Annotated in this window: 56 protein-coding genes and 3 pseudogenes (2 of these 59 cut by a window edge); 32 read left to right on the top strand and 27 right to left on the bottom strand. The window is 59.4% G+C overall.

The genetic code is table 11. The features are described 5' to 3' along the window. Window positions 1-61, bottom strand: the start of a protein-coding gene (locus HDC32_RS14740; RefSeq protein ID WP_131697391.1) for a MipA/OmpV family protein. 710 nt of this gene lie to the left of the window's left edge; only the first 61 of its 771 coding nucleotides appear in the window; the start codon lies at window positions 59-61; its stop codon lies beyond the left edge, outside the window. 215 nt (window positions 62-276) lie between these two features. Between HDC32_RS14740 and HDC32_RS14735 the strand changes: the two genes are divergently transcribed. The 6 genes from HDC32_RS14735 to HDC32_RS14710 are packed head-to-tail and all read left to right on the top strand — an operon-like array spanning window position 277 to window position 7,633. Then, window positions 277-978, top strand: coding sequence for an MtnX-like HAD-IB family phosphatase (locus tag HDC32_RS14735; RefSeq protein ID WP_131697390.1), 702 nt, complete (start codon window positions 277-279; stop codon window positions 976-978). Further along, the gene (locus tag HDC32_RS14730; RefSeq protein ID WP_053133503.1) at window positions 971-2,365 is read left to right on the top strand and encodes an aspartate aminotransferase family protein; all 1,395 of its coding nucleotides are present in this window, start codon (window positions 971-973) and stop codon (window positions 2,363-2,365) included. Before HDC32_RS14735 ends, HDC32_RS14730 begins: the two co-directional genes overlap by 8 nt. Continuing rightward, window positions 2,362-3,321, top strand: a complete 960-nt coding sequence (locus HDC32_RS14725) for a carboxylesterase (protein WP_184744517.1) — start codon at window positions 2,362-2,364, stop codon at window positions 3,319-3,321. Before HDC32_RS14730 ends, HDC32_RS14725 begins: the two co-directional genes overlap by 4 nt. Window positions 3,322-3,352: 31 nt before the next feature. Continuing rightward, on the top strand, window positions 3,353-4,477 hold the full coding sequence (locus HDC32_RS14720) for a GNAT family N-acetyltransferase (protein ID WP_131697387.1): 1,125 nt from the start codon (window positions 3,353-3,355) through the stop codon (window positions 4,475-4,477). Further along, window positions 4,477-6,246 carry a HAMP domain-containing sensor histidine kinase gene (locus HDC32_RS14715; protein ID WP_131697386.1) on the top strand — a complete coding sequence of 590 codons (1,770 nt, stop codon included), beginning with the start codon at window positions 4,477-4,479 and terminating at the stop codon, window positions 6,244-6,246. Before HDC32_RS14720 ends, HDC32_RS14715 begins: the two co-directional genes overlap by 1 nt. Next, window positions 6,236-7,633: a sigma-54 dependent transcriptional regulator gene (locus HDC32_RS14710; protein WP_131697385.1), complete on the top strand. Its 1,398-nt coding sequence runs from the start codon at window positions 6,236-6,238 to the stop codon at window positions 7,631-7,633. The genes HDC32_RS14715 and HDC32_RS14710 overlap by 11 nt, the downstream gene beginning before the upstream one ends. Window positions 7,634-7,757: 124 nt before the next feature. On the opposite strand, the gene HDC32_RS14705 is transcribed toward HDC32_RS14710, so the two are convergent. The 11 genes from HDC32_RS14705 to HDC32_RS14655 all read right to left on the bottom strand — a co-directional run bounded on the left by HDC32_RS14705 (window position 7,758) and on the right by HDC32_RS14655 (window position 20,083). Then, the gene (locus tag HDC32_RS14705) at window positions 7,758-8,096 is read right to left on the bottom strand and encodes a GlpM family protein (RefSeq protein WP_131697384.1); all 339 of its coding nucleotides are present in this window, start codon (window positions 8,094-8,096) and stop codon (window positions 7,758-7,760) included. Beyond that, the gene (locus HDC32_RS14700) at window positions 8,096-9,433 is read right to left on the bottom strand and encodes a sigma-54 dependent transcriptional regulator (RefSeq protein ID WP_131697383.1); all 1,338 of its coding nucleotides are present in this window, start codon (window positions 9,431-9,433) and stop codon (window positions 8,096-8,098) included. The genes HDC32_RS14705 and HDC32_RS14700 overlap by 1 nt, the downstream gene beginning before the upstream one ends. Next, window positions 9,430-11,331 (bottom strand): sensor histidine kinase, encoded by a 1,902-nt coding sequence (locus tag HDC32_RS14695; protein WP_131697382.1) that lies wholly within the window; start codon window positions 11,329-11,331, stop codon window positions 9,430-9,432. The genes HDC32_RS14700 and HDC32_RS14695 overlap by 4 nt, the downstream gene beginning before the upstream one ends. Window positions 11,332-11,437: 106 nt before the next feature. Continuing rightward, window positions 11,438-12,172 (bottom strand): amino acid ABC transporter ATP-binding protein, encoded by a 735-nt coding sequence (locus HDC32_RS14690; protein WP_131697381.1) that lies wholly within the window; start codon window positions 12,170-12,172, stop codon window positions 11,438-11,440. After that, on the bottom strand, window positions 12,169-12,840 hold the full coding sequence (locus HDC32_RS14685; protein ID WP_131697380.1) for an amino acid ABC transporter permease: 672 nt from the start codon (window positions 12,838-12,840) through the stop codon (window positions 12,169-12,171). The genes HDC32_RS14690 and HDC32_RS14685 overlap by 4 nt, the downstream gene beginning before the upstream one ends. Next, the gene (locus HDC32_RS14680) at window positions 12,840-13,586 is read right to left on the bottom strand and encodes an amino acid ABC transporter permease (RefSeq protein WP_024073702.1); all 747 of its coding nucleotides are present in this window, start codon (window positions 13,584-13,586) and stop codon (window positions 12,840-12,842) included. The genes HDC32_RS14685 and HDC32_RS14680 overlap by 1 nt, the downstream gene beginning before the upstream one ends. 194 nt (window positions 13,587-13,780) lie before the next feature. After that, the gene (locus HDC32_RS14675; RefSeq protein WP_184744515.1) at window positions 13,781-14,707 is read right to left on the bottom strand and encodes a glutamate/aspartate ABC transporter substrate-binding protein; all 927 of its coding nucleotides are present in this window, start codon (window positions 14,705-14,707) and stop codon (window positions 13,781-13,783) included. Window positions 14,708-15,020: 313 nt separating this feature from the next. Continuing rightward, complete coding sequence (gene glpD, locus HDC32_RS14670; protein ID WP_145335140.1) at window positions 15,021-16,559, bottom strand: glycerol-3-phosphate dehydrogenase; 1,539 nt, start codon at window positions 16,557-16,559, stop codon at window positions 15,021-15,023. Window positions 16,560-16,794: 235 nt separating this feature from the next. After that, entirely contained in the window at window positions 16,795-17,550 is a 756-nt protein-coding gene (locus tag HDC32_RS14665; protein ID WP_027604598.1) for a DeoR/GlpR family transcriptional regulator, read from the bottom strand. A 95-nt stretch (window positions 17,551-17,645) separates the two neighbouring features. Next, the gene (gene glpK, locus HDC32_RS14660; RefSeq protein WP_145335138.1) at window positions 17,646-19,151 is read right to left on the bottom strand and encodes a glycerol kinase GlpK; all 1,506 of its coding nucleotides are present in this window, start codon (window positions 19,149-19,151) and stop codon (window positions 17,646-17,648) included. Between the two features lie 77 nt (window positions 19,152-19,228). Further along, complete coding sequence (locus HDC32_RS14655; protein ID WP_167654813.1) at window positions 19,229-20,083, bottom strand: MIP/aquaporin family protein; 855 nt, start codon at window positions 20,081-20,083, stop codon at window positions 19,229-19,231. Window positions 20,084-20,409: 326 nt separating this feature from the next. Here HDC32_RS14655 and ybaK point away from each other — a divergent pair, with 326 nt between their 5' ends. Then, window positions 20,410-20,880, top strand: a complete 471-nt coding sequence (ybaK, locus tag HDC32_RS14650; protein WP_145335134.1) for a Cys-tRNA(Pro) deacylase — start codon at window positions 20,410-20,412, stop codon at window positions 20,878-20,880. A 63-nt stretch (window positions 20,881-20,943) separates the two neighbouring features. Here the strand turns inward: ybaK and HDC32_RS14645 are convergent, their stop codons facing one another. Together HDC32_RS14645 and argF are read right to left on the bottom strand one after the other, a co-directional pair. Then, window positions 20,944-22,053, bottom strand: coding sequence for an ABC transporter ATP-binding protein (locus HDC32_RS14645; protein ID WP_131697375.1), 1,110 nt, complete (start codon window positions 22,051-22,053; stop codon window positions 20,944-20,946). Next, window positions 22,050-22,970 (bottom strand): ornithine carbamoyltransferase, encoded by a 921-nt coding sequence (gene argF, locus HDC32_RS14640; RefSeq protein WP_131697374.1) that lies wholly within the window; start codon window positions 22,968-22,970, stop codon window positions 22,050-22,052. The genes HDC32_RS14645 and argF overlap by 4 nt, the downstream gene beginning before the upstream one ends. Before the next feature lie 431 nt (window positions 22,971-23,401). Here argF and HDC32_RS14635 point away from each other — a divergent pair, with 431 nt between their 5' ends. After that, on the top strand, window positions 23,402-25,510 hold the full coding sequence (locus HDC32_RS14635; protein WP_184744513.1) for a molybdopterin oxidoreductase family protein: 2,109 nt from the start codon (window positions 23,402-23,404) through the stop codon (window positions 25,508-25,510). Window positions 25,511-25,596: 86 nt separating this feature from the next. After that, window positions 25,597-25,935, top strand: coding sequence for a Grx4 family monothiol glutaredoxin (gene grxD, locus HDC32_RS14630; protein WP_027604591.1), 339 nt, complete (start codon window positions 25,597-25,599; stop codon window positions 25,933-25,935). A gap of 69 nt (window positions 25,936-26,004) precedes the next feature. Here the strand turns inward: grxD and bfr are convergent, their stop codons facing one another. Both bfr and HDC32_RS14620 read right to left on the bottom strand, forming a co-directional pair. Further along, window positions 26,005-26,475, bottom strand: coding sequence for a bacterioferritin (bfr, locus tag HDC32_RS14625; protein ID WP_012722487.1), 471 nt, complete (start codon window positions 26,473-26,475; stop codon window positions 26,005-26,007). A gap of 200 nt (window positions 26,476-26,675) precedes the next feature. Beyond that, window positions 26,676-26,894, bottom strand: coding sequence for a bacterioferritin-associated ferredoxin (locus HDC32_RS14620; protein WP_184744511.1), 219 nt, complete (start codon window positions 26,892-26,894; stop codon window positions 26,676-26,678). A 244-nt stretch (window positions 26,895-27,138) separates the two neighbouring features. Here HDC32_RS14620 and HDC32_RS14615 point away from each other — a divergent pair, with 244 nt between their 5' ends. Beyond that, complete coding sequence (locus tag HDC32_RS14615; RefSeq protein ID WP_003172097.1) at window positions 27,139-27,741, top strand: peroxiredoxin; 603 nt, start codon at window positions 27,139-27,141, stop codon at window positions 27,739-27,741. 68 nt (window positions 27,742-27,809) lie between these two features. Here HDC32_RS14615 and rnt read toward each other — a convergent pair whose 3' ends face one another. Continuing rightward, on the bottom strand, window positions 27,810-28,481 hold the full coding sequence (gene rnt, locus HDC32_RS14610) for a ribonuclease T (protein WP_078740972.1): 672 nt from the start codon (window positions 28,479-28,481) through the stop codon (window positions 27,810-27,812). Beyond that, window positions 28,478-29,524, bottom strand: coding sequence for a dihydroorotase (gene pyrC / locus HDC32_RS14605; RefSeq protein ID WP_145335130.1), 1,047 nt, complete (start codon window positions 29,522-29,524; stop codon window positions 28,478-28,480). The genes rnt and pyrC overlap by 4 nt, the downstream gene beginning before the upstream one ends. Before the next feature lie 156 nt (window positions 29,525-29,680). On the opposite strand from pyrC, the gene HDC32_RS14600 reads away from it, so the two are divergent. From HDC32_RS14600 to HDC32_RS14590, 3 genes are all read left to right on the top strand, one after another. Then, a complete protein-coding gene (locus HDC32_RS14600) occupies window positions 29,681-30,589 on the top strand; it encodes an OmpA family protein (RefSeq protein ID WP_145335128.1) in 909 nt (302 codons plus the stop codon). A gap of 129 nt (window positions 30,590-30,718) precedes the next feature. Further along, the gene (locus HDC32_RS14595) at window positions 30,719-31,936 is read left to right on the top strand and encodes an argininosuccinate synthase (protein WP_012722490.1); all 1,218 of its coding nucleotides are present in this window, start codon (window positions 30,719-30,721) and stop codon (window positions 31,934-31,936) included. Between the two features lie 592 nt (window positions 31,937-32,528). After that, window positions 32,529-33,161, top strand: coding sequence for a response regulator transcription factor (locus HDC32_RS14590; RefSeq protein WP_027604587.1), 633 nt, complete (start codon window positions 32,529-32,531; stop codon window positions 33,159-33,161). An 84-nt stretch (window positions 33,162-33,245) separates the two neighbouring features. Here the strand turns inward: HDC32_RS14590 and HDC32_RS14585 are convergent, their stop codons facing one another. The 4 genes from HDC32_RS14585 to metG all read right to left on the bottom strand — a co-directional run bounded on the left by HDC32_RS14585 (window position 33,246) and on the right by metG (window position 37,441). Next, window positions 33,246-33,428 (bottom strand): PA3496 family putative envelope integrity protein, encoded by a 183-nt coding sequence (locus HDC32_RS14585; protein WP_090408779.1) that lies wholly within the window; start codon window positions 33,426-33,428, stop codon window positions 33,246-33,248. 107 nt (window positions 33,429-33,535) lie between these two features. Continuing rightward, window positions 33,536-34,174, bottom strand: a complete 639-nt coding sequence (gene nth / locus HDC32_RS14580) for an endonuclease III (protein ID WP_131697371.1) — start codon at window positions 34,172-34,174, stop codon at window positions 33,536-33,538. Window positions 34,175-34,312: 138 nt separating this feature from the next. Next, window positions 34,313-35,275 carry an electron transport complex subunit RsxB gene (rsxB, locus tag HDC32_RS14575; protein WP_145335124.1) on the bottom strand — a complete coding sequence of 321 codons (963 nt, stop codon included), beginning with the start codon at window positions 35,273-35,275 and terminating at the stop codon, window positions 34,313-34,315. 114 nt (window positions 35,276-35,389) lie between these two features. After that, window positions 35,390-37,441 carry a methionine--tRNA ligase gene (gene metG / locus HDC32_RS14570; RefSeq protein WP_184744509.1) on the bottom strand — a complete coding sequence of 684 codons (2,052 nt, stop codon included), beginning with the start codon at window positions 37,439-37,441 and terminating at the stop codon, window positions 35,390-35,392. 172 nt (window positions 37,442-37,613) lie between these two features. On the opposite strand from metG, the gene apbC reads away from it, so the two are divergent. After that, window positions 37,614-38,708 (top strand): iron-sulfur cluster carrier protein ApbC, encoded by a 1,095-nt coding sequence (gene apbC, locus HDC32_RS14565; RefSeq protein ID WP_131697368.1) that lies wholly within the window; start codon window positions 37,614-37,616, stop codon window positions 38,706-38,708. Window positions 38,709-39,204: 496 nt separating this feature from the next. Here the strand turns inward: apbC and fdxA are convergent, their stop codons facing one another. From fdxA to HDC32_RS14550, 3 genes are all read right to left on the bottom strand, one after another. Beyond that, on the bottom strand, window positions 39,205-39,528 hold the full coding sequence (fdxA, locus tag HDC32_RS14560; protein ID WP_053137462.1) for a ferredoxin FdxA: 324 nt from the start codon (window positions 39,526-39,528) through the stop codon (window positions 39,205-39,207). A gap of 142 nt (window positions 39,529-39,670) precedes the next feature. Beyond that, window positions 39,671-42,262, bottom strand: a complete 2,592-nt coding sequence (mutS, locus tag HDC32_RS14555; protein ID WP_131697367.1) for a DNA mismatch repair protein MutS — start codon at window positions 42,260-42,262, stop codon at window positions 39,671-39,673. A gap of 233 nt (window positions 42,263-42,495) precedes the next feature. Then, window positions 42,496-42,717, bottom strand: coding sequence for a hypothetical protein (locus HDC32_RS14550; protein ID WP_145335648.1), 222 nt, complete (start codon window positions 42,715-42,717; stop codon window positions 42,496-42,498). Window positions 42,718-42,893: 176 nt separating this feature from the next. Between HDC32_RS14550 and HDC32_RS14545 the strand changes: the two genes are divergently transcribed. The 8 genes and pseudogenes from HDC32_RS14545 to HDC32_RS14510 all read left to right on the top strand — a co-directional run bounded on the left by HDC32_RS14545 (window position 42,894) and on the right by HDC32_RS14510 (window position 47,789). Continuing rightward, window positions 42,894-43,637, top strand: coding sequence for an XRE family transcriptional regulator (locus HDC32_RS14545; RefSeq protein WP_178116720.1), 744 nt, complete (start codon window positions 42,894-42,896; stop codon window positions 43,635-43,637). A 599-nt stretch (window positions 43,638-44,236) separates the two neighbouring features. Further along, window positions 44,237-44,581 (top strand): phage holin family protein, encoded by a 345-nt coding sequence (locus tag HDC32_RS14540; protein ID WP_131697366.1) that lies wholly within the window; start codon window positions 44,237-44,239, stop codon window positions 44,579-44,581. Between the two features lie 20 nt (window positions 44,582-44,601). Further along, window positions 44,602-45,117 (top strand): hypothetical protein, encoded by a 516-nt coding sequence (locus HDC32_RS14535; RefSeq protein ID WP_184744507.1) that lies wholly within the window; start codon window positions 44,602-44,604, stop codon window positions 45,115-45,117. A gap of 3 nt (window positions 45,118-45,120) precedes the next feature. Continuing rightward, the gene (locus tag HDC32_RS14530; RefSeq protein WP_131697364.1) at window positions 45,121-45,732 is read left to right on the top strand and encodes a phage baseplate assembly protein V; all 612 of its coding nucleotides are present in this window, start codon (window positions 45,121-45,123) and stop codon (window positions 45,730-45,732) included. Window positions 45,733-45,741: 9 nt separating this feature from the next. Further along, the gene (locus tag HDC32_RS14525; RefSeq protein WP_099601229.1) at window positions 45,742-46,074 is read left to right on the top strand and encodes a phage baseplate protein; all 333 of its coding nucleotides are present in this window, start codon (window positions 45,742-45,744) and stop codon (window positions 46,072-46,074) included. Next, window positions 46,071-46,256, top strand: a pseudogene (locus HDC32_RS14520) (baseplate J protein); the annotation flags it as partial. The gene HDC32_RS14525 and the pseudogene HDC32_RS14520, both read left to right, overlap by 4 nt. Before the next feature lie 373 nt (window positions 46,257-46,629). Next, the gene (locus tag HDC32_RS14515; protein WP_184744505.1) at window positions 46,630-46,815 is read left to right on the top strand and encodes a zinc finger domain-containing protein; all 186 of its coding nucleotides are present in this window, start codon (window positions 46,630-46,632) and stop codon (window positions 46,813-46,815) included. Window positions 46,816-46,826: 11 nt separating this feature from the next. Beyond that, window positions 46,827-47,789, top strand: a complete 963-nt coding sequence (locus HDC32_RS14510; protein ID WP_184744503.1) for a hypothetical protein — start codon at window positions 46,827-46,829, stop codon at window positions 47,787-47,789. Window positions 47,790-48,036: 247 nt separating this feature from the next. Here the strand turns inward: HDC32_RS14510 and HDC32_RS14505 are convergent, their stop codons facing one another. Next, on the bottom strand, window positions 48,037-48,390 hold the full coding sequence (locus HDC32_RS14505) for a hypothetical protein (RefSeq protein WP_184744501.1): 354 nt from the start codon (window positions 48,388-48,390) through the stop codon (window positions 48,037-48,039). A 209-nt stretch (window positions 48,391-48,599) separates the two neighbouring features. Between HDC32_RS14505 and HDC32_RS14500 the strand changes: the two are divergent. From HDC32_RS14500 to recX, 10 genes and pseudogenes are all read left to right on the top strand, one after another. Next, window positions 48,600-48,716: pseudogene (locus HDC32_RS14500) on the top strand (chemotaxis protein); the annotation flags it as partial. Continuing rightward, a pseudogene (locus HDC32_RS14495) lies at window positions 48,703-49,146 on the top strand (phage tail tape measure protein); the annotation flags it as partial. The pseudogenes HDC32_RS14500 and HDC32_RS14495, both read left to right, overlap by 14 nt. Further along, the gene (locus tag HDC32_RS14490; RefSeq protein WP_131697353.1) at window positions 49,146-49,529 is read left to right on the top strand and encodes a phage tail protein; all 384 of its coding nucleotides are present in this window, start codon (window positions 49,146-49,148) and stop codon (window positions 49,527-49,529) included. The pseudogene HDC32_RS14495 and the gene HDC32_RS14490, both read left to right, overlap by 1 nt. Next, complete coding sequence (locus HDC32_RS14485; RefSeq protein ID WP_145335104.1) at window positions 49,522-49,734, top strand: tail protein X; 213 nt, start codon at window positions 49,522-49,524, stop codon at window positions 49,732-49,734. The genes HDC32_RS14490 and HDC32_RS14485 overlap by 8 nt, the downstream gene beginning before the upstream one ends. Window positions 49,735-49,743: 9 nt before the next feature. After that, on the top strand, window positions 49,744-50,754 hold the full coding sequence (locus HDC32_RS14480; RefSeq protein WP_184744499.1) for a contractile injection system protein, VgrG/Pvc8 family: 1,011 nt from the start codon (window positions 49,744-49,746) through the stop codon (window positions 50,752-50,754). A gap of 22 nt (window positions 50,755-50,776) precedes the next feature. Beyond that, window positions 50,777-51,334, top strand: a complete 558-nt coding sequence (locus HDC32_RS14475; RefSeq protein WP_131697350.1) for a glycoside hydrolase family 19 protein — start codon at window positions 50,777-50,779, stop codon at window positions 51,332-51,334. After that, window positions 51,322-51,822: a lysis system i-spanin subunit Rz gene (locus HDC32_RS14470; RefSeq protein WP_131697349.1), complete on the top strand. Its 501-nt coding sequence runs from the start codon at window positions 51,322-51,324 to the stop codon at window positions 51,820-51,822. Before HDC32_RS14475 ends, HDC32_RS14470 begins: the two co-directional genes overlap by 13 nt. 81 nt (window positions 51,823-51,903) lie before the next feature. Continuing rightward, window positions 51,904-52,404, top strand: a complete 501-nt coding sequence (locus HDC32_RS14465; RefSeq protein WP_131697348.1) for a CinA family protein — start codon at window positions 51,904-51,906, stop codon at window positions 52,402-52,404. An 83-nt stretch (window positions 52,405-52,487) separates the two neighbouring features. Beyond that, window positions 52,488-53,546, top strand: coding sequence for a recombinase RecA (recA, locus tag HDC32_RS14460; protein ID WP_048720087.1), 1,059 nt, complete (start codon window positions 52,488-52,490; stop codon window positions 53,544-53,546). A gap of 8 nt (window positions 53,547-53,554) precedes the next feature. Beyond that, window positions 53,555-54,022, top strand: a complete 468-nt coding sequence (gene recX / locus HDC32_RS14455; protein ID WP_184744497.1) for a recombination regulator RecX — start codon at window positions 53,555-53,557, stop codon at window positions 54,020-54,022. A gap of 191 nt (window positions 54,023-54,213) precedes the next feature. Here recX and HDC32_RS14450 read toward each other — a convergent pair whose 3' ends face one another. Continuing rightward, window positions 54,214-55,206, bottom strand: partial view of a TIGR00730 family Rossman fold protein gene (locus HDC32_RS14450; RefSeq protein ID WP_184744495.1) — the 3' portion only. 120 nt of this gene lie beyond the right edge of the window; 993 of the gene's 1,113 nt are visible here — the last part of the coding sequence; its start codon lies off the right edge, out of view; it ends in the stop codon at window positions 54,214-54,216.

Below are 55,206 nucleotides of genomic sequence, written 5' to 3'. Positions count from 1 at the left end.
TGTTGGAGACACTCCACAGTCCGAGTAAACCGGCGAATGCCGCGCATGTGATCCTCAACATGGTCACAGTTCCTTGATTGAATACGCCCGCATGAACGCGCAAACCGCCGCGCCTGCGCAAGCACTCATCTTGTTTGTAGCAAGCTACAAAAATTGTAGCTCCTGCGACACATATCCCCGCGCGCGCCCAGCCCCGCCGGGCTTCAGCCAGTTGGCACACTCCCTGCTCTACCCCTTGGGCAAGCGCATACAGCGCGCTCCTCAAGGTAAACGCAGATGATCCACTGGCATATCGTGTGTGACTTCGACGGGACCATTACCCCCACCGATGTCATCGACAACGTCCTCCAACGCTTCGCCGGCCCCGAGTGGGAAACCATCGAACAGGAATGGCTGGATGGGCATATCGGTTCCCGCGAATGCCTGAGCCGCCAACTGGCGCTGATCAAGGCGACCCCAAGCGAACTGCTGGCGTACTTCGACAGTGTCGAGATCGACCCGGACTTCCCGGATTTCGTCGATCACGTCATGGGCCTGGGTGCGTCCATCGAAGTGGTCAGCGACGGCATCGAGCAAGGCATCGCGCGGATCCTGTCGCGCAACTACGTGACCTTGCTGCCGATCCTCGCCAACCGCCTGCGCCAGGTCGACCAGAACAGCTGGCGCATCGACTTCCCGTACGCCAGCGACGCCTGCCGCGCGGCGTCCGGCAACTGCAAGTGCAAATCCACCCCGCGCAACAAGCGCGTGCTGGTGATCGGCGACGGCAAGTCGGACATGTGCGTGGCCTCCACCGCCGACTTCGTGTTCGCCAAAGGCAGCCTCGCCCTGTACTGCGAAGCCAACAACATTCCTTACGCGCGCTTCGACACCTTCGCCGAAGTGCCTGCATTGCTGGCCCGACTGCCTCAGGGCATCGCCGCCAACGCCACCCCTTTTTCTGCTGCCGACAACCAGGAACTCTTCCATCATGTCTGATATCCGTATCGCCACCGCCGAAGACCAGATCCTTCTGGATAAAGAAGCCAAGTACTGCTCCTACGGCGACACCGTCCACTACATCGAGCCACCGCGTATTTTCAGCCGTTGCGAAGGCTCCTACGTGTGGGACACCGAAGACCAGGCCTACCTCGACCTGCAAATGTGGTACTCGGCGGTCAACTTCGGCTACGCCAACCCGCGCCTGAACAACGCGCTGAAACAGCAGATCGACACCCTGCCGCAAATCGCCAGCCAGTACCTGCACAAAGGCAAAATCGAGCTGTCGGAAATGATCGCGGTGGACGCCAAGAAGAAATTCGGCCTCGACGGTCGCGTGCACTTCAACGTCGGCGGCTCGCAGTCGATCGAAGACTCCCTGAAGGTGGTGCGTAACGCCACCAACGGCAAAAGCCTGATGTTCGCCTTCGAAGGCGGCTACCACGGGCGTACCCTCGGCGCCTCGTCGATCACGTCCAGCTACCGCTACCGTCGTCGCTACGGTCACTTCGGCGAGCGTGCCCAGTTCATCCCGTTCCCGTACCACTTCCGCGGCCCCAAAGGTATGACCAAGGAAGAGTACGGCAGCCACTGCGTGCAGCAATTTGCCCGCTTGTTCGAGACCGAATACAACGGTGTGTGGGACCCGAAAGTCGGCCAGAGTGAATACGCCGCGTTCTACGTCGAGCCGATCCAGGGCACCGGTGGCTACGTGATCCCGCCGATGAACTTCTACCGCGAGCTCAAGCATGTGCTGGACCAGCACGGCATCCTGATGGTGTCCGACGAAATCCAGATGGGCTTCTACCGCACCGGCAAACTCTGGTCGATCGAGCACTTCGACGTACAACCGGATGTGATCGTGTTCGGCAAGGCGCTGACCAACGGCCTCAACCCACTGGGCGGCATCTGGGCCCGTGAAGAGTTGATCAACCCGAAGATCTTCCCGCCAGGTTCGACCCACTCCACCTTCGCCTCCAACCCATTGGGCACGGCGGTGGGCCTGGAAATGTTCAAGATGACCAACGAAGTCGACTACGGCGCGATGGTCATGGCCAAAGGCAAATTCTTCCTCGAAGGCCTGCAAGACCTGCAGAAGCGTTTCCCGATCATCGGCGACGTCGACGGCCTGGGCCTGGCCCTGCGCTGCGAAATCTGCGGCCCGGACGGCTTTACGCCAGACAAGGCGACCCTGGACTACATGGTCGAAGAAGGCATGAAAGGCGACATGGTGGTGGATGGGCGCAAACTCGGCCTGATCCTCGACGTGGGCGGCTACTACAAGAACGTGATCACCCTGGCGCCGTCCCTGGAAATCAGCTACCCGGAAATCGAGCTGGGCCTGAAGCTGCTCGAACAACTGCTGGTACGGGCGACCAAACGGTGAACGCAACTGGGATCGACCTCGGTGAAGGTAGTGCCGGTTTCGTTCTCGGTGAAGGTCCGGTCGGGATCCTGTTGATCCACGGCCTGACCGGCACCCCGACGGAATTGCGCCAGGTCGCCAAGGGCCTGGTCAAGGCGGGTAACTGCACGGTGTACGTGCCCACCCTGGCCGGGCATTGCGGCGATAACAGCGACCTGCAGGCTACCGGCTGGCGCGACTGGTACGAAGGCGTGCGCAAGACCTTCGTACAGGTCAGGCAACGCCACGAACAGGTGTTTGTCGGTGGCTTGTCCATGGGCGCGGTGATGTCGATGTACGTGGCCGCCGAGCACCCAGGGCAAGTCGCCGGGCTCCTGATGTATTCCACCACCCTCAAGTACGACGGTTGGAGCATCAACAAACTGGCGTTCCTCACGCCGTTGCTGATGAAGATTCCGTTCGGCGTGCACGTCTGTCGCTTCGAAGAGAAGCCGCCCTACGGCATCAAGAACGAACGCTTGCGGGCAATCGTCGAGCGGCAGATGAAGGAAGGGGAGAGCAGCGAAGCCGGTTTGTTGACCATGGAAGGCATCACGGTGCGCGAGTTGCACCGCATGAACGCCGTGGTCAGGAAACGCATGCCCAAGGTCAAGGTGCCGGCCCTGGTGTTGCACTCCCTCGAAGACGACATCACCAGCCGCTGGAACGCCGATTACGTGGAGCGTCACCTGGGCGGCCCGGTGACCAAGATCCTGCTGGACAACTGTTACCACATGATCACCGTCGACCTGCAATACCGGCGGGTGATCGAGTTGAGTGCCGACTTTGTCGAGCAGCACACGGGCGTCAACCCAATACAGATCAATGTGGGAGCTGTCGAGCTTCAGCGAGGCTGCGATGCAGGCGCCTCGGTCTTTCAGGTACACCGAGGTGATGCCATCGCAGCCTCGCCGGGGCTCGACAGCTCCCACATTTGATCGGCGTTCACCACAGAAATAAGGGATACCTGTGATCACCACCCAAGCCTTCCCGACTATCCGGGCCCTCCAGCGTAGCGCCTGGAACGACTGTTTTCCCGGTGCGCTGGAAGACTGGGACTATTACGTCGCCGTGGAAAACGCCGCCATCGATGACTTCCAATGGCGCTACCTGGCGGTTTACGACGATGGAACGCTGGTGGCCGTGGCCACTGCGTTCATCACCCATTACCGGCTCGACACCACGGTGTCGGGCGCCGGCAAGCGTTTGGCCGAACGTGTGGAGCGGCTGTGGCCGGGTGTTTTGCAATTGGGCCTGTATGCCATTGGCTCCCCGGTGGCCGAGCGTTGCGACGCCGGGGTTGCCAGTGGCGTGCCCGAGTCGCGTCGACCGTTGTTGCTTAAACACTTGCTGGACGCCGCGCGACAGGATGCCGATGATTTCGGTATCGGCCTGGTGGCGGTCAAGGATGCACCCAGCCAGGACCCGCATTGGCTCGACAGTTGCCGGGCGGTGGGTTTTCAAAGCATGCCGAGCTTGCCCACCGGGGTGTTGCCGCTGCCGTACGGCTCGGTGGACGCCTACCTCGGCTCGCTGGGCAAATCCACCCGCAAGGACTTGCGCCGCAAGCTGCGTGCACCGGGACCACGGGTGGAATGGCGAGGCAATATCGACGATGTGCTGCCCGAGGTCATGCGCCTGTACGAGGCCACGCTGAAGCGGGCCGAGTTGCAGTTCGAACGCCTGCCTGCCGGTTATTTTACCGGCGTGCTCGAACGCCTTGGCGATCGCGCCGTCTGTGTTCTTTACTGGGTCGACGAGCAGTTGGTGGCGTTCAACCTGATCCTGGTGGACGAGCACCGGCTGGTGGACAAGTTTTTCGGGCATGACGTTGCGTTCTCCCGTGACTACAACCTGTACTTCCGCAGTTGGCTGACCAACGTCGACTACTGTATTCAACACAATATTGCGGTGTATGAGTGCGGTCAGGCCGGGTATGCCAGTAAGCTGCGCCTGGGCTGCGAGTTCCAGGGCAACAGTGTGTTTTTCCGCCACCGCAACCGGCTGGTCAACGGCCTGCTCAAGCTTGTAAAACTGTTTATTCGACCGGATCGTTCCGACCCTGCCATGGCTGCTGCGATAAGCGAAACCTGATGATCACCAAGACCCGCCAGAAAGCCCGCCCCTTTGCCATTTCGCGCTGGAGCGTCCAGCGCAAGCTGGTGCTGGCGTTCTGGCTGGTCAGCGTGATTCCCACCATGATCGCGGCAGAGCTGGCGGCGACCACGCTGTCGCAGATTTTCGACAGCAACGTGCGTATCTGGCTGCAAGAATCGACCAAGATCGTCAAGGATGAGATCGGCGACATCCTTCACGACAACGCGCGCATGGCCAAGTTGTTCCTGCGCTACACCAGCCCGCCCTCAAGCAAGCAGGCTGCCAAGCATGACCGGCTGACCGCGGACATCGCCGATGCCACTGACATCGACGTGGTGGCGCTGATTCGCACCAGCGATCAAAAGGTGGTGTTCAGTACCGCCTCCGATGACATCGTCAAACAGATCAGCCTGACCAGCAACGCGGTGCTGCAGACCGTGCAAGTGGCGGGGGTGAGCACGGGGATTGTGGTCTCGACCTTCGAAACCAGCCAGGACGGCGTCGACTACCGCTTGCTGGTGGCGACCTACCTGGACAGCAGCTTCCTCACCAGCGTGGCCGATGTGCATTCCCTCGACCTGCGCTTGTACCTGGCCAACCCCGAGGGGTTCTCGGAGATATTTTCGACCCAGCGCTTTGTGGATCACCCTTCGCGCATCCCGAAAAGTGTCGAGACCGCGATGCGCAGCACCAAGCAGCCCAGCGAGCAGTTCACCAACAGCTACAGTGGGTTGTACTGGCCGATCTTCAATGACGCCGGTGACCTGCAAGGCGTGATTTTCAGCGGCCTGCTGCGCCATACCAGCCTGGTGGGGCTGGTGAACCAGAGCAACCTGTTCGTGCTGATTTTTCTGCTCAGTTCGGCATTGTCCCTGGCGGCCGGTGTGCTGGTGTCGCGGCGCCTGACCAAGCCGTTGCGGGACTTGTCCGAAGGCGTGAGCGCGGTGATCTCAGGCAACTACGCGCACCGCGTGCTGGTCAGTGGTGGCGACGAACTGGCGCAATTGAGCAGCACCTTCAACCATATGACCGAGCGCCTGGGCGAGCTGCACCACCTCGAAGCCCAACTGCGCCGGCGTGATCGCCTGCATGCCCTGGGTGAAGTTGCCATGGGCCTGGCCCACGAGATTCGTAACCCGTTGGGCATCATCAAGACGGCTACCCAGTTGTTGCACCGCCGCGCAGACCTGCCGGACGCCGACAAGCGTCACCTGGAATATGTGATCAGCGAAGTCAGCCGCATCAACGACTTGATCACCGAGTTCCTCGACTTTGCCAAACCCAACCCACCGTTGCGCGTGCTGCAGCCGGCCCGCCCGTTGGTGGAGGAGATCCTTGGCTTCTGTGCGCCGGAACTGGCCAGCCATAACATCGACGCGCAGATCGATGACCAGGCGCCGGGAGCGACGATCTACGCCGATGCCAAGCAGCTCAAGCAGGCTTGCCTCAACCTGATTATCAACGCTATCGATGCCATGCCCGAAGGCGGGTGCCTGACCCTGGGCATTCGCAGCCTGGGCGACAACACCGTCATCACCATCGCCGACACCGGCCAGGGCATTGCGCCGGAGATGATCGAGCGCATCTTTACGCCCTTCGTCACCACCAAGGCCTCGGGCACGGGCCTGGGCCTGGCCAAAGTCTATTCGATCATGGAAAGTCACGACGGCAGCATCGAATGCGCCAGCGAAAACGATGCCGGTGCCACCTTCAGCCTGTACATTCCAGCGATAGGCGAAGACGACGAGGACAGTCATGACGCATAACATTCTGGTAGTCGACGACGAACCCAAGCTCTGCGACCTGCTGGCCTCGGCCCTGGGCCAGAACAACGTGCAGGTGTTCATCGCGGGCAACGGCCTGCATGCGCTCAAGGTGCTGGAACAGGAAGACATTGACCTGGTGATCAGTGACTGGCGGATGCCGGGCATGGACGGGCCGGCCTTGTTGGCCGAGATCAAGGTGCGTTATCCCCACGTGCCGGTGATCGTGATGACCGCCTACAGCACGGTGAAAAACGCCGTGCAGTCGATGCGCAACGGTGCCTACGACTACATCGCCAAGCCGTTCGATATCGACGAGCTGGACATCACCGTGGCCAAGGCCCTGCAGTTTCGCGACATCATGCGCGACAACGTCCGCCTGCGCGCCGAGCTGGATGAGCAGACGCAGTTCGACAGCCTGGTCGGCGACAGCCCGGCGTTTCGCAAAGTGCTGCAGGCGGTGGATTCGGTGCGCGACAGCAGCACCACCATTCTGCTGACCGGCGAAAGCGGCACCGGCAAGGAAATGGTCGCCCGCGCCATCCATAAGCACGGCAGCCGTGCCGACAAACCGTTCGTGGCGGTCAACTGCGCGGCGATCCCCGAAGGGCTGCTGGAAAGCGAAATGTTCGGCCATCGCAAGGGCGCGTTTACCGGCGCCGTGTCTGACCGGGTAGGGCGTTTCCAGCAGGCCGACAAGGGCACGCTGTTTCTTGATGAAGTGGGCGATATGCCTCTGGCGCTGCAAGCCAAGATCCTGCGGGCCTTGCAGGAGCGGGTGATCGAGCCGGTGGGCGACCCGCGCGAGCGCAAGGTGGATGTACGGGTGATCGCCGCCACCAACAAGAACCTGCTGGAGGCGGTGGCCAATAAAGAGTTTCGCGAAGACCTGTATTACCGCCTCAACGTCTTCCCGATCCCGCTGCCGGCCCTGCGTGAGCGTGTGGAGGACATCGCGCCCCTGGCCCGTCACTTTGCCCAGACCCTCAGCGCCACGGCCGGCAAGCGTATCACCGGTTTCAGCCCTGAGGCGTTGCAGGCCATGGCCGCGTATCACTGGCCGGGCAATATTCGTGAGCTGCAAAACTGTGTGGAGCGCGCGACCATCGTGGCCGCCACGCCTGTGATCGAAGACATTGATTTGCCGGGTTATCTGTTTGCTTCCAAACCCAGCGAAGGCGGCGTGACCGCGATCCTCAGCGACGGGCCGGGCATTCCCCGGGACCTGGATGCGGCGCTGGCGGAGGTGGAGAAGGCTTATATCCTGGCCGCCTTGCAGGAGAGCAACGGCGTGCAGGCTGCGGCGGCGGCGAAGATCGGGATTTCCGAGCGCAGTTTCTGGTATCGCCTGAAGAAGCTTGGGATCCAGGTCGACAAGATAGTTCGCTGACACGCCTCGATTAAAAATGTGGGAGGGGGCTTGCCCCCGATGGCAGTGGATCAGTTAAAGATGAGCTGACTGACACACCGCTATCGGGGGCAAGCCCCCTCCCACATTTTTTGGCCGAGTCGGGTCAGGTATGGATGCGTACCCAGATACTCACCAGGATCGTCGCGGCCATCAGCCACGCCACCGCTGCTACGGCTAAAGAGGCCTCCAGCCGCATTCGATCCACCATCACATACAGCGTCGCCAAATACACAAAATACGGAATGATCGACCACATCCCGAACAGGATGGTGGTCTTCAAGTCGTCCACCGAACGGCCCTTGCCGACGATGTAGTGGGCGATCAACGCAAAGGTCGGAAACAGCGGCACCAGCCCTGCGATGTAATAGTTTTTGGTCTTGGCCAGTGCCGCCAGGATCAACACCACCGCCGCGCCAAGGGCGGCTTTCAAAAAAAGATCCATCAGTGGCTCAACCCGTATTTCTTGACCTTGTCGAACAGGGTGGTCTTGGCCATGCCCAGTTCCTGACTGGCCTGGGTCAGGTTGCCGCCGCTGCGTTGCAGGGCATCGCTGAGCAGGTTGCGTTCAAAGGCTTCGACCGCCTCGGTAAAGGCCAGGCCTTGGCTGCCGCTGCTGCTGCCACTTTTCTTGAAGGCGGGCAGGCCGAGGGCGAAGCGTTCGGCGACGTTGCGCAGTTCCCGTACGTTGCCGGGCCAGTCGTGGCTCATCAGGCTGGACAGGGTCTGGTTGTCCAGTTCCGGCGCGGTGCGGTCAAAACGCAGCGACGACTGCTGCAGGAAGTGTTCGAACAGTTGCAGGATGTCTTCACGGCGCTCGCGCAGGGGCGGCAGTTCCAGGGTCACCACGTTGAGGCGGTAGTACAGGTCGCTGCGGAACTGGCTGGCGCGGCTCAGTTCGTCGAGGTCGGACTTGGTGGCGGCGATTACCCGGCAATCCACGGCCACGCTCTGGTTCGAGCCCAGGCGTTCCAGGGTGCGCTCCTGCAACACCCGCAGCAATTTGATCTGCAGGTTGATCGGCATGCTTTCCACTTCATCGAGGAACAGCGTGCCTTCGTGGGCGTGCTCGATCTTGCCGATACGGCGCTTGCCGGCGCCGGTAAAGGCGTTGGCTTCGTGGCCGAAAATCTCGCTTTCGAACAGGTTCTCGGGCAGGCCGCCGCAGTTGAGGGCGACGAACTGGTGATCGTGGCGGCGGCTGAAGTCATGCAGGCAACGCGCGACCAGTTCCTTACCGGTGCCGGTCTCGCCTTCGATCAGCACGTTGGCCGAGGTGTCGGCGACGTTGGCGATCAGCTCACGCAGGTTCTGCATGGCCGGCGAGCGACCGATGATGCGGCCTTCCAACGAATCCCGTTCAGCCAACTGGCGGCGCAGCGACCAGACTTCCCGCGCCAGCCCGCGTTGTTCCAGGGCGCGACGTGCGACATCGACCAGGCGTTCGGGGGAGAAGGGCTTTTCCATGAAATCGTAAGCGCCATTGCGCATGGCGCCGACGGCCATGGAAATATCGCCATGCCCGGTGATCAGCACCACGGGCAGGCTTTTATCCAGGGTCTTGAGACGGGTGAGCAGCTCCAGGCCGTCGATGCCCGGCAGGCGAATATCGCTGATCACAATGCCGGCGAAGTTCTCGCCGATACGTTTCAATGCCTCCTCGGCACTGCCCACGCCCACGCTTGGGATATCTTCCAGCGCCAGGGCTTGCTGGCAGCCGAGCAGCACATGGGGGTCGTCTTCGACGATCAGCACGGTGAGGTCTTGAGGATCAATATTCATGTCGACTCAGCTTGTTGAGCGCCCACCAGCGGCAGGCTCAGGACAAAGGCAGTTCCACCACCGGCCGGGTGTTCCACGGCGAGGCTGCCGCCGGTGGCCGCCGCGAGGCTGGCGGAGAGGGTCAGGCCCAGGCCCAGGCCTTGCTCGCCGGGCTTGGTGGTGAAGAACGGTTCGAATAAATGCTTGCGGACCTCGGCGTCGATGCCGTGGCCGTTATCGCGTACCAGCAGGCGGTATTTGCCCTCGGCGACGCTGCCTTCCAGCCACAACTCGGGAGCCGGTTGTGCCTGCATGGCGTCGAGGGCGTTGCCGATCAGGTTGACCAGGATCTGTTCCAGGCGTGTCTGGTCGATCTGCAATTGGGCCGGGATAAAGTCGCGGTGCAGGGTCAGCGGCAGGCTGTCCAGGCGTGGGCCGAGGACCTGGAACGCGGCGTCCACGGCCTTGGCCAGGCTGGCTTCGCCCTGGTCATCGCCGCGTCGGGCAAAGGAGCGCAGGCTGGCGGTGATGCGGCCCATGCGGTCGATCAGTTCGTTGATGGTCTTGAGGTTGGCGCTGGCAGTGTCCAGCGCACCGCGTTCGAGGAAGCGCACAGTGTTGCCGGACAAGGTGCGCAGCGCGGCCAGCGGCTGGTTCAGTTCATGGGCAATGCTGGTGGACATCTGGCCGATGGCTGCCAGTTTGCCGGCCTGTACCAGTTCATCCTGGGCGCGGCGCAGGGTTTCTTCGGCCTGGCGCCGTTCGCGGATCTGGCCCTTGAGTCGTTCGTTGCTGGCGCGCAGGTCGGCGGTGCGTTCGGCAATCCGTCGCTCCAGCTGGCTGTTGGCTTCCTGCAAGGCTTCCCGCGCAGCGAGGCGGGTGGCAATGACTTTGCGTCGCTCGTTCCAGGCAATCAGCAAAAACGCGACGAGGCCAAACGCGACAGCCACCAGGATGCCCTGGTTGATCGCCGCGCGGCGCAGGTCGTTGAGCGGGGTGAGCAGGGTGAAATTCCACGGTGTGTCATTGAGTGGACGGGTTTGCGCCAGGTAGCTGACTTCGTGCTCGTCGTTGACCACTTCGGTGTTGGCCGGGAAGGTCAACTTTTCGCTGCGTTCATTCAAGCGCTCGCGGGCCAGGGGTTCCAGCTCGTTCAGCGTGGCCCAGTAATATTGCAGGCTGTGCGCCAGGCGTTCCTTGATCTCATCGCTCAGCGGGCGTACCGCCTTGAGGCGACGGGCGGGATCGCTGGAGAGGATGATGATGCCGTTCTCGTCGCTCACAAAGGCTTCGAGGCGCGCACGTTGCCAGCGTTCCTCCAGGGCTTCCAGGCGCACTTTGACCACCGCCACGCCGATGATCTTGCCGTGCTCTTCCAGGCCGTGGGCCAGGTAGTAACCGGGTTCGCCGTTGGTGCTGCCGATGCCGTAGAAACGCCCGGGCTGGCCGCGCACGGCATTCTGGAAATAGGCGCGAAAGGACAGGTCTTCACCCTGGTAACTGTCGGCATCGCGCCAGTTACTGGTGGCCAGCACGCGGCCGGTGGTGTCCATCACGTAGATGGCCCGACTGCGACTGCGTCGGTTCAGGCCTTCGAGGTAATCGTTGACCGCTTTGCGGGTTTCCTGGTTAGGCTCGGCCAGCAGCTTGGAGACGCTGGTCTCCAGCTCCAGCAGGCTGGGCAGGTAGGTGTATTTGCTGATTTCGCTTTCGACGGTGCGGGCGTGCAGCTCCAGCTGGCGTTCGCCATTGTCGCTGAGCGTACGGATGCCGTAGTACTCACTGATCCAGAAGCCGATATAACCCAGGCCGATCATCAGGGCGATGATCAACGGCGGAAGGAACAGTTGGCGAATCAGGCGAGGTTTCACGGCAAGTGATGGCGGTGCGGCGCGAAATTGGTTGGGGTCGCATTTCATCACAGATGCCTTGGGTCAACCAGAGCTGCCAGCCTGTGCGGTCCAATGTGGGAGGGGCTGCCCCTCCCACATTGGCCCGGTTTCTACAGTAGGCGCTATGGAGTGCTTAGTGCTGCAGGATTTTCTCAAGGAAGTGCTGCGCGCGTTCGGAGCGGGCGCTGACGTCGCCGAAGAATTCCTCTTTCGGGCAGTCTTCGATGATCTGGCCTTTGTCCATGAAGATCACGCGATCGGCCACTTTGCGGGCAAAGCCCATTTCGTGGGTCACGCACATCATGGTCATGCCTTCCTGGGCCAGTTGCACCATCACGTCCAGCACTTCGTTGACCATTTCCGGGTCCAGCGCCGAGGTCGGTTCGTCGAACAGCATGACGATCGGGTCCATGGCCAGTGCACGCGCAATGGCCACGCGTTGTTGCTGACCTCCCGAGAGTTGGCCGGGGTGCTTGTGGGCGTGTTCCGACAGGCCCACGCGCTCAAGCAGTTGCAGGCCTTTCTTGGTGGCTTCTTCCTTGCTGCGGCCGAGCACCTTGATCTGCGCGATGGTCAGGTTTTCGGTGATGGTCAGGTGCGGGAACAGCTCGAAGTGCTGGAACACCATGCCTACGCGCGAGCGCAGTTGCGGCAGGTTGGTCTTCGGATCGGCGATGGACGTGCCGTCGACGATCACGTCGCCTTTCTGGAACGGTTCCAGCGCGTTGACGCACTTGATCAGGGTGGACTTGCCCGAGCCCGATGGCCCGCACACCACGATCACTTCGCCTTTTTTAACCTCGGTGCTGCAATCGGTCAGCACCTGGAAGTCGCCATACCACTTGTTGATGTTCTTGATAGAGATCATACGGCAAACCTTTTTTGCAGACGCTTGACCAGCAGCGAGGCGGAAAAGCTGATGATGAAGTAGACGACACCGGCGAAGATCAGGAACTCATTGGAGCGCCCGATGATATCGCCGTTGGAGCGGGCGGAGTTGAGGAAGTCCACCAGGCCCACGGTGTAGACCAGCGAGGTGTCCTGGAACAGGATGATCGACTGTTGCAGCAGCAACGGGGTCATCTTGCGGAACGCCTGGGGCAGGATGATCAGGCGCATGGTCTGGCCATAGGTCATGCCCATTGCCTGTGCCGCCGCCATTTGGCCCTTGGGGATCGACTGCACGCCGGCCCGCACGATCTCACAGAAGTACGCGGCTTCGAACATCATGAACGCCACGACGCAGGAGGCGAACGCGCCGATCGGTGTGTCTTCGCCGGTGATCCAGCGCAACACGAACGGCACCGCCAGGTAGAACCAGGTGATCACCAGCAGCAGTGGGATCGAGCGGAAGTAGTTCACATAGGCGCCGGCCACCCGGGACAGCAGTTTGTTTGACGACAGGCGCATCAGTGCGAGGATCGTACCCAGCGCGATACCGCCGATCACGCCCATGACCATCAGCTTCAAGGTCATGACCATGCCGTTCCACAGGCCTGGGATGGCGGGGATGATGCCGCTGAAATCGAGTTCCATTATTTACCCCCCACGGAGATCAGGCCGGGCACGGCGACTTTCTTCTCGACCACGCGCATCAGCAGCATCAGGCTCATGTTCAGGGTGAAGTAGATCAGCGTGGCCAGGGTGAAGGCTTCAAACAGGTTGGCCGAGAACTCGGCGGTCTGTTTGGTTTGTGCCAGCAGTTCCATCAGGCCGATCAAGGACGCCACGGAGGAGTTCTTGAAGACGTTGAGGAATTCCGAGGTAAGCGGTGGAATGATGATCCGGTAAGCCTGGGGCAGCAGCACGTTCCAGTAGATCTGCGGCAGCTTGAAGCCCATGGCACGCGCGGCGGCCTCTTGGCCGCGTGGCAGCGCCTGGATACCGGTGCGCACTTGCTCGCACACACGGGCAGCGGTGAACAGGCCCAGGCACACGACAACGCTCAGGTAGGCCGAGGTGGTCGGGTTCAGGTCCTGCTTGTACCAGTCCTGCAGGTTTTGCGGCAGCAGGTCGGGTATCAGGAAGTACCAGATGAACAGCTGCACCAGCAGCGGCACGTTACGAAACAGTTCCACGTAGCAGGTCGCGATGCCTGATACGAGGCGGTTTGGCACAGTGCGCATGACCCCAAGAATGGAGCCCAGCAGCAAGGCGATAATCCATGCCACGACAGCGATGGCGATGGTCCAGCCCAGGCCGGCGATGTACCAGTCGAGATAAGTCTCGCTGCCCACGCCGGTGGACTTGAAGAACACGCCCCAGTCCCAGTTGTAATTCATTAGGGTCTCCCCTCGAGATCGATCGATGTACAAGCACCCGCTTGGGGAAAGTCCATTCCCGCCTGACGATGAACGCCAGGCACACACGATCGGCTCGAAAACCGCCAGGTCGAGTGTTCCAAAGTATAGCCAGCAGGTAGTAACAGACGCCTGAGGGAGGGTTGGCTCCCTCAGGCGATAAGGTTAGTCAGAAATCAGATTTTTACGTCAGGCGCCGGCTTGTCAGTCGGGTTCTTGATCAGTTCCTTAACCTTGTCGCTCATTGGGAAGTTCAGGTTCAGTTTTTTGGGTGGGATCGGGCTTTCGAACCACTTGGCGTAGATCTTGTTGATTTCGCCGGACTTGTACAGGCCCGCGATGGCGTCATCTACCGCTTTCTTGAAGGCAGGGTCTTCTTTGCGAACCATGCACGCGTAGGCTTCGAAGGACTGTGGAGTACCGGTGATGACCCAGTCATCCGGCTTCTTGGCCTTGGCTTCTTCACCGGCCAGCAGGGCGTCGTCCATCATGAAGGCTACGGCACGGCCGCTTTCCAGCATCTGGAAGGACTCGCCGTGGTCTTTGGCGGAGATGACGTTCATGCCCATCTGTTTGTCAGCGTTCATCGCCTTGATGATGCGCTCGGACGTGGTGCCGGCGGTGGTGACGACGTTCTTGCCTTTCAGGTCGGCGAAGTCGGCGTAGCTAGGCTTGCCTTCCTTGTCTTTCTTGACCAGCAGGCGGGTGCCGATTTCGAAGATGTTGGTGGTGAAGGCGACTTGCTGAGCGCGTTCGGCGTTGTTGGTGGTGGAACCGCACTCAATGTCGACGGTGCCGTTCTGAACCAGCGGAATACGGGTCTGCGAGGTGACCAGGTTGTACTTGGCCTGCAGATCGGGTTTGTTCAGGTCTTTTTTCAGGGCTTCAACGATGGCCAGCTGAATGTCGTGAGAGTAGCCCACAGGTTTGCCCGAACCATCCGCAATGTAGGAAAACGGAATGGAGCTGTCGCGGTGCCCGAGGGTGATGGTGCCGGAGTCGTTGATTTTCTTCAGCGTGCCGGTGAGTTCGGCGGCAAAAACTGGAGTGCTGATCAGAGCAGCAGCGATAGCTGCGCCCAGGATATGGGGAACGATGCGCATCAATACTTCCTCGACATTTGTTTTTTTTATGAAGCCAGCTAACGGCTCTCTTGTACAGCGAATGCCCGTGACGGCTCCTAAGGCGTTTCAGGCAATCGTCAAAGAGTGTAGAGCATGAGTCGTGCCAGACCCGGATCAAAAGGTTAACCGTATGATTTATATGAAGATTAAATTTGTGTGGTAGCGTATGTGTAACTGTTTGATCCGGCAAACCGAATAGGCTTACCTATGGCGTTCGGAAAACCGAATGCCAAGGCCGGCATAAAAAAGCCCCTGGGCCTTACGGCGCAGGGGCTTTTGTACGACGGGCCTGTCAGGCCGCTTCGATCTTGCTGCGGTTCTGCTCAACCTTGGACAGGTAGCGCTGCAGGTTGTCCTGTTCCTGCGGGGTGGTGAACAGGCCGAGTTTGGTGCGGCGCCACAGCACGTCCTGGGGCTGGGTTACCCATTCCTCGGCACACAGGTAATCGACCTCGCGGGTGTACAGGCCGCCACCCAGATGCTCGCCCAGGTCAGCCAGCGATTGCACGCCTTCCAGCAGGCGCCAGGTGCGGCTGCCATAGGTGGTGGACCAACGGCGCGCGATCTCGCTCGGCACCCAGTCGAATTTGCTGCGAATGGCCTCGGCCAGGGCTTCTGGCGTGGTCATGTCCTCGCCGCCGGGCAGGCTGGCGGTGGCGGTCCAGCTTGGACGCATCTGGGTGAAATACGGGGCCAGTTGCGCCATCGCCGATTCGGCGAGCTTGCGATAGGTGGTCAGCTTGCCGCCGAACACCGACAGGATCGGTGCCTCCCCCACGCCACCGGACAGCGACAGGGTGTAGTCGCGGGTGATGGCCGACGGGTTGTCCGACTCGTCGTTGCAAAGTGGGCGCACACCCGAGTAGGTGTGGACGATGTCGTCGCGGCTCAGCTGTTTCTTGAAGTGCGCGTTAACCACCTTGAGCATGTAGTCGGTTTCACCTTCGGTGATCGCCACTTTCGCCGGGTCGCCGGTGTATTCGCGGTCGGTGGTGCCGATGATGGTCAGGTGGTTCAGGTACGGAATGGTGAAGACGATACGCTGGTCTTCGTTCTGCAGGATGTGTGCGTGGGCGCCTTCATACAGCTTCGGCACGATCAGGTGGCTGCCCTGGATCAGGCGGATGCCGTAGGGCGAGTCCAGCTTCAGGTCGTCCCTGATGAACTTGGCGACCCACGGGCCGGCAGCGTTCACCAGCGCGCGGGCGCGGATCGAGAACAGGCTGCCATCGGCGCGTTCCATGTTCATGTCCCACATGCCATTGCTGCGATGGGCGCTGATGCAGCGGGTCTGGGTGTGGATATGCGCACCCTTTTCACGGGCAGCCATGGCGTTGAGTACCACCAGGCGCGCGTCGTCGACCCAGCAGTCGGAGTATTCGAAGCCTTTGGTGATTTCGCTTTTCAGCGGGCTGTCGGGGCCGAACTTGAGGCTCTTGGAGCCAGCAAGTTTCTCGCGCTTGCCCAGGTGGTCATACAGGAACAGGCCGGCACGGATCATCCACGCCGGGCGCAGGTGTGGGCGGTGTGGCAGGACAAAGCGCATCTGCTTGACGATGTGCGGGGCCTTGGCCAGCAGCACTTCACGTTCGGCCAGGGCTTCGCGTACCAGGCGGAATTCGTAATGTTCGAGGTAGCGCAGGCCGCCGTGGATCAGCTTGCTGCTGGCGGAGGAGGTGTGGCTGGCCAGGTCGTCCTTTTCGCAAAGGAATACCGACAAACCGCGACCGGCTGCGTCTGCTGCAATGCCGACGCCATTGATCCCGCCACCGATTACGGCAACGTCATAGACTTCGGCAAGCGGTGGAGCAGGCAAGGTAGAAGGGTTCATCGGCTGGCCTCGGGATCTTTTTCATATTGGAAATCGAACATTAATGTTCATTTTCGAAAATGGTAGCTGATAAACGTGGCCACAGCCAGCCGACTTCGATTGAAAAAACTCATCGAAGGGCGGGAAAAGGAAAATTTGTGAACATAAGCCTGGGCAAGGCTCGAGAAAAAAGCGCTGGATAAACCGCCATCGGGGGCAAGTCGAATCGTCGCCCCCGATGGCGTCAGTGCAGGCGCTATACGACTTCCAGACGAACCTTGTGCTGATTCAGCAACTGCACCAAGGCGGGCACCGGCTCCTGATCCGTCACCAGGCAGTCCACCAGGCTGATCGGCCCGAGTCGAATCATGGCATTGCGCCCGAATTTGCTCGAGTCCGCCGCCAGGATCACCTGGCGCGCATTGGCGATGATCGCCTGGGAAACCCGGACTTCCTGGTAGTCGAAGTCCAGCAGGCTGCCGTCCTCGTCGATACCGCTGATACCCACCAACGCGAAGTCGACCTTGAACTGGTTGATGAAGTCGACACTGGCCTGGCCCACCACGCCGCCGTCACGGCGCACATTGCCGCCGGTCAGCAACACATCGAAGTCGTCCTTGGCGCTGAGCATGGTGGCGACGTTGAGATTGTTGGTGATGATTTTCAGGTGGTTGTGGTTGAGCAGCGCACGGGCGATGGATTCGGTGGTGGTGCCGATATTGATGAACAGCGAGGCGTGATCGGGGATTTGTGCCGCGATGGCTTCGCCGATGCGTTGTTTCTCATCGCGCATCTGGTCGGCACGCATGGCGTACGCGGTGTTCTCGACACTGGAGTCATAGGCCGCGCCGCCGTGGTAGCGGCGCAGCAGATTGGCGTCCGCCAGCTGGTTGATGTCGCGGCGGATGGTTTGCGGGGTGACAACGAATAGCTGCGCCATTTCCTCGATACTCACGTAGCCGCGTTCGCGGACCAGTTCGAGGATTTGCTGCTGGCGGGGAGGCAGATTCATGGGGCGTCCTTTGGGCTGCCATACAAAAGTGGCCCATGATGACGCAGGAATCTGCTCCCTGCCAGTTACAACCCAATATGGGTCCAGCGCGTGGCTTATTCGGCGCCTTCGTGCGGTTCCCAGTCACGGGTGCGGCTTACCGCTTTTTGCCAGCCGGCGTAGAGTTTCTCTTTGGCGGTTTCTTCCAGTTGCGGTTCGAATTCGCGCTCGATCACGGCCTTGCCGCGCAACTCGTCCAGGCTGCTCCAGAAGCCACAGGCCAGGCCCGCCAGGTAAGCGGCGCCGAGTGCCGTGGTTTCACGCATTTGCGGACGTTCGACCTGGGTACCGAGGATATCGGCCTGGAACTGCATCAGGAAGTTGTTGGCCACCGCGCCGCCGTCTACGCGCAGGGCCTTGAGACGTTCGCCCGAGTCCTGTTGCATGGCGTCGAGTACGTCGCGGGTCTGGTAGGCAATCGACTCCAAAGCGGCACGAATAATGTGATCCACGCGTACGCCGCGGGTCAGGCCAAACAGTGCGCCACGGGCATACGGGTCCCAGTACGGGGCGCCCAGGCCGGTGAAGGCCGGCACCAGGTACACGCCGTTGCTGTCCTTGACCTTGCCGGCGAAGTATTCGGTGTCGGTGGCATCGGCGATGATTTTCAGCTCGTCACGCAGCCATTGCACGGTGGAGCCACCGTTGAACACCGCGCCTTCCAGCGCATACGCCACTTCGCCACGCGGGCCACAGGCGATGGTGGTGAGCATGCCGTGCTTGGATTTCACCGCTTTATCACCGGTGTTCATCAGCAGGAAGCAGCCGGTGCCGTAGGTGTTCTTGGCCTGGCCGGCCTCCACGCACATCTGGCCGAACAGCGCCGCTTGCTGGTCACCGGCGATACCGCCGATGGCGATGCCGCTTTTGGTGCGGCCGTAGATCTCGGAGGAAGACTTCACTTCCGGCAGCATTTCCCGCGGAACGTCGAGGATCTCCAGCATCTTCGCATCCCACTCCAGGGTGTGGATGTTGAAGAGCATGGTGCGCGAGGCGTTGGTGTAGTCGGTGACGTGGGTCTTGCCGCCGGTAAATTTCCAGATCAGCCAGCTGTCGATGGTGCCGAACAGCAACTCGCCGTTGCGCGCGCGCTCGCGGCTGCCTTCGACGTTATCGAGGATCCACTTGAGCTTGGTGCCGGAGAAGTACGGGTCGGTGACCAGGCCGGTGGTGTCGTTGATGTATTGCTCGTGACCGTCGCGCTTGAGCTGCTGGCAGATCTCGGTGCTGCGGCGGCACTGCCAGACGATGGCGTTGTAGATCGGACGGCCGGTGACCTTGTCCCATACCACGGTGGTTTCACGCTGGTTGGTGATACCGATGGCGGCGACCTGGTCATGGTGCAGGCCGGCTTGTGCCAGGGCTTCTACCATCACCGCGCTCTGGGTGGCGAAGATTTCCATCGGGTCATGTTCGACCCAGCCAGCCTGTGGGTAGTGCTGCGTGAATTCACGCTGGGCGGTGCAGACCACGTTGGCGTCACGATCAAAGATGATCGCCCGGGAACTGGTGGTGCCCTGGTCAAGGGCAATGATGTAGTTCTTATTCTGAAGGTCGGTCATATTGATTGCCTTGCACGGAAATAAGGAAGTCAGAAATCAGCCTGGGCCGCAAAGGGCAGAGGACCAGGCTGGCGCTTTCAGGAAATACGAGTCTTGCCGTTGACAGCCGTGTCAGTTGTTTCAGCTATAGCAGGTGCGGCGCTCGGCAAGTGGCGGGCAATCAGCCCGCGATAGGCCGCAGCACCGAGGCATGCGCCGACAATCGGCGCGAAAATCGGAACCAGGAAGTAAGGAATATCGCGGCCGCCAGTGAAGGCCATTTCACCCCAGCCGGCGAAAAAGGTCATCAGCTTGGGCCCGAAATCCCGCGCCGGGTTCATCGCAAAACCGGTCAGCGGCCCCATGGCGCTGCCAATCACCGCAATCAGCAGTCCGATCAGCAGGGGGGCCAGCGGGCCGCGCGGCAGGCCGTTGTTGTCATCGGTAAGGGCCATGATCACGCCCATCAGGATCGCGGTAATGACCATTTCCACCAGGAAGGCCTGGGCGGTGCTCAGCAGCGCGTGAGGGTAGGTGGAGAATACCGACGCCAATTCCAGACTGGCTTGGGTGCCGCGGACCATGTGGTGAGTTTGTTCGTAATCGAAAAACAGGTTGCTGTAGAGGGTGTACACCAGCGCGGCCGAGCAGAAGGCGCCGGCGACTTGGGCAAGAATGTAGAAGGGCAGTTTGCGCTTTTCGAAATCCGCAAAAATACACAGGGCGATACTCACCGCTGGGTTGAGGTGAGCCCCGGAGATGCCGGCGCTCAGGTAGATCGCCATGCTGACGCCGATCCCCCAGATGATACTGATTTCCCATAACCCAAAGCTGGCACCCGCGACCTTGAGCGCAGCGACACATCCCGTACCGAAGAAGATCAGAAGCGCAGTCCCCAGGAACTCAGCCATGCATTGGCTTGAAAGTGAAGGCTGTTGAAGAGCAGTTGTCATGGAAAACCTCGATTGTTGTTCTTGTCTGGCGCACGGCCTCAACGGGCGGTTGCGCGATTTTCACCGTGACGAGGATCCCCATCCAAGGCACGGCTTACTGCTGGAACTCTGTAGAGGCATTCCTACAGTATTCGGAAACGAAAAAATATAGACAAGAATGACGGCTGTCAAAGGTCGAAAGTGAACTGTCGGTCACTTTCGAACTATTGGTTTGATGAATGATCACGCCCTCTGCGTTAAGTCTCGTCGGCGTGGAGGGCGGACTAGAGCGTTTTGTATGGGGTTGGCCTAGAATTGGCCATCTGTTTGCCACGCCCGGAGACTTCATGACACCCGCACTGGATTTGTTGAAAAAAGTTCGCGCCGAACATCGCATCCACAGTTATGAACATGACCCCAAGGCGGCCTCCTATGGTCTGGAGGCCGCAGAAAAATTGGGCCTCGACCCGGGGCGGGTATTCAAGACTTTGTTGGCCAGCAGCGAAAAAGGCGAATTATTGGTGGCTGTAGTGCCGGTCGTCGGAAGTCTTGACCTAAAAGCCCTTGCTCATGCGGCCGGGGTAAAAAAAGTCGAAATGGCGGATCCAGCCGCGGCGCAGCGTTCTACCGGTTACCTGCTGGGCGGTATCAGCCCGCTGGGGCAGAAAAAGCGTTTGCGCACATTTATCGACGTGACGGCGCAGCCGTTTGCGACAATTTTTGTGAGTGCGGGGAGAAGGGGGCTGGAGGTGGAGTTGTCCGCCGCGGTGCTGGCGGAACATACCCAGGCCAAATTTGCAGAAATTGGCCGGGTGTAATTCCTGGCCACTGGAGAGCCAATGTGGGAGGGGGTAAGCCCCTCCCACACGTTGATCATCGACTCAGCCAGCCGGGCTATAGCGCCGTACGCCGGACTCGGATCGAGGCACCTGCGCCGCGATGCTGCCTGACGCCTGGAACAGCACCAAATGCTCAGCGGCTACGCGAATGCCCACCTCGGCGCCCACCTGATGGTCGGCATGGCTCGGGAAAATCGACTCCAGCTGCGCGCCGGTCGGCAGTTGCAGGCGGTACAAGGTCGACGCGCCGAGGAAGGTCTTGCCGACGATCCGCGCTTTCAAGGGGCTGTCCGGCGCGTAGACGATGTCGTCCGGGCGTAGCAAGACGTCAACTGCACCGCCCGTAGGCCAGGTGTAGGCCCGGTTACCGCGCAGGTCCCCCAGTTCGGTATGGACGGAATCGGGCGAACTTAATTGGCCGCGGATGAAATAGCCCTGCCCAATAAAGCTGGCGACATAAGGCGTCAGTGGTTCGTGATAGAGGTTGTAGGGCGTGTCCCACTGCTCCAGGCGGCCTTCCTTGAAGACTCCGACGTGATCACTCACGGCGAACGCCTCTTCCTGGTCATGGGTGACCAGGATCGCACTGGTGCCCCGCGCCTTGAGGATATCGCGTACCTCGTGGCTGAGCTTGCGCCGCAGTTCGCCGTCGAGGTTGGAGAACGGCTCGTCCAGCAGCAACAGTTGTGGCTCCGGCGCCAGGGCGCGGGCGAGGGCGACGCGTTGCTGTTGGCCGCCCGACAGTTCGTGGGGGAATCGCTTGCCCAGGTTCTTCAGGTTGACCAATTCCAGCAGTTCGGCGACCACGCGGTCTTTTTGCGGGTGTTTGCGAATGCCGAAGGCGATGTTGTCGGCCACGCTGAGGTGGGGAAACAGCGCGTAGTCCTGGAACACCATGCCGATGCGACGTTTCTCCGGTGCCAGAGTAAAACCGGCGCTGGAGATCACTTCGCCGGCGAGGCTGATTTCGCCTTCGTGCACCGGCTCAAATCCGGCAATCGCCCGCAACGTTGTGGTTTTGCCGCAGCCCGAAGAACCGAGCAGGCAACCGATATCGCCGGCGTTGAGGTGCAGATTGAGGTTCTGCACCACCCGTTGATCCTGATAGCCGCATGCCAGATTGCGCAAGTTCAGCAGTAAGGGCTGGCTCATGCGTGGTGGTACGCCGGCTCGACGAGGAATTCGAGCAGGGCCTTCTGGGCATGCAGGCGGTTTTCGGCCTGGTCCCAAGCCACGGAGCGCGTGTCGTCGAGCAGGTCGAGGCTGATCTCTTCGCCACGGTGTGCCGGCAGACAGTGCATGAACAGTACATCGGGCGCGGCCAGGTCGAGCAGTTCCCGCGTAACCTGATAGGGAGCGAACATAGCGAGACGCTTGGCCGTTTCGTCTTCCTGGCCCATCGAGGTCCAGACGTCGGTGCTGACCAGGTGCGCGCCGATCACTGCATCCTTTGGATCGCGCAGGATTTGCACGCGGCCATCGGCCTTGGCCAGGAACTCGGCAGCCGGCTCGAAGCCTTCCGGGCAGGCAATGCGCAGGTGGAAGTCGAACTGAATCGCCGCTTCTATATAGCTGTTGCACATGTTGTTGCCGTCACCGATCCAGGCCACGGTCTTGCCTTGTATCGAGCCACGGTGCTCAAGGAAGGTCTGCATGTCGGCCAGCAACTGGCACGGGTGCAGGTCATCGGACAGGCCATTGATCACTGGCACGCGGGAGTAGGCGGCGAATTCGGTCAGGGTGCTGTGGGCAAAGGTGCGGATCATCACCGCATCGAGCATGCGCGACATGACGATCGCGCAGTCGCTGATCGGCTCGCCACGGCCCAGTTGGGTGTCACGCGGCGACAGGAAGATGGCCTGGCCACCCAACTGGATCATGCCGGCTTCGAAGGACAGGCGAGTGCGGGTCGACGACTTCTCGAAAATCATCCCGAGCACGCGGTTTTTCAAAGGCTCGAACAGTACGCCGCGGTTACGCAGGTCTTTAAGCTCAATGCCTCGACGGATCACGCTGACCAGCTCTTCGGGCGTGCAATCCATCAGGGAGAGAAAGTGCCTTGCGCTCATCATTAACTACCTTTTTGCAACAGACCGCAGATACTCAAAGCCTTGTTTATTGTGACAACGGGCGAGACCTGCGGCGAAAGCCGCACGGGGCGACGAAATAGGGGAAGGCGCGATCTTATAATTAAATGTCGCGTCTTACCAATAGGGCTACGGTTTTTACGGATGTTCAGACGGGCGCGCTAGCGCTTTTGAAGACGATTTCCAGACAGCAGCGGGCCATTTGTACACTGACGCCGCAACCTTTTGCAATGCGCGGGGGCGGGCTTGGGCCAGGCTGCGTCGGTTTCAGGGGTTGATTACAGGTTCTGTAACATTTGCTCATGTTTGCTCATGGCCTGGCTTGATGGCTCTCGATTCACAGGACTAACGATGCTGGTGCCTGTCAGGGTCACGGCCCATAGTCAGGCCAAAGCCCAATAAAGAGACTGGCCATGACCAAGACTCTCCACCACCGTGCATGCCATCTGTGTGAAGCCATTTGTGGCCTGACCCTGGAAACCACCCAAGCCGAAGACGGCAGCCTGGCGATCACCTCGATCAAGGGCGACGCGCTGGACAGCTTCAGCCGTGGCCACATCTGCCCGAAGGCTGTGGCGTTGCAGGACATCCAGAATGATCCTGACCGCCTGCATCAGCCCATGTTGCGGGTGGGCAGCGAATGGCAGCCCATCCCGTGGGATGAGGCGTTTGCCCTGGTCGCCGAGCGGCTGGCGGGCATCCAGGCGCGGCATGGGCAGAATGCGGTGGCGGTGTACCAGGGCAACCCCAGCGTGCACAACTATGGGCTGATGACCCACAGTAACTACTTCCTGGGCCTGCTCAAGACGCGCAACCGGTTTTCTGCCACCTCCGTTGACCAGTTGCCCCATCACCTCACCAGCCACCTGATGTACGGCCACGGCCTGTTGCTGCCGATTCCGGACATCGACCACACCGACTTCATGCTGATCCTGGGCGGCAACCCGTTGGCCTCCAATGGCAGCATCATGACCGTGCCCGATGTGGAGAAGCGCCTCAAGGCCATCCAGGCCCGGGGTGGCAAAGTAGTGGTGGTCGATCCTCGGCGCAGTGAGACGGCGGCGATCGCTGATCAGCACCTGTTCGTGCGGCCTGGTGGGGATGCGGCGCTGCTGTTCGGGGTACTCAATACGCTGTTTACCGAGAACCTGACGCGCGACAGTCATTTGCCGGTAGAAGGCCTTGAGGAGGTGCGTCGTGCAATTGCCGGTTTTACCGCCGAAGCCATGAGTCGCCAGTGTGCAGTGCCTGCCGGGCAGATCCGCCAGTTGGCGCGGGATTTCGCTGCTGCGGATAAAGCGGTGTGCTACGGGCGTATGGGGGTGTCGACCCAGGCGTTCGGCACGCTGTGTCATTGGCTGGTGCAGTTGATCAATTTGGTCACCGGTAACCTCGACCGCGAGGGTGGTGCGTTATGCACCAGTCCGGCGGTGGATTTGGTCGCGTCTACCGGTGGCGGGCATTTCAATCGCTGGCAGAGTCGCGTGTCCGGGCGCCCGGAGTACGGTGGCGAGTTGCCAGTGTCTGCATTGGCAGAAGAAATGCTCACCGGCGGCGAAGGACAGATCCGTGCGCTGGTGACGGTGGCGGGCAACCCGGTGCTGTCGACTCCCAATGGCCGCCAGTTAGAGCAGGCGCTGGACGGCTTGGAGTTCATGGTCAGCGTCGACCTCTATATCAACGAGACCACGCGTTATGCCGATCTGATCCTGCCCTCCACGTCGGCACTGGAAAACGACCACTACGACACCACGTTCAATATGTTCGCCGTGCGCAATGTCACACGTTTCAATCGCGCGATCCTGCCCAAGCCTGAGGGGGCACTGCATGACTGGGAGATTTTTGTCGGCCTGGCCACGGCATTCGCTGCGCAGACCGGTATGGCGCTCAAGCCAACCATGCCGCCTGCGCAAATGATCGACTTCGGGTTGCGCGCCGGTGCTTATGGTGATGCGTCGAGCCATAAGTTGTCGGTGGCGAAGCTGGCGGATCATCCTCATGGCATGGACCTGGGGCCGCTCAAGCCCAATCTTGCCGCGCGCTTGAAAACCGTGGATGGCAAAGTGCAGGCAGCACCGGCAGTGATTCTGGCGGATCTGGCGCGCTTTGCGGCGCAGCCGATGCCGGTGGCTGGCGAGTTGCTGCTGATCGGCCGTCGCCATGTGCGCAGTAATAATTCCTGGATGCATAACTATCACCGGCTGGTGAAGGGTAAGCCTCGGCACCAGCTGCATATGCATCCCGACGACCTGGCCAGTCGCCAGTTGGCAGATGGGCAGCGGGTGCGCGTCAGTTCACGTATCGGCATGATCGAGGTGGAGGTGGTCGCCAGCCTGGACATGATGCCCGGCGTCGTCAGCCTGCCCCATGGTTGGGGCCACGGCCGTCCGGGCGTGCAGATGACCATCGCCAGCGAGCTACCGGGGGCGAGCGCCAATGACTTGACCGACGAGCGGCAATTGGATGAGTTATCGGGCAATGCGGCATTGAATGGTGTACCGGTCCAAGTCGCTGCCGCATAAGGCGCCCGAGCACCGCGTTGGAATTTTGCGTTACAATGCGCCACCGTGCCGACCTGTGAGTCGCAAAGTTCCAGCCGAGGTGTTCCATGGATATCATCGAAACGATCAAAGAGCAGATTGCCAACAACACCATTCTGCTTTACATGAAGGGCGCACCTAACGCTCCTCAGTGCGGTTTCTCCGCGAAGGCTTCCCAGGCTGTGATGCAGTGTGGCGAGAAGTTCGCTTACGTGGATATTCTGCAAAACCCGGAAATCCGCGCCAACCTGCCGAAGTACGCCAACTGGCCTACGTTCCCACAACTGTGGGTAGCCGGTGAACTGGTCGGCGGTAGCGATATCATCACTGAAATGGCAGCTGATGGTTCGTTGCAGGCGTTGATCAAAGATGCAGCGGCAAACGCGGCGGCCAAGACCGACGCTTGATTCGCCTGCAATAAAAAGCCCCGCTTCTCGTGAGAGAGCGGGGCTTTTTTGTACCTGTGAGCGAGGGGGTTATTCGCCCATCTGCGATTGCAGGTAGTTCTCCAGGCTGACTTTGTCGATCAGGCCCAATTGGGTTTCAAGCCAGTCGATATGTTCTTCCTGGTCTTCCAGGATGTCTTCCAGCAGTTCACGGCTGCCGAAGTCGCCTTTGGTTTCGCAGTGCGCAATGGCGGCCTTGAGGTCGCTGTGGCTCTTGCGCTCGAAGCCCAGGTCGCTGCTGATCATTTCCTGGGTGTGCTCGCCGATGTTCAGCTTGCCCAGGTCCTGGACGTTCGGCAGCCCTTCCAGGAACAGGATGCGCTTGATCAGCGCGTCGGCGTCCTTCATGGCCTTGATGGATTCTTTGTATTCGCGCTTGCCAAGCTTTTCCAGGCCCCAATCGTCGTACATGCGCGCATGCAGGAAGTACTGATTGATCGCGACCAGTTCATTGGCAAGGATTTTGTTGAGTTGCTGGATGACTGAGATGTCGCCTTTCATGACTGGGGTCCTGCCCTGTAATAGCTGTGTATAAGGCGGAGTTTGAGCGGCGAAAACCCTAGTGTCAAACCTAAGTTATTGAATAATAAATGAAAATTAATCGGAATAAGAATGTTTGTGTTCCGCGTCTTGGCGCTAACTAATTGAATTAAAGGCATAAAAAAACCGGACACTAAGTCCGGCTCTTTAAAACACGCCAATTATGCGTGTGTAAATTCTGCTGTGTAGGGGAGCGCAGCCTGGGCTGTTTGCAGCTGCGTCAGGGTTTCCCGTACCACTTGCTTGGCGAGGCAAGCACATTTACCACACTGGCTGGCAACGCCGGTGGTTTCACGTACTTCCTTGTAGCTGCAGCAACCTTCGTAGATCGCTTCGCGGATTTGTCCGTCGGTGACGCCATTACACAGGCACACATACATAAGGGAGAACCGTCGCGGGTTTAAGGCTTAAGTGCGATGGATCTTAATGTTAACGAGAATGATTGTCAAAGTAGATTCGTAGGGTATTTGCCTGCGTTGCCCTCACGCTGACGAACGGTTTTTTCAGTGTATGATGGTCGGTCTTCGCGAAGCGTGACTGCGTCACAGGGCTGTCGCTTGAATGCGGCAGACTCAGGGCCGGTCCTTTTACTTCAATCGTCACCTTTACATCAGGAGATACCCAATGAGCGTACTCGTCGGCAAACAAGCCCCGGATTTCGACGTACCTGCCGTGCTCGGCAATGGCGAAATCGTTGACAGCTTCAAACTGTCTGAAGCCATCAAAGGCAAATACGGCCTGGTGTTCTTCTACCCGCTGGACTTCACCTTCGTCTGCCCTTCGGAGCTGATCGCTCTGGACCACCGCATGGACGATTTCAAGGCGCGTAACGTTGAAGTGGTTGCCGTTTCCATCGACTCCCATTTCACCCATAACGCCTGGCGCAATACTGCCATCAACGATGGCGGCATCGGCAAAGTCAAATACACCATGGCTGCCGACATGAAGCACGACATCGCCAAGGCCTACGACGTTGAGTCCGAAGGCGGCGTGGCTTTCCGTGGCGCGTTCCTGATCGACGACAAGGGCGTTGTACGCTCCCAGATCATCAACGACCTGCCACTGGGCCGTAACATGGAAGAGCTGATCCGTCTGGTCGACGCCCTGCAATTCCACGAAGAGCACGGCGAAGTCTGCCCTGCCAATTGGAAAAAAGGTGACAAGGGCATGAACGCTTCGCCAGAAGGCGTTGCGGCTTACCTGACCGAGAACGCTGGCAAGCTGTAAGCCAGATTCGCGGGACAAAAAAACCGGCCTGAGAAGGCCGGTTTTTTTATGCCGATTGGGATTTGACCTCAGTCGCCGAAGTCTTCCCAGCCGCCCATTTGTTTCCAGCGGTTGACGATGCCGCAGAACAGTTCGGCCGTCTTCTCGGTGTCGTAGCGGGCCGAGTGGGCTTCGCGACCGTCGAAGTCGATACCGGCCGCCTGGCAGGCCTTGGCCAATACGGTCTGGCCATAGGCCAGGCCGGCGAGGGTGGCGGTGTCGAAACTGGAGAACGGGTGGAACGGGTTACGCTTCATGTCCAACCGCGTCACGGCGGCGTTGAGGAAGCCCAGGTCGAAGCTGCTGTTATGCCCGACCAGGATCGCGCGCTTGCAGCCATTGGCCTTCAAGGCCTTGCGTACGCCACGGAAGATATCGGTCAGCGCCGCTTCCTCACTGACTGCCATGCGCAGTGGGTGGTCGAGCTTGATCCCGGTGAATTCCAGGGCCGCTGCTTCGATGTTCGCGCCTTCAAACGGCTCGACGCGGAAGAAGTGGGTGTGCTCCGGGAACACAAAGCCCTGTTCGTCCATGCCAATGGTGGTCGCGGCGATTTCCAGCAGGGCGTCGGTGGCGCAGTTGAAACCACCGGTTTCTACGTCGATGACAACCGGCAGATAGCCGCGAAACCGCTCGGCCATCGGGTGGCGGGAGCCGCCACCACTGTGCTCGTGTTCGTCATCGTAATGGTCTTCACTCACTTGCTTTCCTCCAGCAGGCGCCAGCGCAGTGTTTCACCGGCGCGCAGCGGGATAACGGTCAGCTCGCCAAACGGCAGGCTGGCAGGGGCGGTCCAGTCTTCACGGACCAGGGTAATGCGGTCGGTATTCGCTGGCAGGCCGTAGAAACGCGGGCCATTGAGGCTGGCGAAACCTTCGAGTTTATCCAGGGCGTTGCGCTGTTCGAACGCTTCGGCATACAACTCGATGGCGGCGAACGCGGTGTAGCAACCGGCACAACCGCATGCGGCTTCCTTGGCGTGCTGAGCGTGGGGCGCAGAGTCGGTGCCGAGGAAAAACTTCGGATTACCGCTGGTCGCAGCATCCAGCAAGGCCACCTGGTGGGTATTGCGCTTGAGGATCGGCAGGCAATAGAAGTGCGGCCGAATCCCGCCCACCAGCATGTGGTTGCGGTTGTACAGCAGGTGATGAGCGGTGATGGTCGCGCCGACGTTGGCCGAGGCCTCGGTGACGAACTGCACGGCATCGGCCGTGGTGATGTGCTCGAACACCACCTTGAGGGTCGGGAACAGCTCGACCACACGGCGCATATGCTCGTCGATGAAGATCTTCTCGCGATCGAACACGTCCACATCACCACGGGTGACTTCACCGTGGATCAGCAGCGGCATGCCGACTTCGGCCATGGCTTCGATGGCGGGCAGGATCTTGTCGATGCTGGTCACGCCGGAGTCGGAGTTGGTGGTTGCGCCGGCCGGGTACAGCTTGGCGGCGTGCACGAAGCCGCTGGCCTTGGCCTCACGGATCTCGGAAGGTTGGGTACGGTCGGTGAGGTAGAGCACCATCAACGGTTCGAAGCGGCTGCCGGCCGGCCGTGCAGCGAGGATACGCTGGCGATAGGCGTCGGCTTCGGCGGCGTTACGCACCGGTGGTACCAGGTTAGGCATGATGATGGCGCGGCCAAACGTACGCGCTACATCGGCCACGGTTTGGGGCAACGCAGCACCATCGCGAAGATGAATATGCCAGTCGTCGGGACGCAGCAGGGTCAGGCGGTCGGACATTGGGGATTCCAGGCGGGTCAATCTGGTGGGAATGCTACCGGAAAAGACTCTTGCAGGCACTCGCTATCAAGTTTTGCGGGATGCATCCGATAGCCTTTCGTATGCCTTATCGATGTATGACGCTTTGAAGTGTTGTAGAAACCAGTGGAGCCTCCCGTGCGCCAGCATTATCTAGCCTTGCTCAGTGTGTTCGCCAGCCTGCCTGCGATGGCCCTCACGTTCCAGACACGTCTGGAGAACATTGAGTGGAAGGTAGAGGGGGACAAGTTCGAGTGCCGCCTGACCCAGCCGATCACCGACTTCGGTTCGGGTGAGTTCGTGCGCCGGGCCGGCGAGCAGGCGACGTTTCGTCTGAAAGCCTATAACGGATCGCTGGGTGCAGGGTCGGCCACCTTGTTGGCCGCCGCTGCCCCCTGGCAGCCCGGTCGGGGTGACATCAATCTCGGTGCCGTACGTGCCGGCAGCGGTGATGTGCTCTTCAATAGCTCTCAGGCCCAGGCCGGGCGTCTTTTCAACGGGTTGCTCGATGGACGCTCGCCCACTGTGCGGCACTATGGACGCGAGGGTGGCTATTCAGAGATTCGCCTGCTGCCGGTGAAATTCAACAAGGCCTACAGCGACTATCAGCTGTGCACGGCCAAATTGCTGCCGATGAATTACGATCAGGTCAAGCAGACCGAAGTGGGCTTCCCCGGTGGCGGCATCGAGTTGGACGCTGCGGCGAAGCAGAAGCTGGCGGTGATTCTCGAATTCATGAAGGCGGACCCGACCGTCAACCATATCGAGTTGAACGGTCACTCGGACAACAGCGGCAATCGCCTGAGCAACCGTGATGTTTCCCGCCGTCGCGCGCTGGCGGTGATGGACTACTTCAAGGCCAACGGTATCCCGGAGTCCCAGATCACCCTGCGGTTCCATGGCGAAAGTTACCCCTTGGCGCCCAACACTACTGCCGCCAACCGGGCCCGTAACCGCCGTGTGAATATTCAGCTCGAACGTGTGGCTGCCCCCGAGAAGCCGGCCCCCCAGGTCACTGGCCCGAGCAACCCTGCGCACACTTCGTAACGTGCGACCATCGGTCGCTCGCTCGACATAATCTGTCGCTTTATCTTCATTTGCTGTCGCGCCCCTGTAAATCCACGGTTTTGATCGGTAGAATCGACGCCTTTCCGTAAAACCCCGTGGAGTGATGGCATGGCCGACGTAAACAAGGTCGTTCTCGCGTATTCCGGCGGCCTGGACACTTCGGTGATCCTCAAGTGGCTGCAGGATACTTATAACTGTGAAGTGGTGACCTTCACCGCTGACCTGGGTCAGGGCGAAGAGGTCGAACCTGCACGTGCCAAGGCGCAAGCCATGGGCGTGAAAGAGATCTACATTGACGACCTGCGCGAAGAGTTCGTCCGCGATTTCGTCTTCCCGATGTTTCGCGCCAACACCGTCTACGAAGGCGAGTACCTGCTGGGTACTTCCATCGCACGTCCGCTGATCGCCAAGCGCCTGATCGAAATCGCCAACGAAACCGGCGCTGATGCCATTTCCCATGGCGCTACCGGCAAGGGCAACGACCAGGTGCGTTTCGAACTGGGTGCCTACGCGCTCAAGCCCGGCGTGAAAGTGATTGCCCCTTGGCGTGAATGGGACCTGCTGTCCCGTGAAAAGCTGATGGATTACGCTGAAAAGCACGCGATCCCGATCGAGCGTCATGGCAAGAAGAAGTCCCCGTACTCGATGGACGCCAACCTGCTGCACATCTCCTATGAAGGCGGCGTGCTGGAAGACACCTGGACCGAGCACGAAGAAGACATGTGGAAATGGACCGTCTCCCCGGAGAACGCTCCAGACAAGCCGCAGTACCTGGAACTGACCTACCGCAACGGCGACATCGTCGCGCTGGACGGCGTGGAAATGACCCCGGCCACTGTATTGGCGACCCTGAACCGTATCGGTGGCGAACACGGCATCGGCCGCCTCGACATCGTCGAGAACCGCTATGTGGGCATGAAGTCCCGTGGCTGCTACGAAACCCCCGGTGGCACCATCATGCTGCGTGCCCACCGCGCCATCGAATCCATCACCCTGGACCGTGAAGTGGCTCACCTCAAAGACGAGCTGATGCCCAAGTACGCCAGCCTGATCTATACCGGCTACTGGTGGAGCCCTGAGCGTCTGATGCTGCAACAGATGATCGACGCTTCCCAGGCCCACGTGAACGGCGTTGTGCGTCTGAAGTTGTACAAGGGCAATGTGATCGTTACCGGCCGCAAATCCGATGACTCGCTGTTCGACGCCAACATCGCCACCTTCGAAGAAGATGGCGGCGCCTATAACCAGGCCGACGCAGCGGGCTTTATCAAGTTGAATGCATTGCGCATGCGCATTGCTGCCAACAAAGGCCGTTCGTTGTTCTGAGTGTTTAGCCTGTTGTAAAAAATGGCCCCTTGTTCAAGGGGCCATTTTTTTTGCCTGGAGATTTTGATTAAGTCCACGTTGTTTAAACTTGTTTAATCAGTGCTCCAACTTATCGGGTCGCTGGTTTTTTTGTCGGGTGAATGATTTTTTATCATTTATGTAGGAACCAGTCTTACAGATAATTCACTCATATAGATGCGAGGAGTACGTAAGAAGTCAAAAATTCTGTAGGAAATAAGGATGTAAGTAAATATGTTAAATGGAACTGAAACTACCGATTTTTCTCTGCCAGCTCCGGCACCTGCAGTCGCCAGGCAAGGGGCATTTCCTGATAGTTGCGTACGGCACGTTTACCTTATCCCCTGGGGACTCTGGAAATTTCACTCAAAATATGTGATGCCCCGGAAAGTTCTGAAAGGCTCCATAAAACTGGAAACATCCGAATCGGTGTTTTTTTGTAGGGGGTTTCCTTTATCGTTGTGGGGTGGGTCTCTGCTTGCTGTTGCTCGGGGGGGAACGCTATGCCAACTAGGAAACGACTAGGCTATTGTGTTTGCTCTAAATAATTCGAACAGCGAAATTGGACTTTCTCATGAATAAAGTGCTGATCGTGGATGATCATCCCGTCATTCGTCTTGCTGTGCGTATGCTAATGGAACGTCATGGTTATGAGGTCGTTGCCGAGACCAATAACGGTGTCGATGCGTTGCAACTTGCGCGGGAGCATATGCCGGACATTGTCATACTGGATATTGGGATTCCCAAACTCGATGGCCTGGAAGTTATTTGCCGGCTTTCGTCTACCAAACAGGCTGTACCGTTCAAGGTCCTGGTGCTCACCTCCCAGGCCCCAGGTCACTTTTCCATGCGTTGTATGCAGGCGGGCGCTGCTGGCTATGTGTGCAAGCAACAGGACCTGACCGAGTTGCTGAGTGCGATCAAGGCGGTTTTGTCGGGCTACAGCTATTTTCCAAACCAGGCACTCAACTCGGTACGCTCCACCATGGGCAATGCCAGTGAGGCTGATATGGTCGAGCGTCTGTCGGGCCGGGAGATGATGGTGTTGCAGCAATTGGCTCGGGGCAGAACAAACAAGGAGATTGCCGACGGTATGTTTCTCAGCAACAAGACCGTCAGCACCTACAAGACTCGTCTGCTGCTCAAGCTCAATGCCCGCTCTCTCGTGGACCTGATCGAGTTGGCTCAGCGTAACGGCTTGGTATAGGTGAGGGCACAGCACTGCACACAGGCCGCGTAACCGGCAGAAAAAAGCCTCCGTCAGGGAGGCTTCCGGCCGTCGACCGCTTGATTAGAGGTCGAAATCGTAGTCGGCCAGTTGTTTTTGCAAGCGTCGTTCTTCCAGAAGGTTGTCGATAGTACGGCGTTTGCTCAGATTGGTCTTGGCGACCTCTGCCACAGGTGCCTCTGCGCCATCGTCCTCCGACTCAACGAGGTCGTCTTCTACGTCCAACTGTTCTTTGTCAGTGCTCATAACGTTAACTCCGGAGTAAGACTGCCGTTGGCGCTCCTTATAACGATAATCCATGAATGGGTAAAAAAGATTTTTTCAATCGGCTGATCGAGAAAACCAATGGACCCTCAATCGTCGGATGTCTTGTCCTTATATTCGCAAAGGTCTTCGATGCGACAGCTGCCGCAGCGCGGCTTGCGGGCCTGGCAAACATAGCGCCCGTGCAGGATCAGCCAGTGGTGAGAGTCGAGCAGGTATGGCTTGGGCACGAACTTCATCAGCTGCTTTTCCACTTCGACCACGTTCTTGCCACGGGCTATGCCGGTTCGGTTACTGACCCGAAAAATGTGGGTGTCCACGGCCATGGTCAATTGCCGGAATGCGGTGTTGAGCACCACGTTGGCGGTTTTGCGGCCCACCCCCGGCAGGGCTTCCAGCGCTTCGCGGGTTTGTGGCACTTCGCTGTCATGCCGTTCTATCAGCAAGCGGCAGGTCTCGATGACATTCTTGGCCTTACTGTTGTACAGGCCGATGGTCTTGATGTACTCCGATAACCCATCTACACCCAAGGCATAAATCGCCTCTGGCGTGTTTGCCACGGGGTAAAGCTTGGCCGTGGCCTTGTTGACGCCGACGTCCGTGGATTGGGCCGACAGGATCACTGCAATCAATAACTCGAACGGCGAGGAGTAGGCCAGTTCGGTCTTGGGCTCCGGATTGTCTTCGTGAAGCCTGCGGAAAATTTCCAGGCGTTTTGCGGCGTTCATGGGGTTCAGGCTTCCTTTCGGGCGGTCAGCGTAGTTTCGAATAATGGGGCCAGGCCTGGGAGCCTGCGAGCGGGATCAACCCGACGGATATCAATGTGGTGTCGGCGATGGACCGTAACAACCCCCAGGATTATTCAGTCATGCACCATGGGCGTCTACTTGGCGCTGCGCGTCATCGAGCTTGTGTTGCGCGTCGGCCAATTGTTGCGGATCAGCCTGTTGATCCAGGGCTTTCTTCAACTCGGCTCGGCGCATCGCCAGTTGGATTTTGGCGCGCTTGAGGTCGGGGTTGTTGACGGCAGGCAGCGGTGTCGCGGGTGTGTGATGCTGGTCCAAGGCTGCCAATACCTGCTCCGCTGCCTCGAACTGCTGTTGCAGGGCGATCAGCTGGGATTGCTGGTCAAAGGTCGGCGGGTGCCCAAAAGCCTTCAAGGATTTGTGCAATTGGGCGCGGCTCATGGCCACATTGATCTTGGCTTTTTTTACCGCCGCATCCTGGGTGGCCCGCACTGCGTCAAGTGGCAAGGGGGGCACTGGCGCTGAGCGCTGGGCCCGCGCCAAACGTTGGGCAATCCTGTGTTCTTCTTCCCGTCGCAGGCGCGCATTGCGTTGTTCAAAGCGTTGCCGGGCACGGTCGCGCTTGAAGCCTCGTTCACGGCGCTCGTTTTCGTTCGCTGCCAGGCCGCCAACGATAGGCAGCCCTGTGGCCAGTGGGCGCATCTCAATGCAGTCGACAGGGCAGGGCGCGACACACAGGTCGCAACCGGTGCACTCATCGATGATAACGGTGTGCATCAACTTGGCGGCGCCGACAATCGCGTCCACCGGGCATGCCTGGATGCATTTGGTGCAGCCGATGCATTCGGCCTCGCGGATGTAGGCGACCTGGGCCGGCGCTTCCCCGCGGCTGGTGTCCAGTTCCAGAACCGGCACACGCAGCAATAGCGCAAGGCCAGCGATGGTCTCCTGTCCTCCGGGCGGACACTTGTTGATCGCCTCGCCGCGCGCGATACCTTCGGCGTAAGGCTTGCAGCCCGGGTGCCCGCACTTGCCGCATTGTGTCTGCGGCAGCAGCGCGTCGATACGTTGAATCAGATTCATGGAGTGATCATTGGCGTGCCGGTTGAACAAACAGGGTCTGATTATCCGGCAAGCGAGAAAGGGGGACTAGCTGAAAAGCCCCGTCGCAGAAACGACAGGGCTGTTTTGCAGGGCTTACTTGATACGTTGACCCGGCTTGGCGCCACTGTCCGGGCTCAGCAGGTAGATCTCTTCGCCGCCAGGGCCTGCCGCCATCACCATGCCTTCGGAGATGCCGAACTTCATTTTCCGCGGCTTGAGGTTGGCAATCATCATGGTCAGGCGACCATCGAGCTTGGACGGGTCCGGATAAGCGCTCTTGATCCCGGAGAACACGTTGCGTTGTTCGTCACCAATATCCAGTGTGAGGCGCAGCAGCTTGTCCGCACCTTCCACTGCTTCGGCCTTGATGATCAGCGCCACACGCAGGTCCACGGCAGCAAAGGCGTCAAAGTCGATTTCCGGAGAAATCGGGTCTTTGGCCAGCTCGCCGTTACCGGTCGGTTTCGATTCGCCGGTATCGGTCTGGCTGGCGGCCAGGTCTTCTTTCGATGCGTCGGTCATGGCCTGGACCTTGACTGGGTCGATACGGGTCATCAAAGGCTTGAATTCGTTCAACTGATGGTTGCTGAGCCAGGTGGAGTGGTCGTTCCAGGTCAGCGGCGCGACATTGAGGAACGCCTCGGCGTCGGCGGCCAGCAACGGCAGCACCGGCTTGAGGAAGATCACCAACTGGCGGAACAGGTTGACGCCGGTGGCGCAGATCGCCTGGACCTCAGCCTGCTTGCCTTCCTGCTTGTTCAGCGACCAGGGGGCCTTGTCGGCAATCCAGGCGTTGGCGCGGTCAGCCAGGCCCATGATCTCGCGCATGGCGCGGGCGAAGTCGCGGGCTTCATAGGCGTCCGCGATGCTTGGCGCGGCAGCCAGGAACGCGTCGGTCAGTTCCGGCGCGGCATTCTCGGCCACCAGCAGGCCCGCGTTGCCCTTGTGAATAAACCCGGCGCAACGGCTGGCGATGTTGACCACCTTGCCGACCAGGTCCGAATTGACCTTTTGTACGAAGTCTTCCAGGTTCAGGTCGAGGTCGTCCACACCACGGCCCAGCTTGGAGGCGTAGTAGTAGCGCAGATATTCCGGCGACAGGTGATCCAGATAAGTGCGTGCCTTGATAAAGGTGCCACGGGACTTGGACATCTTCTGGCCGTTGACCGTCAGGTAGCCATGTACGGCGATGCCGGTGGGCTTGCGGTAGCCCGAACCTTCGAGCATGGCTGGCCAGAACAGGGCGTGGAAATTGACGATGTCCTTGCCGATGAAGTGGTACAGCTCGGCGGTGGAGTCCTTGCTCCAGAACGCGTCGAAGTCCAGCTCCGGCGTGCGGTCGCAGAGGTTCTTGAAGCTGGCCATGTAGCCGATCGGCGCGTCCAGCCACACATAGAAGTATTTGCCGGGCTCGCCAGGGATCTCGAAGCCGAAGTACGGCGCATCGCGGGAGATGTCCCACTGCTGCAGGCCTGCGTCCAGCCATTCGGCGATCTTGTTCGCCACGGCGTCCTGCAGGGTGCCGCTGCGGGTCCAGGTTTGCAGCATCTGCTGGAAATCCGGGAGCTTGAAGAAGAAGTGCTGGGAATCCTTGAGCACCGGTGTGGCGCCGGAGATCGCCGACTTAGGATCCTTCAGGTCGGTGGGGGCATAGGTGGCACCGCACTTCTCGCAGTTGTCGCCGTACTGGTCTTCAGTGCCGCATTTCGGGCAGGTGCCCTTGATGAAGCGGTCGGCCAGGAACATTTTCTTTTCCGGGTCGAAATACTGCGTGATCGAGCGCGTGGCAATGTGCCCGGCGTCTTTCAACCGCAGGTAGATCTGGCTCGACAGCTCACGGTTTTCTTCGGAATGGGTCGAATGGAAATTGTCGAAATCCACCAGGAACTCGGCAAAGTCGGCGCTGTGTTCAGCCTGCACATTGGCGATCAGTTGTTCCGGGGTGATCCCTTCCTTTTCGGCGCGCAGCATGATGGCCGAACCGTGGGCGTCGTCTGCGCAGACATAGATGCATTGATTGCCGCGATGCTTCTGGAAGCGCACCCACATATCGGTCTGGATGTACTCAAGCATATGGCCAAGATGGATGGAACCATTGGCATAGGGCAGGGCGCTGGTGACGAGGATCTTGCGTGGCTCGGACATGGGGCTCGGCTACTTGATGAAACGGAGGTCGGCCACTATAAAGCGCCGGGAAATTTATTTCACCCCGTGGCGCTGTTTCAGAATCTTCTGCATCTGCGAAAGCGTGCCGTAACGCCGCTGGAACGGTTAGGATAGCCGCCTGTTTCAGTCAGTCTTTTTTCGGGAGTAGCCCATGAGCGCCGTCAATCGCGCAGCGGTGGAAGCCGTTCTTCGCCAGTACACCGACCCCTATTTGAACCAGGACCCGGTCAGCGCCGGTTGTGTACGCGCCATCGAAATCCAGGGCGATCAGGTCTCGGTTCAACTGGAACTGGGTTATGCCGCCGGCCTGTTCAAGAGCGGTTGGGCGCAGATGCTGCAAATCGCCATCGAGGGCCTCGACGGTGTGCGTTCGGCCAAAGTCGACATCCAGTGCGTGATTGCCGCGCACAAGGCCCAGGCGCAGATCCCAGGCCTGGCCAATGTCAAGAACGTGGTGGCAGTCGCTTCCGGCAAGGGCGGCGTGGGCAAATCCACCACGGCGGCCAACCTGGCCCTGGCCCTGGCCCGTGAAGGCGCGCGCGTGGGGATTCTCGACGCCGACATCTACGGCCCAAGCCAAGGCGTGATGTTCGGCATCGCCGAAGGCACGCGACCTAAGGTCAAGGACCAGAAGTGGTTCGTGCCGATCGAATCCATGGGCGTGGAAGTCATGTCCATGGCGTTCCTGACCGATGACAACACGCCTATGGTGTGGCGTGGACCGATGGTCTCCGGCGCCCTGCTGCAATTGGTTACCCAGACTGCCTGGGGCGACCTGGATTACCTGGTGATCGACATGCCGCCAGGCACCGGCGATATCCAGCTGACCCTGGCGCAGAAAGTCCCGGTGGCCGGCTCGGTGATCGTGACCACGCCCCAGGATCTGGCGCTGCTGGACGCCAGAAAAGGCGTGGAGATGTTCCGCAAAGTCAACATCCCGGTGCTGGGTGTCGTGGAGAACATGGCGGTGCATATCTGCTCCAACTGCGGTCACGCCGAGCACCTGTTCGGCGAGGGCGGTGGCGAGAAGCTGGCGACCCAGTACGGCGTTGAACTGCTGGCCTCGTTGCCATTGGCGATGGGCATTCGTGAACAGGCCGACGGCGGCAAGCCCACTGTAGCGGCAGAGCCCGATGGTCAGATCGCCCTGATCTACCAGGAGCTGGCTCGTCATGTGGGCGCGCGGATCGTCCTGCAGGAAGCGGCCGCCCCGGCAATGCCGACGATTACGGTCAGCGACGACTGAACTCGCTGAAGGACAAGAAGCCTCGACGTTGTCGGGGCTTTTTCTTGCCTGGGGATCGGTCAACGGGGTTCCCTTGCGCTTTTACGCAATTGCTCGTGTAAGCATTCACTTACTTTCTCGTAAGTGTTTGGTTTTTTTGCTGGGGGGGTGCGTCTCGAATCCTTGAGAGATTTTTCTATCTGTTTGAAATATAACAATTATTTATATTTGTCTGTACGCTGAAGCCTGTCGGTGCCCGGGTTGGATCCCGTTGAACTTCCCTGGGAACTCTCTAACATCAGCCCTGTGTCCACGGATTGACACAGCCATCAAGGAACGATGGTTGAAGGAACGTCGCAGGATGCGATTCATCAGGATGATGAAAAGGAACACAGGGACTAGGGAAAAAATGTGGGCGGGTCATACCGCCCCTTTTTTTTGCCTGTAGAAAAGTGAACGCCTGCCCCTGAATGCAAAAAAGGCCCGCAAGGGGCCTTTTTGGGAGGGCAGCAGCGCGTTAGCGCTCAAGGTCTTTGATTTTGCCTTTCTTGCCATCCCACTCTTCCGCGTCTGGAAGCGGTTCTTTCTTCTCAGTGATATTCGGCCAGATTTCCGCCAGCTCGACGTTCAACTGAATAAATTCCTGCATATCCGCCGGGACTTCGTCCTCGGAGAAAATAGCGACGGCCGGGCATTCAGGCTCACACAGGGCGCAGTCAATGCACTCGTCCGGGTGGATAACCAGGAAATTCGGCCCTTCGTAGAAGCAGTCCACCGGACACACTTCTACGCAGTCGGTGTACTTGCACTTGATGCAGTTGTCGGTGACGACGAAGGTCATTTCTAATTCTCTCCTCAGGCGGCGGCAGCGAAACCCTTTGTGGTAGGGCTCGCGAGGTTTGGGAGCGATAGTCTGCAGGCCAGGCTAAAAGCCAGCAGCATCCCAAACCGCGCGAGAGTCTATCAGCTTGTAAGCGTCAGCGTTATATCCGAGTCTTCAGTGCATATAACATTTCTAGCGCTTTTCGCGGCGTCAAGTCGTCCAGGTCAAGCTTTGCCAACTCATCCAGCACCGGGTGGGGCAGGCTGGCGAACATATCGCTCTGGTGCGGCGCAGCGGGTTTGCGGCTCGTCTTGGCTGGGCTGGCAACTACGGTTTCATGGGGCAGGGCCGTGGTTTCCAGGCGGCTGAGGTGCTCGCGGGCACGGGTGATCACGTCGTTCGGCACGCCGGCCAACTGCGCCACGGCCAGGCCGTAACTCTGGCTGGCGGGCCCGGGCAGCACGTGATGCAGGAACACGATGCGTTCGTTGTGCTCGGTGGCATTGAGATGCACGTTGGCCACCAGCGGCTCGCTTTCCGGCAGCACGGTCAGTTCGAAGTAGTGGGTGGCGAACAACGTATAGGCACGCAGGTGCGCCAGCCGTTCGGCCGCAGCCCAAGCCAGGGACAGGCCGTCGAAGGTGCTGGTGCCGCGTCCCACTTCGTCCATCAGCACCAGGCTGCGCTCGGTGGCGTTGTGCAGGATATTCGCGGTCTCGCTCATTTCCACCATAAAGGTCGAGCGGCCACCGGCCAGGTCATCGCTGGAGCCGATCCGGGTGAAGATGCGGTCCACCAGGGACAGCTCGCAACTGGCTGCCGGTACAAAACTGCCGATATGCGCCAGCAGTACGATCAACGCGGTTTGACGCATGTAGGTGGATTTACCGCCCATGTTCGGACCGGTGATCACCAACATGCGGGTATCGTCATCCAGCGACAGGTCGTTGGCGACGAACGGCGTGGTCAACACCTGTTCCACCACCGGGTGACGCCCCTGCACGATGCGCATGCACGGCTCGCTGACAAAGCGCGGGCAGTTCAGGTCGAGGTTCAGCGCCCGCTCGGCGAGGTTGCTCAGCACGTCCAGTTCCGCCAGAGCAGCAGCGGTGTCCTGCAGCGGTGCGAGTTGGCTGATCAAGTCTTCGAGCAAGGCCTCGTAGAGCATCTTTTCCCGGGCCAGGGCACGGCTCTTGGCCGACAGCGCCTTGTCTTCGAACTCTTTCAGTTCGGGCGTGATGAAACGCTCGGCACCTTTGAGTGTCTGGCGGCGTTGATAGTCGATGGGCGCCGACTCGGCCTGCTTGCTCGGCAACTCGATAAAGTAGCCATGCACGCGGTTGTAGCCCACCTTCAGGTTGGCCAGGCCGGTGCGGGCTTTTTCGCGGGCTTCGAGGTCGATCAGGAACTGCCCGGCGTTTTCGCTCAGGGACTGCAGTTCGTCCAGTTCGCTGTCGTAGCCGGTCTTGAGTACGCCACCGTCACGGATGATCGCCGGCGGGTTGTCGATGATGGCCTTTTCCAACAGCGCTGCCAGTTCCGGGTAGGTACCAGCCGTTACAGCGAGCTGTTGCAGGTGAGGGGTATCCAGCTCGGTCATTGCCACTTGCAGTTGCGGCAGGGCGCTGAGGGCATCGCGCAGACGCGCCAGGTCGCGGGGCCGCGCATTGCGCAAGCCGATCCGCGCCAGGATGCGCTCGATATCGCCGATCTCCTTCAACTGCGGTTGCAGCTTTTCAAAGCGATAGCCGTCCAGCAGGCAGGTAATAGATGTCTGACGCGCTTGCAGTACCGTCAAATCCCGCAGTGGACGGTTCAGCCAGCGGGTCAGCAAGCGGCTGCCCATGGCCGTCTGGCAACGGTCGACCACCGATTGCAACGTATTATCGCGCCCGCCGGCCAGGTTAGTGTCCAGTTCCAGGTTGCGACGGCTCGCGCCATCGAGCACCACGGTGTCGTCCAGGCGCTCATGGCGCAGGCTGCGCAAATGCGGCAGGGCGGTGCGTTGGGTTTCCTTGGCGTAGCTGAGCAGGCAGCCGGCAGCGCCGATGGCCAGGGTCAGGGTTTCGCAGCCGAAGCCCTTCAGGTCTTGTACCGAGAACTGCTGGCACAGGCTTTTCAGCGCCGAATCACGCTCGAAATCCCACGGCGCACGACGCTTGGTCCCACGACGTTTTTCCGCTGGCAGATCCTTCGGCCAATCATCCGGGATCAACAACTCCACCGGGTTGATGCGCTCCAGCTCTGCCAGCAGGTTCTCCCAGCCCTTGATCTCCAACACGCTAAAATTGCCGCTGGTGATGTCCAATACCGAAAGCCCGAACAAGCGCTCATCGCCCAGCACCGCGGCGATCAGGTTATCGCGACGCTCATCCAGCAGCGCCTCATCACTCACCGTCCCCGGCGTAATAATGCGCACCACCTGGCGTTCCACTGGGCCCTTGCTGGTGGCCGGATCGCCGATCTGCTCACAGATCACCACCGACTCGCCTAGCTTCACCAGCTTGACCAGGTAGCCTTCCAACGAATGGTAGGGAATCCCGCACATCGGAATCGACTGCCCCGCCGACTGCCCGCGCGCGGTCAGGGTGATGTCCAGCAACTTGGCCGCCTTCTTCGCGTCTTCATAGAAGATCTCGTAGAAGTCGCCCATGCGATAGAACATCAACTGATCAGGGTGCTGGTTTTTCAGGCGCCAGTACTGCTGCATCATCGGGGTGTGGGAGGACAGATCGGACGTGTTTTTACTCATTGGATAATAGGCAAATTCGTTGAAAGGAGTGGGGCAAAGGTGGGGCGCTCGGCCCTGCTGATTTTGCAATGGCCGCAAGGTTAACACGCGAGGTCGGCCCTTCGCAGGTCGCAAGCGGATAGGTAAAACGCAAAGGGGGTGGTGCATTAATTTAAATGCGCAAGGCTTCGTTGCAGGGGCCGAGCAGCCTTACTTGATTGGGGCGGCTTTAACGTTGTACTACAGCGCCTGACTCATGCGTTTGCCCCATAAAAATGGTTCAGCGCTGTCAATTCAATCACTGCGACGAAAACGCATAGCACAATAAATCCCGGGCTGAAGACGCGCTTGCGATTGGATGAGCCCCCGTCGCCCAGCGAGCTAAGATCTGAGCCATCGGAAATTATCATGAAGAGTGCCAGCAGAGCATAGATCCATGCCTTGCCCCAGAAGCTCTGATTTCGCCATTGGGTCATTCTTGGTTTTCCGCATACCGCTTCAAATGGGCTAAAGGGGGCTCTTGGCCCGGCATGTTTTGTGATGGCGGCAAGGTTAGCACGCAAGGTTGAAGGCGACGCAGGCATGGCAAATGCATTATTAATGCATGGATTATGCAAATTAGCATTTGCCAACCTCGAAAACTCCCTTCACTATCCCCGCTATGCAAAAACGCAACGTTTCTATCGTCTTGAGAGAGCTGCTGGACCGCGACCGGATCTCCCCTACGGAGCTTCACCGGCGTACTGGCGTGCCTCAATCCACGTTGTCCCGGATCCTCAGCGGCAAGATCGTTGATCCGTCGGATAAACACATCTCGCGCATCGCCGAGTACTTCCGCGTCAGCACCGACCAACTGCGCGGGCGCGCAGCAGTGGGGGCTTTGCGCGATGACGGGCGCGACCCGATGCATTCGGAACTCAAGGATATAAGCCTGTGGGACGACGACACCCCAGTTAATGATGACGAGGTGTCGATCCCCTTTCTGCGCGAGGTTGAATTGGCTGCTGGATCAGGAAGATTCGTCATCGAGGAAAGCGAGAAGGCCAGCCTGCGTTTTGGAAAGCGCAGCCTGCGGCATAACGGTGTGCAGTTCGACCAGGCCAAGTGTGTGACGGTGCGCGGCAACAGTATGTTGCCGGTACTGCGCGACGGCGCGACGGTCGGCGTGAATGCTGGCAAAAGTGGCATCGGCGACATCGTCGATGGCGACTTGTATGCCATCAATCACAACGGCCAGTTGCGGGTGAAACAGCTCTATCGCCTGCCTTCCGGGATTCGCCTGCGTAGTTTCAATCGCGATGAACACCCGGATGAGGACTACAGCTTCCAGGATATTCAGGATGAGCAGATCAGCATCCTTGGCCATGTGTTCTGGTGGGGGATGTACGCCCGTTAACCTTCTTGTGTAAGAGAAAGCCCGCCATCGAGCGGGCTTTTTTTCGTCTCTAGAAAATCGTCAAACCCTTTACCCGTAAGGTCGGAAATGCATCCATGCATGAGCATGTTGAAAATAAATGCATTTGTGTATTGACTGTATATGCATACATGCATACTCTTCATCTCAAGCCAGCCAACAAGGCCTGGTGGAGGCGGCAAGGATGCTGCCAAGGAAGACAAGGAAGGCACGCAACATCGGCAAGGACGCCATCAGAGCGATGGCAGGGATGTCAGGCAACACCGGCAAGGATGCCGACGCTCTTTAGTTTCACAGCTTTGCAAGAACAGGCAGCGATGAACCGGCCTTAACGGTTCAGAGGGTTGGCAACTGACCCGGGTGTGCAGCGTAAAGCACCAGAAGCAGTTATCCGGCAGACAGGGATCGTGGTCGGAAAAACATTGAGGAAAGATCCGTACCGCGCCAGTAGCGCCGAAAGATCGAAGCTGGACCGCATTACTGAAAAGCCCGGGCAACCGGGCTTTTTGGAATGCCTACCTATAAATGGATTTACCCGAAAGCCGGCCCTTCGCCGGCATTGCTCAGCCAGGAGGCGTGACATGACAAACGAGCAGCAAGCGTTAGCGGAAATGCCTATCTGGCTGGTGATCGCACTGGCCCTGATCGGCGGCGTATCCGGCGAAATGTGGCGCGCCGACAAGGAGGGCGCCCGCGGTTGGTCGCTGGTCCGGCGCCTGGCCCTACGGTCCGGGGCATGCATGGTCTGCGGGGTCTCGGCATTGATGCTGTGCTACGCCGCCGGCATGTCGATCTGGACCGCCGGCGCCATTGGCTGCCTGACCGCCATGGCCGGCGCAGACGTCGCCATCGGCCTTTATGAACGCTGGGCGGCCAAGCGCATCGGGGTCAACGAAGCGCCGACGTCCCGACCGGATCAGCAGTAACTGCTGCAAGGACGCAACTGATGACACATATCGAAAAACCATCCCAACTGCCTGTAGCGATTGAGGACGCGCTGACGCGTGCCTTCCCACAATTACAGGTAGGCAACCACCAGGACTTTGCCGGCGCCGGGGATCACACCGGCGTGCTGATCAGCATGGAGCGTAACGGTCCCGGGGTTCGTTCCCCTGAAGGGCGCAAGGCGCATGTTTTGTCGGTTTCACTCAAGGCTACGGTCGCCAGCGGCGCGGCACCCTTTGACGCGTGCGACCTGGCCAGCCAATTGATGGACCTGGCCCTGGATAACCGCTGGGGCCTGCCGCCGGATCAGTGCGATTTACCCACGTCCATCGTTGCGGCGCCTTCCGGATTTTCCAGCGCTGAAACGGACTACGACACCTGGACCGTTTCCTTCACCCAAACCCTCTATCTCGGTCCGTCGTTGCTCGACGATCCCACAGGCACACCGCTGTTTGCCCGCACTTGGGAAGTCTCGGATATCGATGATCCGGATCAATACCGGCCCCTGCAGGAGTAGTCCATGTTCGACGCATTGTTACGCATGCAACTGGGGCCGATTGTCGAGCGTCTGGCGGAAATGGAGGCCCAGCTCGAAGACCTGTATCGACGCGCGGAAAGTTTCTGCCGCATTGGCGTGTGCCGGGAGGTCGACGCTGCCAGCAATACCTGCAAGGTCAGCCATGGTGAGTTGCTTACCCCGGCGATTCGATTCTTCAACCCCAGTGCCGGTGCGCAGACCGAAACCCGTATTCCATCGGTGGGCGAACAATGCCTGCTGCTCAACTACGGCGGTGGGGAAGGGGGCACGCAGTCTGTGGCACTGTTCGGACTGAACAGTAGTCTGTTTCCACCGGTGTCCAGCGTGGCCTCGCTGACCCGGCGGCGCCATCAGGATGGCACCCAAAGCGACTACGACGACGCCAGCCACACTTTCAACTGGATCAACGGCCCAACCACGTTCAGCGGTTCTCGCGAACAGGTCGACATCAAGGTCGGCGCTGCCAGCCTGACCATGAGTGCCCAGAGCATCACCCTGCAACTCGGCGCCACCGGCCTCTCGCTGGATGCCGCTGGCGTGCATTTGAGCGGCCCGGTGGTGGATCACCAGGGGCGCGTGATCAGCCGCGCATAAGGAGTTGCCATGATCGGAATCGATAGGAACACGGGGGCAGCCGTCGATGACTGGCTGCAATTCGTACAGCGTGCCACCCGAGCGCTGACCACCCCCTTAGGCACTCGTCAGAAGCGCCCGATGTACGGCTCGATGATCCCGCAACTGCTCGGCCAGAACCTCGGCGACGACCTGCTGATCCTTGCTCAAAGCCATGCCGCGCAAGCCTTCTATAACACCCAGAACGGCATTGCCGACTTTCAACCCCAGGTCATCGTCGCCACCCGCCAGGGCGCCGGTTTATTGCTGCGTTTTGCCGGCACCTGGAAAAACCGCCAACAATCCTTCGAGGTCGTGACATGAGCATGCTGATCCCAGGCCAGAACCAACTGGCGGAGCCGGCGATTATCGCGGTCGATGAATTCGAACCGCTGCTGGCGGAATTCAAGGCGTTTGTCGTCGATTACGTCGCCACCCGCGCGCCGCAAAGCGCGGCCAGACTCAAGGTCAGCCTCGACAACGAAAGTGAACTGCTGACCCAAGCGGCCGCGCAGCAACTGCTGCAAACCTACGCCGACTCCTGGCATTGCTTGGACGGCCGCGTGAACCCAAGTTGGATCGACTATGCGTTCCACAGCGCCGGTGCGTGCAACTGCAGATACTCGAGCCCTTGAGGCCGATCATGATGATTCACAAAAAACGGCCATTGTGTCGGATTTTTTGTGCCCGGAAGAAAGCAAAAAGCCCCGACAAGTTCGGGGCTTTTTGTTGGGATCGAAAAAAGAGAGGGCGACTCCAGAGGGTGCTGTAACACCCTAAGGAGACGCCAGATCGCAGATGTAGCCTGCCAGCCAGCTAAGGCCCTCACTGCTCGCGCGAGCGGGAGGGAGCCTAGCAAATAAATAAACGGACTTGCAGATGTTGAAAGAATTCAGATGTGGTAACTGCAAAAGACTTCTCGCCCGCACGGGTGGGTTTACAGAGCTCCAGATCAAATGTTCCCGATGTGGGACGTTGAATCATGTGAAGGCCACGAGCCTCGAGCAATCGCCCACGAGCGCCATACGCCCAATACAGAGGCCTGAACTTAAATCAGCTAAGTAACGGAGTTTAAAATGGAAAACGCAAATTCGGCGTCTCAAACCTTGCAAGATATTTGGACCCAAGTACAACCGGTGGATAACACCGGCATGCTTAGGCGCGTAGTTTTTGCGCAAGGCAAGTTCTATGCGGCTGGTGGCAACGGTCTTCCCACAACCACTCAGCTTGTCAGCGGAGACGCAACTGGTACAGCGTGGACCAAGCTTAAGGGCGTCGTCACCTCTGATAGCGGAAAGGTCCTCAACGACCTGTACTGGAACGGTCTTGGGACACAGCTTCAAGCCCTTTCTCAATCCGGCAATGTGGCCTACGGCAGCACAGCACGCCCTGAAAGGGCTTGGACAGACATTACGGCAACTGTTCGCGCGTCCGGAGACTTGCAAGGCGTTGTGTATTATCAGCCAATTTACGGCATTGACACGACCTGGATACTGGTTGGGTCTAATGGTAAAGTCTTTTCCCGTTATGGCGATTGGTCAGGCCAGGTGGAGCGCACTACGACCTTCAACTCTAGCGAGACTGTGTACTGCGTCAACGTCATTGGCAGTTTTGTGTTGGTTGCGGGATCGAATGGGAAGCTGCTTAGCGCTGTGAAAATGGCGACGGAAAATCCGCAATCATTTGCGACCAGAACCAGCACCTTCGGCACTAGCACCATCCTTTCCATGAAGCTTTGCAACGGGAAAATGTTTATCGTTGGTGCGGATGGCAAGATGGCATATTCATCCGATGGGCTTACCTGGACTGCTGTTGAAGATACCAGTTTCGGTGGAACCATCATCCGCGACATTGCTTACGGTAATGGCAAGTATGTAGCTGTCGGCGACGGCGGCAAGACAGCCGTTTCCGAGGATGGGATCGGCTGGGTTCAGCAAGCCAACACTTTCGCAGGAACCGATATCCGGAGCGTCGCCTACGGCAACGGCAATTTTATAGCTGTTGGTGCAGGCGGCAAGATTGCTTACTGGACTCCATGATCTTCTATCTCCTTGTAATAGAGCCCAGCCGTCGCGCTGGGCTTTTTCATTTCTGATTCAGGCTCGCCACAGGGGATGCCTGGACGCGGATAAGCCGGTAGTGCAGCGCTACGGAAAAACACCGGCAGCCCGCGCGTGCTGTTAACACCTGACTTCCAGGGTAGCGCGAGACAGGAACGGCTAGATCGATGCATTGGGGCGTCGAGGCTGGGGTTGTCTTTGGCTGATGTCGGGAAAGACCGCTAACCTACTCCTGCCGCAGTGAATTTAGATAATCCGTGCAAAACTTAGTATCGAGGATTTTCTTTGCTCGGGCTTCTTGCTCCTTTCCCGATGAGCCAGGAGGACCCAATATTTCGTTTTTTACGCCCTCAAACATCACGACTAACTCTTCTCGATTTTTCTTCATGCCGCTTTCTTTCATGTAAAGAGCGGTAGTGTTCAGCGACTTTACTATCACAACATGTTCAATATTTGGATCACCGCTCCCCGCCAAGGCGCACCGAATCATTTTTACTGCGTGCGCCTCATGGGTTTCGCAACCCTGCATATTGAGAAGAGCAACAACAGCTAGCGCTGTGAAAACTTTCCCTCTCTTCACGTTGTTCTTCCTGTGCTTGGATAAATATTTAGATTTTCCAGCTGAAGGTACGCTCTACCCGATCCAAATCTACCTTTTCAGGTCTCTGCATTGGTAGGGGCCTTTTCGTTTTCGGCTCCACCACACCCATTGCTCCAAGCTGGGAGTGGTGCTGGGGCTAACTTATTTGTACAGGTCGTACTTCGGCCACCTTTCTCTATGGAGTGGCGATGGATCCTAACGACCTGGGGCCAGGCACGTTCGCGTGGCTTGGCGGTACCGGCACTGTTCTGCTCGGTGGTCTGTTATGGCTGAGAAATTTCTCTTCAAGTCAATGTGGTTCAAGGCGTGCGCAATGGTGACGTAAAAGCCGTCGGCTCAGGCCTCAGCACCGCCGGTGGTGCCTGGGCCGGTGCCTCCGCAGGCGCCGCTATCGGCACTCTGGTTTTCCCCGGCGTTGGCACCGCTGTCGGTGGCGCAATTGGCGGTTTGCTGGGCAGTGAGGCGGGCGCCTGGCTGGGCGACAAATTGTTCAGTTCAAGTGATCGCCTGCCTGCACCCAATGCGGTGAGCAAGGAACTCAACGCGGCGCGCACGGATAACGTGCAAGTCACCCTCGCCCCGAGTATCCAGATCACCGGTGTAAACCCCGCCGATGCCCAGCAGGTCGTCAACCAGGTGATCCAGGCGCTGCAGTTCCAATGCATGCCGATGCTCACCGACAGCCTGGGCATCCGACGCAACGCGGCACTGGCCGATCCTCCAGGAGGTGACTGATGCGACAACAAATGGTGCTCGGCGACTTTATCTTTGGCTTGTCCCGAGGATTTGCCTATTCCTCGTTGATCCGTGCCAGCGACGGCGGCTGGAGTGACCTGGCGATTATTGCCAGCAAGTCGCAGTCGCGGCAGAGCGGTCAGAAGCTGGAAAAACTCACATTCAGCGGCACGGCCATGTACGGCGTAGGCATGCAGCGCTTGGACGAGTTGCGCGCGCTGCAAAACACGCGTGCGCCGTTGCCTTTGGTTGACGGCATCGGCCGTAACTGGGGCTTGTGGCGGATTAATTCGGTGGTGGAAACCCAGAGCAATGTGATCGATGACGGCACCGCTATGGTCATGGCCTGGACGCTGGAGTTAGAGGAATTCGTCAATGCGTAGAGTGCGAAGTATCGCCGGTGATTCGGTCAATCTGTTGCTTTATCGGGAGTTGGGCCGTTGCGATGACGCAGCGGAAGAAACCCTCTGGCGCCTGAACCCCGAGCTTGCCGAATATGGCCCGGTGCTACCGGCCGGCGTGTGGGTGATCGTGCCGGAATTGCACGCTCGGTCAGGTGCTGTGCGACCCGTTTTGGCCTGGGATTAAGGAGGCTGCATGGCACAGGGATTTACGCCTATCGTCGAGTTTTATGGCGCCAACGCGGCGCTGCTCAATCAACGCCTGATGCGCTGGAGCCACACTGACGCTGCGGGCATTGAGAGTGACCGGCTGGAGCTGACCCTCAATATCGAGGGGCTGGACGGCCTGCCCACTCTGAACGGCAAGACCGGCTTGCGTGTCGGTTACCTGGAATCGGGGTTGGTGGAGAAGGGCGAGTTTGTCGTCACCCAACGGACCCCGGTGCTGTTTCCCATGCGCTTGATGATCGTAGCCACCGCAGCGCCCTTCAGCGTGGTCGATGCAACGGGTTACCGCCAGCGTCGATCCGCCAGTTACGGTCCGACCACCCTGGGCGCGCTGTTTCGCCGACTGGTCAGTCGTCACGGCTATTCACCGCGAGTGGCGCCAGCGCTGGAGGGGATTGCGATCGCGCACATCGACCAGTCCAACGAAAGCGACATGGCGTTCATTTCGCGCCTTGCCCGACTCTATAGTGCGGTGACCAAACCGTTTAACGAACTCTATGTGTTGGCCGAAGCCGGCCGAGTCAAGTCGCTCTCCGGCCAGCTACTGCCGGAAGTGAAGCTGTCCGTGACGGATGATAACCGCCCCGGTGAACAGAGCTTCATTACCGCCAAACTCGACGAAAAATCCCGCTCGAAATACGAAGGCTGCCGCGCCAGTTGGTGGGATGCCTCAGCCGGCAAGCAGCGCGTAGTCCAGGTGGGGAACGCCCCGTTCAAAACCTTACGCCAACGCTACCAGAACGAAGCCGAAGCCCGCGCCGTTGCCGAAGGCGAACTACGCCGTGTGGGGCGTGAAAATTTAAAGTTGCTGATCGATTGCCCGGGCAATCCATTGTTGGCCGCGGAAGGGCTGTTAGTGCTGGATGAGAGCTGGCCGTCCTATATGCAGGGGCGATGGTCGATAAGGCAGGTGGTTCATGTCGGCGATCCGGCGACGGGATACCGCAGTTCGATTACGGCCGGTGGGTTGTCGAGATAGCTACTTTTCGAGAGTAAAACCAATGGTGATAACACTCCCCCAACTGCTTGGCGTTATGCCGGATGCCCGCCTTAGAGCGGGCCTTTTTTTAGCGCCCTTGAATGCGGCTTTCGTTCGTTTCGAGATCAACCGTGCGAAGCGCATCGCCGCCTTCCTCGCCCAGATTGGCCACGAATCCGGCGAACTGCGTTACGTCCGTGAACTGGGCAGCGATCACTACCTGAGCAAATACGACACCGGCAGCCTGGCCGCGCGCCTGGGCAACACCTCTGAAGCGGATGGCGATGGTCAGTTGTACCGGGGCAGGGGGCTGATCCAGATCACCGGTCGGCGCAATTACCTGGCATGCAGCCAGGCGTTGTTTGGTGATGATCGTCTGTTGAGATATCCCATGTTGTTGGAGCAACCACAATGGGCGGCTGAGTCGGCCGCCTGGTTCTGGCAGAGCAATGGCCTGAATGAGCTGGCAGACAAGGATCAGTTCACCGCCATCACACGGCGGATCAACGGCGGGTTGAATGGGCTCGAGGATCGCTTGCGATTGTGGGCGCTGGCGAAGGCGGTGTTATGCGCTTCCTAGGGGCTTGGCGATTGATCGGCGTTTGCCTGTTAGTGGCGGTGACCTGGCAAGTACAGGCTTGGCGATTGGGGGCGCAGTTGGAGCGGCAAGCGGCTGTCCATGCCCAGGCGCTCAGTCAACAAACCCAGGCAGCCCTGCGCCAGCAACAGGTACAGCAGGACAAACGGCTGGCCCTGGAGCAACAGCTCAGTGCCAGCGCCCAACACCATGCTCGGGAGTTAAGCGATGCGCAACATAACCAGGCTGCTCTGCGCGACCGCCTGGCCACTGCTGATGTGCGGTTGTCAGTCCTTCTCGACGCAGCCGAGCCCGCCAGTGGCTGTGCAATGCCAACCGCCGCCACCGCCGTCCGCGTGGTTCATGCAGCCGCGCGAGCCCGACTTGACCCGGCGCATGCTCAACGAATTATCGGCATCACCGATGCCGGCGACCAAGGACTGATCGCCTTGCGCGCTTGCCAGGCTTATGTGCGCGCTGTCACCCGCTAATCTCTTGTTCCCGTCTGTCGCTTGCATGAGCGATTTGCTCCTGTAGGGTAGGCAAACCCCCGCCCACTTCTGGAGACCGTCGTGAAGGAAATCACTCAACTTGCCGCTGAACTGGGTCGCCGCCTGCAGGTGCTCAATGCCCACGTCACCACGGCCGAATCCTGTACCGGTGGCGGTATCGCCGAGGCCATTACGCGGATCCCGGGAAGTTCGGCCTGGTTCGAGGCGGGGTATGTCACCTATTCCAATCGGCAGAAGACCCGGCAGTTGAATGTGCCGGAGACGTTGTTTCCAAAGGTTGGGGCGGTCAGCCAGGAAGTGGTGGAGGCCATGGTGCGCGGCGCCCAGGAGAAAAGCCTGGCGCGCTTTGCCGTGGCGGTCAGCGGTGTGGCGGGGCCGGATGGTGGTTCGGCGGACAAACCGGTGGGCACCGTATGGTTGGCCTTTGGTGTTGGCGAGGAGGTCACGGCCGAGCTTGCGCACTTCCCCGGCAACCGCGATGAGGTCCGCCGACAAACGGTGAAGGCCGCGCTGGAGGGCTTGTTGCGACGAGCTGCAGCAGAAATAGAAAATCAGGGGTAGGCGATCTCTGATCTTTGTGGAACAATACTGTCTACTTATACAGGTGTTGGCCGTCAGGCCTTATTGATTACGTGAGGACTTTAATGGACGACAACAAGAAGAAAGCCTTGGCTGCGGCCCTGGGTCAGATCGAACGTCAATTCGGCAAGGGTGCCGTAATGCGTATGGGCGATCACGACCGTCAGGCGATCCCGGCTATTTCCACTGGCTCTCTGGGTCTGGACATCGCGCTCGGCATTGGCGGCCTGCCAAAAGGCCGTATCGTTGAAATCTACGGCCCTGAATCTTCCGGTAAAACTACCCTGACCCTGTCGGTGATTGCCCAAGCGCAAAAAATGGGCGCCACGTGCGCGTTCGTCGACGCCGAGCACGCCCTGGATCCTGAATACGCCGGCAAGCTGGGCGTCAACGTTGACGACCTGCTGGTGTCCCAGCCGGACACTGGTGAGCAAGCCCTGGAAATCACCGACATGCTGGTGCGCTCCAACGCCATCGACGTGATCGTGGTCGACTCCGTGGCAGCTCTGGTACCCAAGGCAGAAATCGAAGGCGAAATGGGCGACATGCACGTGGGCCTGCAAGCCCGCCTGATGTCCCAGGCGCTGCGTAAAATCACCGGTAACATCAAGAACGCCAACTGCCTGGTGATCTTCATCAACCAGATCCGTATGAAGATCGGCGTGATGTTCGGCAGCCCGGAAACCACCACCGGTGGTAACGCGCTGAAGTTCTACGCGTCGGTCCGTCTGGACATCCGCCGTACTGGCGCGGTGAAAGAGGGTGATGAGGTTGTGGGTAGCGAAACCCGCGTCAAGGTCGTGAAGAACAAAGTGGCTCCGCCTTTCCGCCAGGCTGAATTCCAGATTCTCTACGGCAAGGGTATCTACCTGAACGGCGAGATGATCGATCTGGGCGTGCTGCACGGCTTCGTCGAGAAGTCCGGTGCCTGGTATGCCTATAACGGCAGCAAGATCGGTCAGGGCAAGGCCAACTCGGCCAAGTTCCTGGCGGACAACCCGGATATCGCTGCCACGCTTGAGAAGCAGATTCGCGACAAGCTGCTGACCCCAGCACCAGACGTGAAAGCTGCCGCCAACCGCGAGCCGGTTGAAGAAGTAGAAGAAGCCGACACTGACATCTGAAGCAAACGATGACTGTTGTACTGGATACACTTGTCGCCGTTCGGCGCACCGCAATGGACCTGCTCGCTCGCCGCGAGCACGGTCGAGTCGAGCTGACGCGTAAACTGCGTCAGCGCGGCGCGGAACCCGAGATGATCGAAACTGCCCTTGACCGTTTGACGGAAGAGGGGCTGCTTTCGGAAGCCCGTTACCTCGAAAGTTTTGTCTCCTACCGAGCCCGCTCCGGCTACGGCCCCGCGCGGATTCGCGAAGAGCTGAGCCAGCGCGGTTTACAGCGCGCCGATATCGACCTTGCCTTGCGTGAGTGCGGTATCAGTTGGCAGGCGCAACTGGAAGACACCTGGCGTCGCAAATTTTCTGGTCATCTCCCCATCGATGCCAGGGACCGTGCGAAGCAGGGGCGTTTCTTGAGTTATCGCGGTTTTTCGATGGAAATGATCAGCCGCTTACTCAGCGGTCGAGATATGGACGACTGAACACTTTGTTGTGTGATGAACGGCCTTGTAGTGTGGTGAATGGGCTTGTTGTGGCGAGCGGGCTTGCCCCGCGTCGGGCTGCGAAGCAGCCCCAATGGCCTTACCTTCGATCTAAACCTGAAACACCCAAAAAAGGCCCGCTATGAAAATAGCGGGCCTTTTTTCGTTTCTGGATTCTGCGTTTCTGGATTTCACGCCGGCTGCGGCGCTACCCGCTGTTGCGTCTTCCCCTGGGCCTGCGCCCAGTTCTCCGGCAAGTTGATGTAATCCACCAGCTCCCGCAGCCGGCCCTGGTCGCGGCCATTGAAGTTGAACACCAACCGCGTCAAATGGCTGAACTTCGGCTCATCATGCTCCTCGCCCGTATAGGCAAGCTGCTGGAATTCTCCACTCAACCGCAGGCTGGAAAATTCACTCTGCAAATGAGCCAGCGCTCGATCACTGAGCGGGTGATTCATGCGCACCACAAACTCACGTTTCAACCAGCGCGTGGAATGGAAGTTGGCATAAAACCTATTGATCTCTTCCACTGCCTCTTCAGCGCTGTACACCAGGCGTACCAGCTTGAGGTCAGTGGGCAGGATGTAGCGATTGGCTTCCAGTTGGCTACGGATAAAGTCCAGGGCCCCCTGCCAGAAACCGCCACCCGGCGCATCCAGCAACACCACCGGCACCAGCGGGCTTTTGCCGGTCTGGATCAGGGTCAATACTTCCAGGGCTTCATCCAGTGTGCCGAAACCACCCGGGCACAGCACCAGCGCATCGGCTTCCTTGACGAAGAACAGCTTGCGGGTAAAGAAGAAGTGGAAGGACAGCAGGTTCTCGGTGCCATCGATGGTTGGGTTGGCATGCTGTTCAAACGGCAGGGTAATGTTGAAGCCCAGGCTGTGTTCCAGGCCAGCCCCTTCGTGGGCTGCCGCCATGATGCCGCCGCCGCCACCGGTGATCACCATCAGGTCCGAGCGTGCCAGTGCGGCACCCACCTCGCGGGCCAAGGCGTACAGCGGGCTTTCCACCGGGGTGCGTGCCGAGCCGAACACCGTGACTTTGCGGCGCCCCTTGAACTGTTCGAGTACGCGGAAGGCGTGGTCCAGTTCGCGAATGGCTTGCAAGGTGATCTTGGCGTTCCAGCGGTTGCGGTCGTCCTGGGCCATCCGTAGCACGGTCAGAATCATGTCGCGATA

This window comes from Pseudomonas sp. JAI120 (assembly GCF_014207255.1).
GTDB lineage: Bacteria > Pseudomonadota > Gammaproteobacteria > Pseudomonadales > Pseudomonadaceae > Aquipseudomonas.
Note: the sequence above shows the minus strand (reverse complement) of the source record. Positions and strands in the feature narration are given on the sequence as shown.

Excerpts from the sequence above, each read along its gene's own strand:
- rsxB (WP_145335124.1), bottom strand. The coding sequence starts at position 35,275 with ATGAATCTGATTCAACGTATCGACGCGCTGCTGCCGCAGACACAATGC.
- apbC (WP_131697368.1), top strand. The coding sequence starts at position 37,614 with ATGAGCGCCGTCAATCGCGCAGCGGTGGAAGCCGTTCTTCGCCAGTAC.
- recA (WP_048720087.1), top strand. The coding sequence starts at position 52,488 with ATGGACGACAACAAGAAGAAAGCCTTGGCTGCGGCCCTGGGTCAGATC.
- HDC32_RS14635 (WP_184744513.1), top strand. The coding sequence starts at position 23,402 with ATGACCAAGACTCTCCACCACCGTGCATGCCATCTGTGTGAAGCCATT.
- fdxA (WP_053137462.1), bottom strand. The coding sequence starts at position 39,528 with ATGACCTTCGTCGTCACCGACAACTGCATCAAGTGCAAGTACACCGAC.
- HDC32_RS14680 (WP_024073702.1), bottom strand. The coding sequence starts at position 13,586 with ATGAATTACAACTGGGACTGGGGCGTGTTCTTCAAGTCCACCGGCGTG.
- HDC32_RS14705 (WP_131697384.1), bottom strand. The coding sequence starts at position 8,096 with ATGGATCTTTTTTTGAAAGCCGCCCTTGGCGCGGCGGTGGTGTTGATC.
- HDC32_RS14470 (WP_131697349.1), top strand. The coding sequence starts at position 51,322 with ATGCGCTTCCTAGGGGCTTGGCGATTGATCGGCGTTTGCCTGTTAGTG.
- HDC32_RS14710 (WP_131697385.1), top strand. The coding sequence starts at position 6,236 with ATGACGCATAACATTCTGGTAGTCGACGACGAACCCAAGCTCTGCGAC.
- HDC32_RS14550 (WP_145335648.1), bottom strand. The coding sequence starts at position 42,717 with ATGACCCAATGGCGAAATCAGAGCTTCTGGGGCAAGGCATGGATCTAT.
- mutS (WP_131697367.1), bottom strand. The coding sequence starts at position 42,262 with ATGAGTAAAAACACGTCCGATCTGTCCTCCCACACCCCGATGATGCAG.
- HDC32_RS14645 (WP_131697375.1), bottom strand. The coding sequence starts at position 22,053 with ATGAGCCAGCCCTTACTGCTGAACTTGCGCAATCTGGCATGCGGCTAT.
- HDC32_RS14715 (WP_131697386.1), top strand. The coding sequence starts at position 4,477 with ATGATCACCAAGACCCGCCAGAAAGCCCGCCCCTTTGCCATTTCGCGC.
- HDC32_RS14615 (WP_003172097.1), top strand. The coding sequence starts at position 27,139 with ATGAGCGTACTCGTCGGCAAACAAGCCCCGGATTTCGACGTACCTGCC.
- HDC32_RS14685 (WP_131697380.1), bottom strand. The coding sequence starts at position 12,840 with ATGGAACTCGATTTCAGCGGCATCATCCCCGCCATCCCAGGCCTGTGG.
- glpD (WP_145335140.1), bottom strand. The coding sequence starts at position 16,559 with ATGAACCCTTCTACCTTGCCTGCTCCACCGCTTGCCGAAGTCTATGAC.
- recX (WP_184744497.1), top strand. The coding sequence starts at position 53,555 with ATGACTGTTGTACTGGATACACTTGTCGCCGTTCGGCGCACCGCAATG.
- bfr (WP_012722487.1), bottom strand. The coding sequence starts at position 26,475 with ATGAAAGGCGACATCTCAGTCATCCAGCAACTCAACAAAATCCTTGCC.
- HDC32_RS14695 (WP_131697382.1), bottom strand. The coding sequence starts at position 11,331 with ATGAAATGCGACCCCAACCAATTTCGCGCCGCACCGCCATCACTTGCC.
- HDC32_RS14475 (WP_131697350.1), top strand. The coding sequence starts at position 50,777 with ATGGTGATAACACTCCCCCAACTGCTTGGCGTTATGCCGGATGCCCGC.
- ybaK (WP_145335134.1), top strand. The coding sequence starts at position 20,410 with ATGACACCCGCACTGGATTTGTTGAAAAAAGTTCGCGCCGAACATCGC.
- nth (WP_131697371.1), bottom strand. The coding sequence starts at position 34,174 with ATGAACGCCGCAAAACGCCTGGAAATTTTCCGCAGGCTTCACGAAGAC.
- HDC32_RS14590 (WP_027604587.1), top strand. The coding sequence starts at position 32,529 with ATGAATAAAGTGCTGATCGTGGATGATCATCCCGTCATTCGTCTTGCT.
- metG (WP_184744509.1), bottom strand. The coding sequence starts at position 37,441 with ATGTCCGAGCCACGCAAGATCCTCGTCACCAGCGCCCTGCCCTATGCC.
- HDC32_RS14535 (WP_184744507.1), top strand. The coding sequence starts at position 44,602 with ATGACACATATCGAAAAACCATCCCAACTGCCTGTAGCGATTGAGGAC.
- HDC32_RS14665 (WP_027604598.1), bottom strand. The coding sequence starts at position 17,550 with ATGAATCTGCCTCCCCGCCAGCAGCAAATCCTCGAACTGGTCCGCGAA.
- HDC32_RS14490 (WP_131697353.1), top strand. The coding sequence starts at position 49,146 with ATGCGACAACAAATGGTGCTCGGCGACTTTATCTTTGGCTTGTCCCGA.
- HDC32_RS14730 (WP_053133503.1), top strand. The coding sequence starts at position 971 with ATGTCTGATATCCGTATCGCCACCGCCGAAGACCAGATCCTTCTGGAT.
- HDC32_RS14540 (WP_131697366.1), top strand. The coding sequence starts at position 44,237 with ATGACAAACGAGCAGCAAGCGTTAGCGGAAATGCCTATCTGGCTGGTG.
- HDC32_RS14585 (WP_090408779.1), bottom strand. The coding sequence starts at position 33,428 with ATGAGCACTGACAAAGAACAGTTGGACGTAGAAGACGACCTCGTTGAG.
- HDC32_RS14620 (WP_184744511.1), bottom strand. The coding sequence starts at position 26,894 with ATGTATGTGTGCCTGTGTAATGGCGTCACCGACGGACAAATCCGCGAA.
- HDC32_RS14735 (WP_131697390.1), top strand. The coding sequence starts at position 277 with ATGATCCACTGGCATATCGTGTGTGACTTCGACGGGACCATTACCCCC.
- HDC32_RS14700 (WP_131697383.1), bottom strand. The coding sequence starts at position 9,433 with ATGAATATTGATCCTCAAGACCTCACCGTGCTGATCGTCGAAGACGAC.
- HDC32_RS14655 (WP_167654813.1), bottom strand. The coding sequence starts at position 20,083 with ATGACAACTGCTCTTCAACAGCCTTCACTTTCAAGCCAATGCATGGCT.
- glpK (WP_145335138.1), bottom strand. The coding sequence starts at position 19,151 with ATGACCGACCTTCAGAATAAGAACTACATCATTGCCCTTGACCAGGGC.
- HDC32_RS14525 (WP_099601229.1), top strand. The coding sequence starts at position 45,742 with ATGATCGGAATCGATAGGAACACGGGGGCAGCCGTCGATGACTGGCTG.
- argF (WP_131697374.1), bottom strand. The coding sequence starts at position 22,970 with ATGAGCGCAAGGCACTTTCTCTCCCTGATGGATTGCACGCCCGAAGAG.
- HDC32_RS14595 (WP_012722490.1), top strand. The coding sequence starts at position 30,719 with ATGGCCGACGTAAACAAGGTCGTTCTCGCGTATTCCGGCGGCCTGGAC.
- grxD (WP_027604591.1), top strand. The coding sequence starts at position 25,597 with ATGGATATCATCGAAACGATCAAAGAGCAGATTGCCAACAACACCATT.
- HDC32_RS14530 (WP_131697364.1), top strand. The coding sequence starts at position 45,121 with ATGTTCGACGCATTGTTACGCATGCAACTGGGGCCGATTGTCGAGCGT.
- HDC32_RS14480 (WP_184744499.1), top strand. The coding sequence starts at position 49,744 with ATGGCACAGGGATTTACGCCTATCGTCGAGTTTTATGGCGCCAACGCG.
- HDC32_RS14515 (WP_184744505.1), top strand. The coding sequence starts at position 46,630 with ATGTTGAAAGAATTCAGATGTGGTAACTGCAAAAGACTTCTCGCCCGC.
- HDC32_RS14485 (WP_145335104.1), top strand. The coding sequence starts at position 49,522 with ATGCGTAGAGTGCGAAGTATCGCCGGTGATTCGGTCAATCTGTTGCTT.
- HDC32_RS14675 (WP_184744515.1), bottom strand. The coding sequence starts at position 14,707 with ATGCGCATCGTTCCCCATATCCTGGGCGCAGCTATCGCTGCTGCTCTG.
- HDC32_RS14510 (WP_184744503.1), top strand. The coding sequence starts at position 46,827 with ATGGAAAACGCAAATTCGGCGTCTCAAACCTTGCAAGATATTTGGACC.
- pyrC (WP_145335130.1), bottom strand. The coding sequence starts at position 29,524 with ATGTCCGACCGCCTGACCCTGCTGCGTCCCGACGACTGGCATATTCAT.
- HDC32_RS14690 (WP_131697381.1), bottom strand. The coding sequence starts at position 12,172 with ATGATCTCTATCAAGAACATCAACAAGTGGTATGGCGACTTCCAGGTG.